This window comes from Corynebacterium phoceense, from assembly GCF_900092335.1.
Classification (GTDB): Bacteria; Actinomycetota; Actinomycetes; order Mycobacteriales; family Mycobacteriaceae; genus Corynebacterium; species Corynebacterium phoceense.
Genome location: NZ_LT596208.1, coordinates 182,487 through 238,657 on the forward strand (window position 1 = coordinate 182,487; position 56,171 = coordinate 238,657).

Here is a 56,171-nt window from a genome sequence, read left to right on the forward strand (position 1 = left end):
GCTTTGGTCGTGCTCGTGGACGGCCTGCCCGTCGCGCACCTCACGCGTGGCGGCAAGACGCTCACGACCTTCCCGGTGCCCGCGGGCATCGATGGCGGCGAGGTCGTGGGCTATATCGTGGCGGCGCTCACTGAGGCCGTCGCATCTGGGCGCCTCTCGCCGCTCACCATCGAAAAGGCCAACGGGGCCTCGGTCTTTGAGACCCCGTTGGCGAATCAGCTGCGCGAGCACGGCGCAGGGATTACTCCGAAGGGCGTGCGGATTTCTGGCAAGCTTTCGACCTCCGTGGCGCCGAGCAGGCGGGGACGGTCGCTTTCCGATGCGCTGGAGTCGGTGCCGGAGGCCGAACCCTCTGATGGTGCTGCCGACGCGGGGTGTGAAGGCTGGCGGTCCGCGCCGGGTGGTTTCCGGCCGCGTGGGTATCGGCGCTAGGGATACGACTGGTGCCGCAGCACATCCTGGCTTTGGTTTTGTTGCGTTTGGGGGCTGGTTTGGCGGCGTGAAGCGCCATAAACCCAAAGCTGGGTGAGCGGCGGAGCGTGGATACCAGTGCTAGACGATTTCCTTGGCAACCTGCTGCTGGTAGTGCGTGCCCCATTCGTCCATGGCGTCAAGGATGGGGCGCATAGACTGGCCGAGCGGAGTGAGCGAGTACTCGACGCGAGGCGGGACTTCGGCGAAGACCTCGCGGTGGACGATGCCGGTGTCTTCCATCTCGCGCAGGTTCGACGTGAGAACCTTCTGGCTAATGCCGGTCACGGAGCGCCGCAGCTCGTTAAAACGCATGGTGCCGTCGAGGAGATCGCGCAGGATCATGGCGCGCCAGCGGTTGGACAGAAGCGTGAGTGTCGTCTCGACGGGGCAGGCGGGCAAAGAAGTAAGCGGCTGTTTCATGGCTGTGACCTTGATAGTTTCTTTTTGGCTCCTACTTCCGTAAAGATACCACATGCGCGTAAGGTTGGCTTCAACGTTAAAGTTAAACCTACTGAAGGAGAACTCCCATGAAGATTGTCGTCATCGCTGCCAACGGCAAGGCCGGCCAGCGCATCGTCAAGGAAGCACAGGCCGCAGGCCACGACGTCACCGCCATCGTGCGTGGCGAGAACCGCTCCGCTGCAACGAACGTCATCACGCGCGACATTATGGACATCACGGCGGAGGACCTCGCTGGCTTCGACGCTGTCGTCAACGCCTTCGGCGCCTTTACCCCGGAGACGCTGCCGCTGCATACCAGGTCCGTGGCACACCTGGGCGACGTGCTCGCCGGTTCCGATGCTCGTCTCTACGTTGTAGGTGGTGCCGGTTCCATGATCGTGGACGATAAGGGCACCAAGCTGCTCGAGACTCCGGACTTCCCGAATATGTTCGTGCCGCTGGCTTCCGCACAGTCGGAGCAGCTCGATTACCTGCGTATGCGTGATGATTTCAACTGGACCTTCGTGTCCCCGGCTGCCGAGTTCGATGCCGAGGGTGAGCGCACCGGGAAGTTTGAGATTGTCGACTCCGACAAGTTCACCGTCGATGCCAACGGCAACAACGAGATTTCCTACGCTGACTACGCCGTGGGCATGGTCGCGCTCATCGAGGCTGGCTCCAACAACCACAAGCGTGTGAACATCCGCCACTAGGTTTCCTCGCATGCGCCCCCAGTGTCACTTCGGTGGCGCTGGGGTTTCGTGCTGTCTGGGGGAGGACCTCAGTTTGGCGCTATTTCTGTAGAAGAGTAGGAATGAAAGCAGGACCGCTTTCTACGGCCGCACTACGAACCACGAAGAGGAGAACCGTCATGCGTCTCAAGCGTCAATTGCCCCAAGTCTCAGAACTGAAGAACCTCATGCGCTTTGAGAGGCCGACCCTCGACCGTCGCGCCGCGCGCCTTGCGGAGGCCGCTGACGTGTGGGATCTCCGGAAGATTGCCAAGCGTCGCATTCCGAAGGCTGCCTTCGACTACGTGGACGGCGCCGCGCGCGACGAGGTTACCTATGACGAATCACGGGAGACCTTCCGCTCCATTCGTCTACTGCCTAACGTGCTCACAGGTGCCACGGAGCTCGACCTGTCCGTCGACATTGCGGGTGGGCGTTCCGCGCTGCCGTTCGGTATTGCGCCGACCGGGTTTACGCGCTTTATGCATGCCGAGGGTGAGGATGCGGGGGCATCGGCAGCAACGGCGGCGGGTATCCCGTTCACGCTGTCGACAATGGGTACTCGCTCCGTGGAGGAGGTCGAGCGGGCCTCCGGACGCGGGCGCCGCTGGTTCCAGCTCTACCTATGGAAGGACCGCACGGCCAGCGCGGAGTTGCTGCGTCGCGCGGCGGCGAGTGGCTACGACACGCTCGTCGTCACTGTCGATACCCCGGTCGCGGGCCAGCGCCTGCGTGACACGCGCAACGGCATGCGCATCCCGCCGCGGCTCACCGCCGGCACCGTTCTTGACGCCGCGTGGCGTCCGGAGTGGTGGTTCAACTTCCTCACGACGGACCCGGTCACCTTCGCGTCGCTGACCTCGACGACGGGTACTCTGGGTGAGCTCGTCAACACGATGTTTGACCCGGGTCTCAACTTCGACGATCTCGCGTGGATTCGCGAGCAGTGGGACGGAAAGATGCTCGTCAAGGGCATCGTCAACCCTGCTGACGCCCGCAAGGTGATCGAGCTCGGCGCCGATGGCGTGGTGGTTTCCTCGCACGGCGGCCGTCAGCTCGACCGCGTGGTCAATACGCTGCGCGCTCTCGAAGCCATCCGCGCCGAGCTCGGCCTCGACGCCGAGATCGTCTACGACTCCGGCATCATGTCCGGCACCGATATTGCGATTGCCCTAGCGCTCGGCGCGAACTTCGTGCTCATCGGCCGCGCCTACCTCTACGGTCTGATGGCGGGCGGGCGCGAGGGCGTGGATCGCACCATCGAGCTGCTCACCTCCGAACTGGAGACTGCCTGCACGCTGCTCGGCGTGTCCTCTGTGCGCGACCTGAAGCGCGAGCATGTCATCACGCCGTGGGAGAGTAGGGCGTCGGTGCCGGGAGTTACTTCCGGCCTCGCCTAAACGCAACGGCTTACGTTCTGTGTCTGTTCGGAGTTAACCGACAGTGCAGTGGTCCGCACAATTGGAGTTGGCTGAATCCGGGAACGAGCGTGATGCGGCGTGATAGTCGGGCCTGGGGAGACACCAGAAGCTGCGAAAAAGAAAGGGCGGGCCGTCGCATCACGTGCGGGGCCCGTTGCCTAATTGCCACTGAGTGGCTTCGCAACAACAATACCAACGTTGTCGTGTGCGGCGCCAAAATTCCCACGACGACGCACGGATTCTGCTCCGTTGCGAATATCCACAACGCTCCAGGGACGCTGGAGCTTTCTGTGATTTCGAGTTAGCTGCAAGCCCGCTGTGGGTGAGCACCGTAATCCAGATGTGCGCCACAGCAAAGCGGCTCTTCCGGTTTTAGAGTGCATTGATTTTGTGTCGGATGTTGGCGGCGTGAATCAGGCACCGCAATATGTAGTGGTCGAGGTTGCGGAATCCCAGGGCGATGCCGCGTAGGAATTCCAACCGACCGTTAATCGCTTCGACAGGTCCGTTGGATACTCCGTGGTCGAAGTAGGCGAGGATGTCCTTGCGGCGTTTGTTCATGGTCCTGCCTAGCTGCGCGATCTCAGCGATCCCGGCGTCTTTGATGTCAACAAGCGTGTCAATGAGCGTGCTCATGGCTTTCTTGGCTGCTTGCTTGTTGGGATTGTTGTAGCAGCTTATGACTTGTTGGTAGTAGGTCCAGGTCTCTTGTAGCGGCGCGTAGTCGTCGTCGAAGTCAAACAGTTCCTCAAGCCTCCCGCGCTGCTTGTCGGTGAGCAAGCCCTCGGTGGTCAACAGAGTTTTCCGGTTGCGGTAGAGCGGGTCTTTGCTGCGGCCACGTCGGCCTGTTGTTTCTAACTGGAGCCTGGCGCGGCACTTGGTGAGCTTGTCACCGGCCAGGCGTACAACGTGGAACGGGTCCATGACTTGGGTGGCGTTGGGAATGACTTCGCCAGCGGCGGTGGCATAGCCTTGGAAGCCGTCCATGCTGATGATCTTGACCTGATCGCGGAACTGCTCGCTGTGATTATTCAGCCATGTTCGTAACGCGTCAGCGCTTCTGCCTGGGACAACGTCAAGAAGCCGAGCGGGGCGGATGACGTTTCCATCCTTGTCGTGGTGGTCGGTCATATCAACGATGACGGTGACGTATCCGTCGCGCCATGTGCGTCGGTTGTGCGACCAGCGATGCTCATCAACACCGATGACCTTGACCCCGTCGAGGTAGTGCTCGTCGTTGTAGATCAAGTCCTGGACAGCGGCTAAGGCCAAGGCGTTGGTGGTATCCCACCCCAGGCCTAATGACTTGGCTGCAGCGGCAACGCTCATCCGATCTAGGCAGAGTCGTTGCAGTATCCAGCGGGTCACCCTGTCCGTGGTCTTTGAATTGTCGGGCGCGCAGGTAAGGCCCGCGCGGAAGATCTTCTGCAAGCAGCGCTTGTTGGTGCACCGGTAGCGTGGAAGGCGCACATGAAGGCGTGTTGGGTGGCCGACGATGGGCAGATCGACCAGGCTGCGGATGACGTGGTCGCGGAATACTCCAGGCTGACCGCACGTGGGGCATTCATTGATGGGCTCGACGGGCTCGGCTTCGATGACGGTGACATCGCCGTGTTCTGCGGCCCCGGTGATAGTAACTCCTAGTTCTGCGGTGCGGCAGATGGTATCGACGATGACATTTCCGTTAGGCTGCACAGTAGGTCCTTGGTTTGTACGGATGGATTAGACACCCTTATTCCTACAAAGCCAAGGACCCCAATATCTTGTGCCACGCCCGAACCCCCGGCGAACTAATCAATGCACTCTAAAACCGGAAGAGCCAGCAAAGCACAGGCTCGCGGCGGTGAGCAGGTGGTGACGCAGCACCGCGCCGCAACTGATGAACATGACGGCGGGGAGCAGCGCGCGTCCGCATCTCAAATCTGCCCACGCCGAGCGGGAGAACCACGAGGATTATGCACGCACAGCGGGCGATATTCTCGGCCACCGTGAGTGCGACGGGGACGTCCACCGGCGGTTGCGCGTCGCCGTTGCCGCCGGCGAGCGCCCCGATGATATTCGGTACGAGCAACACCACGAGTTGGTCGGCGCCGTAGGCGTTGAGTCAGTTGAATGTCATGATGACTCCTTACTGGTTCAGTGTAGGGCTGGCGTAGAATCGCCAGTCGTTAAAAAAGGAGTGATGCCGCGTGCCTGAGGGTGATTCCGTCCTGCAGCTGGCCGAACGCATGCAGTTCATGGTCGGCCGCGAGGTGACGAAGACCTCGGTGCGGGTGCCGCGCTATGCGTTGGCGCGCTTCGATGCGATGGAATGCGTGGCCGTGTGGCCCTACGGCAAACACCTTTTTATGGAATTCGCGGGGGCGGAGGGCGAACCGCTTATCCTCCACACGCACCTGAAGATGGAAGGGCAGTGGCATATCCACTACGCGGGGGATAGGTGGCGCGCGCCGGGGCATACCGCGCGCGTCGTGCTGCGCTTGGCCAACGAGCCGCGCGATATTGAGGTTGTCGGCCACACGCTAGGCTTCGTCGAGGTCTATCCTGAGTCGGATTACCTAGGGCGCATCGAGCATCTGGGCCCAGACATCCTCGACCCGGACTGGGAGACAAATGGCGGGCGCGAGGAGGCGATCCGGCGCATCGAGGCGCGGCCCGACCGTCCCATCGGCGCGGCGCTGCTCGACCAGAAGAACGTCGCGGGCATCGGCAACGAGTACCGCGCCGAGGCCTGCTTTATCGCGGGCATGCATCCCGCGGAGCGTGTCGGCGACGTCGACGTCGAGAAGATCATGGATGTCTCGCGGACAATCATGTGGGCCAACAGGTTCTCGCCCATCCGAGTCACGACCGGTGTGCGGCGCGCCGGGGAGACGACGTATGTCTTCGGTCGCAATAATGCGCGCTGCCGACGCTGCGGCACGCCCATCGAGAAGGGAGTGCTCGGCGGCGTCGACGCCAATGGCGATGAAGGCGAACTAGAGCGGATTATTTGGTGGTGTCCGTACTGCCAGGGGACGGCTTAGTTCTTTGCCGGTACCAGGGGACTGTGTGCTGGGGCATCTGAAACATCTGATTGGCTGAGCTTTCGCTCACGGCGCGCGGAGCGAACCAAGCGGATATAGAGCCAGATGCACGTAGTCCACGTGCCTGCGACGACGCAGAACGACGCGATAATCGGCCAATTCGCGTCGGGGAAGGTGGAGGCCAGCGAGGGGAAGAGATTATTAAGCGTGTGCAGGGCGACGCCAAGCAGCCACCACAGGAAGGGGTTCTTGCGTGATAGTCCGAATGCTGCGAGACCGGTATAGAGCGCATGCCCAAAGGGGTTCCCGAACGTTCGGATAGAGACGCCCGCTGCAGCGCCGACGGTATCGGAATCAAGATCGTAGAGGGTAATGCGCGCAATAAAGGCGAAGTCTTCAACAATGGCAAATCCCATTCCCACCGCGATACCGACAAAAACGTAGTCTCGCGCCCGTTCGGGTTTGATGAAGTAGGTGCAGATGAGTAAGACACCGATGAACTTGAGTGTTTCCTCGTTGAGCGGTGCGAATCCTGCGGCGTCAAGCCATTGCAAATGGAATTTGGCTTGTATTTCGTCGAGTTGAGTGCCAAAGAATACAGCGGGACCGGTACAGGCGATGCCCCAGATGAAGCCAAGTACGGCGCCCTTATGTTTGCGGAGTATGAGCCACGAGATGAACAACAGGACGAGGCCGTTGATGAGACCGGCGAGGAGGCTGGCCTGGAGATACGGAAGCTGGAGCTGAAAGTGGACCGAGGAGGCGAGGCCTACGGTTACGAGTAGGTAGTAGAGGATTCTCATGCGTGCTCCTTGATGCGCTCGGCGTATTTCGCGGCATTCGGGCCGTCGAGATGGAAGAAGTCTTTGCCACCATCGCGGTCTAGACCGACGGTGATGTTTCCGAAGTCCTCGATTTGGTACACGCCTTGTCCGCGATCGTCGACGACGGCCTGTGGGAGCTGCGACGTGTAGTTGAACGCGCGATGTTGCCGCGGGAGGTATTCGTTGGGTTCTTGGGAAGTCTTGCTGCTCTTGGCATAAATCGTGACGCCATCGCATTCCCAGCTAGGAGTATCTTTCAGGTAGCCGAGGCCTTGCTCGCATTCCAATCCGGGGATTTCCAGGTTGTGAAATGCTACGGCGCTGGTGGGGTTGTGCGGATCGGGCAGAAAAGCGTTGGCTACAGGGACGCCGGCGAAGTAGACGGCGGCGAGAGCCATGATGGTAGGTACTTTCTTGTGCATGTCTTCAACGCTAGAAACGACGCTGTCCGAAACAATCCACCCTGGGGTGGATTTAACGCCGAGTAGGCGTTACTACTCTGGGTGGAGATGACACTTAAAAACTGGTTGCACCAACGGGCCTACGCAAAACACCTCCACGAATTACAAGGAGTAACGAGATGGCGGCGCGTAGCGCTCATTGTCTTTTGTGTGCTTGCGGACGTAGGGATGCTGGTGTGGATGTTCGTCGGTTTCGACCGGCGCGACGGTTCCGAATGGAGCGACACGTCGATGAACTACGCAGCCATAGCGGGAATTGTGACGGTTGCTTCGTGGTTCCTTTTGCCGCTGGCTTTGCGCCACGTACCACGCGAATACAGCCCGTACGAAAACTACCCGGGGCCGTTGATCTCTCTGGTGTCCGCGGTGATGATCTGCGCAACGGCAGGCCTCCATCAGCTCGCCGTGAGCGTCTACGTCGTTTATATCTCCCTCGTCTCGCGCGGCAACGTGCGGTGGGGCGTGGCCGGGCTCGTAGCGATGACTGCGAGCCTGGGAGTCAAGGTCTACGATCCCGATGCGTTCGAGACGATCCCCATGAGCGTGTTTGGATATGGCCTGCTGTGGTGTGTATTCGTTCTTTCCGGGTTCCTCATAGGCGTAGCCCGGCATAATCGCAGAGAAAAGCAGAGCATTCTTGTCGCTCAGGCAGAACTCAACGAGGAAAAGTTGCAGGCAGGTACAGAAAAAGCCCGGCAAGAAGAACGCGAGAGAATTGCTCGTGACATGCATGACTCGCTCTCACACAGACTGAGCCTCATCTCCGTCTTTGCCGGCGGACTTGCCTATCGCGACGATTTGAGCCGAGAACAAGTAGCCGAGTCAGCGGCGACAATTCAATCTGAAGCAGAGCACGCAGTGGATGACTTGCGCCGGGTGCTGCATTCGTTGCGCTTTGATGACCGGATTGATCCCCGCACTAGTCTTGAGGACCATGTTGCACGTGCACGCGCTACCGGGACCAAAGTAGCGGTCAATTATGTTGACGATTGCACCGGTGAGCTATCAACGATGGGTGTCCACGCGCTGAGCCGCGCAGTGCAAGAAGGCCTAACCAATGCGCGCAAATACGCGCCGGGGCACAAGGTCCACATCGAGGTAGACCGCGAGGACGACATGGCACGAGTAACGATGCGGAATCGAAAAGCCGAGAAAGTGCTCGCTACAGGAGGCGGAAACGGACTAATGGGTATGCGTGAGCGCGCACGTTTAGCAGGAGGGCGATTAGACGTCCATGACGATGAGGAATTTAGCTGGAGTTTGTACTTGCCGTTGGAGGAACGATGATCTCGGTTGTATTGGTTGATGACGAGGAACTGTTGCGGAGCGGAATTCGACTCATTCTGGAAGGCGCAGGCGATATTGAGGTAGTAGGCGAAGCGAGCAATGGCCGCGACGGAGTCGCCCTGGTTACTGAGCGTCGACCTGACCTAGTTTTGATGGATATCCGGATGCCGGTCATGGATGGGATCGAGGCAGTCAAGAAGCTCAAGTCTGCTGTTCCCGATATACCCGTTGTTATGCTGACGGCCTTTGATGCCGATGCATTCATCGTGGATGCACTGCATGCCGGGGCGATGGGGTTCTTATTGAAGACGACGGGGCCGGAGGCGCTCGTTGCTTCGGTGCGCGCTGTAGCAGAAGGCCAACAGCTTTTAAGCCCAAAGGCTCTGGCCAAGCTATTGGCTACGCCGCATGAGGCTCCCGCAGAATCCCTGGATGTGGAGGGGCTCAGCACACGCGAAAACGATGTCGCGCAGCTGATAGCTGAAGGACTTGATAACACTGAAATCGCCGAGCAGCTCTATGTCTCCGTGGCGACGGTCAAGACGCACGTCAAGCACATCTTGGAAAAAATTGGTGGGACCAACCGAGTCCATATTGCCATCGCGGTACTAGAGCGGCGGTAATTGATAGATACGTGGTGCGACGGATCCGTTCTGCGGTTTAAGCGGTACGAGGGAGTTGATCCTCGACGTAGGTCTGGCGGGATGCGAAGTAGCCGGCGACGAGGGTAACGAGTCCGATGGCGGCCATGACGGCGAGCGGAATAAAGAAGGAGCCGGTGGCCTCGCGTGCGGCGCCGGTGAGCAGTGGGCCGAGCGAGGCGAAAGTATAGCCGACGCCCTGGCCGAAGGAGGTGAGCGCGGTGGCGCCCTCGAGGGTGCGTGCCCTGATATTGACGAGCACAATGGCCATGGGGAAGAGGACGGTACCGACGGCGGCGAGCGTGACCCAGAGCCACGGCGCTGCGAGCGGGGCGAAAGCAAGGCCCAACATTGCGGCAGAAAAGAAGACCGCGGACATGATGACGACGGGGAAGACGTTATCCAGGCGCCCGGCGAGCCATGGGCCGGCGATCGTGACAGGAATGCCGAGAACACTAAAAAGAGCGAGCATATTCGCGCCGTACTGCGCGGTGTGGCCCGCGTCGGTGAAGATCTGCGGGATGAACGTCATCATCGTGTAGGCCACCAGCGAATTGGAGCCGAACATGAAGGCCATGCCGACGCCGATGGTGGTGCGCCACACCGGCAGACGGAAGTTGGGCTCGGGCGCGGTGTCGATGGGGTTCGGGCCGCGGTGGATGAGCAGCGGCATCCAACTTACTGCCGCGATGGCGGCGAGCACACCCCAGGAACCAAGCGAAATCTGCCAGCCGGGCAGGCCCATGTTCTCCGCCCAGTCCATCATGGGTACGGCGACAACGGGTGCTGCGGCGAGCATGATCTGACTCGACATCATGAAGGTGAGCGACATGCTGGGCACGTGACGCGGGAAGTATTCGCGCACGACAAGCGGCATGGTCGCGTTGAGGATGCCGATGGCAAACAGCGCGATGAGTGAGCCGACGAGCAACAGCCACTCGTTGGGATAGACGACGCGCAGGAGCTGGCCCACGGCGGTAAGTCCGAGCGAGAGGAGCATCATCTCGCTGAGCGTGAAGCGTGCCTTGATGCGGGGGAGCACGAACGCCGAGGCCGCGAACATCGCAGTGGGCACCGTGCCGATGATGCCCACCATGGTTCCGCTCATGCCGGTGGAGGCTTGGATCTCCGGAATGAGTGGGGAGATCGCCGTGATGACGGAGCGCAAATTGACCGCGGCCAGGATGATAGCGATGAGTGCAGTGATGCGCGGATAGCGGATGTTCTTATGCGGGGGAGGTGTGCTCATGATGGTGCTTCATCTTAGGTGCTGGTTACGCTGGTGGCGATCCGAGCGTTCCACCCCTGTGCCCTGCAGGTCTGTGCGGCTAGGCTGGGGCTCATGAAGACGATTCTCAACGTGATTTGGTTTATCTCCGGCGGCTTCCTCCTCGCCTTGGGCTACTTCCTGGCAGGCATCCTCGCCTGCATCTTCGTGGTCACCATCCCCATGGGCGTGGCCTCGTTCCGCATGGCACGCTTTGCCCTGTGGCCCTTTGGCAAGACCGTCGTGCAGCCTGCCCGAGGCACCGGCGGCATGTCGGCCGTCTCCAACGTGATGTGGTTTATCGTTGCAGGTCTCTGGCTGGCCATCGGCCACGTCGCCACCGCGCTCGCGCAGACCGTGACCATCGTGGGTATCCCGGTGGCCCTGGCTAACCTCAAGATGATCCCGGTGACCTGCTTCCCGTTCGGCCGCAAGATCGTGGACTCGGATGTCATCCCGCACGGCTGGGAGCCCATGATCAAGCTCTAAGAATTTTCTCCAGAAACCGGCTATCGGCAGCGGAAATGGGATAGGCTGAGGACAACTTAGTTCTCATTTTTTACAAGGAGTTCGTCATGCCTGGTTTTAGCCTCGATAAGCTGCAACAGTTTGCCGGCCCTGCCGCCGCGGTGGTCGCGCTCATCATCACGCTGATCGCTTCCCTCGTGCCGGGACTCGGCTCGAGCGCCCCGACCGAGACGAAGGGCACCGTCATCTTCACCGTCGTAGACCGCGCCGGCCTTCCCATGCGCTGTTCCTACACGAGCACGTGGCCGGAGATCCAGACCGAGGAAGCCAAATTCACCGCGGAGAACGGCACCGTGGGCTTCGATGCCCCAGCCGGCACCACCGTGGAGGTGAACTTCGACTGCCCGGCCGGCAAGGCCACCGCCAGCGCCACCGCACCGGAGACCGGCGTCGCACAGAAGAAGGTCACTGTGGACGGCTTTGCGTTGAGCTCGAAGGATGAGGGATCGAGCGCAGCGTAAACGCAGACCACACTGGAAATGTAGGGACGCCACGGTTGATGTGGGCGTCCCTATTTCTTATAGACACCTCCGCGCGCACCGAGGGGAAAATCTCGATGACGAGTTGTCCGTGGTCAACGGTGTACACCACGCGGTACCTTCCCACGCGGATGCGAAAGTCCCCTCGCCCTTGGAGTTTCTTGTAGCCCGTGGGAATGGATCGGTCGCGAGAGCATCGATGGCATCCTGCATGGCGGAGTATGCAGCGGGAGCACCGCGACGAATTGGGCGTCACTATTGATGAAAGTCGCTTTACTGGGAAGCAGACGATCGTTACCCGCAATGGGAAACGCGTTGCGGCAATCGTTGCCGTTAGCGATCTAGAAAGGCGTGAGGAGCTCGAAATGGAAGCGGATGTTGCTGCCTTTGATGAAGCTCGTCGGGCTGATGATGGCAAGCGCATACCGTGGCGGGATATCCGTGATTCCTCAAGCGCTCGCGACGGAATTTTTGGTTGCCGCGGTCACCGCGTGAGCGCACTGAAAATAGGATTCTCTTCGCTGAGTGCTTAGACATACAGAGAAAGGACAGCGCTATGGGATTCGGTGGAGCCTTCTATAGAAGGGACTCGGACGGGCGCCCGTGGGTGCCGCCGTGGTGGTTCTCCTTCGTCATCCTTCCCTTGTTGGTCATCGCGACGTTCTATGTAAGCCAGGTGACCGGCTGGGGCGGGGTGGCGTCCTCCAATGAGGAAGGCGTGCCGTGGAGCGAGGTGACTTCGGACGGAGTGATTCTCTACGTCGTGGGGTTCATGGCGTTCTACTTCGTCCTCGTGCTGCCCATCTTCGTAGTCCGCAGGCACCTGTGGGATAAGAAGCAGCAGGACGCGTCCCAGTCCTAAAAAGAAACCCTCAGTTCCACCGCGATGGTGAACTGAGAGTTTCTCCTTTGTGCGCCACCGGCGAGGCCGGGGACGCGCGATGTGGTCTTAGCGGTTCTGGCGGTACCAGCGCACGAGCTCGTCAGTGGAGGTGTCGCCGGAGTTGACCTCTTCCTTACCGGAGACGGCCGGGGCCAAGTCATTCGCCTGCTGCTTGCCCAACTCCACGCCCCACTGGTCGAAGGAGTTGATGTGCCAGATCATGCCCTCCGTGAACACGATGTGCTCGTAGAGGGCGATGAGCGCGCCGAGGGCGTGCGGGGTGAGCTCCTCGGCGAGCAGCGTGGTGGTGGGGCGGTTGCCCGGCATGACCTTGTGGGGGACGACCTCGGGGTCGACGCCTTCGTTGGCGATCTCCTCGGCGGTTTTACCAAAAGCCAGGACCTTGGTCTGCGCGAAGAAGTTGCCCATGAGCAGGTCGTGCATGGAACCCGAGCCGTCCGCAGTGGGGAAGTCCTTACGAGGGCGGGCAAAGCCAATAAAGTCAGCCGGGATGAGGTGCGTGCCCTGGTGCATGAGCTGGAAGAAGGCATGCTGGCCGTTGGTGCCCGGCTCGCCGAAGTAAATCTCGCCGGTGTTGTAGTCCACATCCTTGCCGCCGTGGCACACGGACTTGCCGTTGGACTCCATGGTCAGCTGCTGCAGGTACGCAGGGAAGCGGGCGAGGTCCTGGGAGTAGGGGAGCACGGCGTGCGTCTGCGCCCCCAGGAAGTCGGTGTACCAGACGCCGAGCAGACCCATGAGGACAGGAACGTTCTCCTCGAGCGGTGCGGTGCGGAAGTGCTCATCCATGGCATGCATGCCAGCGAGGAACTCGCGGAAGTTCTCCGGGCCGATGGCGGCCATGAGCGACAGGCCAATGGCGGAGTCAACGGAGTAGCGGCCGCCCACCCAGTTCCAGAACCCAAACATGTTCGCGGTATCGATGCCGAACTCGGCGACCTTCTCCGCGTTGGTGGACACGGCGACGAAGTGCTTGGCGATGGCCTCGGTGTTGCCGTCGTAGGCCTCGAGCGTCCAGCGGCGTGCCGCGTGGGCGTTGGTGAGGGTTTCCTGCGTGGTGAAGGTCTTGGAGGCGACGATGAACAGGGTGGTCTCCGGATCGAGGTCCGCGAGGTTGGCCGCCATATCGGATGGGTCGACGTTGGAGACGAAGCGCGCCTCAATATCGCCGGCGAGGTAGGTGCGCAGCGCCTTGTAAGCCATGGCCGGGCCGAGGTCCGAGCCGCCAATACCGATATTGACGACGGTCTTAATCTTCTTACCGGAGTGGCCGGTCCAGGAGCCGTTGTGCAGGGAGGCGACGAAACCTTCCATGCGGTTGAGCACTTCCTGGACATCGGCGTCTACGTCCTGGCCATCGACGGTGAGCTTGGTGCCCGCCGGAGCACGCAGTGCGGTGTGGAGGACGGCGCGGTCCTCGGTGGAGTTGAGGTGCTCGCCCGCAAACATCTTGTCGCGGGAAGACTCGATGCCCGCCGCGTGGGCCATGTCGAGGAGCGCGTCACGCACAGCGTCGTTGATGAGGTTCTTCGACAGATCGACGTGCCAACCAGCGGCGTCGAACGTCCAGTTCTTCGTGCGGTTGGGATCTGTGGCGAAGAGCTCACGCAGATTCGGGCGTGGAGCTGCGGCGAGCTCGGTGAGAGCGTTCCATTGAGGGTTCGACGTAATGGACATAAGGCGGGGCCTTCCTTCGCTTATTCAGGCGGGGTCTTTTACATCTTCCTACCGTAGTCCAAAAGTTTCACGCACGAGCGGGCAAAGATAGCGAAAAATGGTGCCCGATCGGGGATTTTCGCCACAGCGCGCGTGTCTAGCCCAGGCGCCCGCGGCCCATGCGTAGCAACGCTGACGCGATGGCGGGGCCTTCCTCGCCCAACTCATCGCGGAATTGGTTGATGATCTGCACCTCGCGGGTGTGGACCAGGCGCGTGCCGCCGGAGCTCATGCGCGTGCGCCCGATGGCTTGGGAGACCTGTTGGCGGCGCTTGGCGGCGTCGAGGATGATCCGGTCCATGCGGTTGATCTCCTCGCGGTAGCGCTGGATCTCCGCGTCGGAGAGGGGATCGTCCGTGCCGGACGGCATGCGGACGTCAAAGTCAGACTCGACGTTCGGGGTGGTCGTGCCGGTCTCGGGGATGTCGGTGCCCTCGGGGAAATCGGTACCGGAGTTAGTGTCAGCGCTCATGCGCTCATAATGTAGTCGCGGACACACCAAAAGCCAAGCATAGGGGCAAGATAGGGGCGGGTGTTCGGGCGTGGGGAACGACTCGTGTCGGCGGCTGCTAGTACGGTTGTAAGCCATCATGGATAACGCGTCTCCTTTTAACTCGAACCCTGCCTCGAAGTCGGACTCCGGCTCCACGCGCAACGTCGGCCAGAATCCCTTTGGCGGAGATAGTGCCGCGCGTGCGTCGCAGGCACCCGTGCCGGGCTTCCGTCCGCGCACCCAGGGCGGTTTCGGCGCGCCCGCGGGCGCTGCAGAGGCCGCCAGTAACGGCCAGCCAGCGGGGGAGGACCCACTCGTTGCGGGTCTCAACCCCCAGCAGAAGGAAGCCGTGGAGCACATCGGTGCGCCGCTGCTCATTGTGGCAGGCGCGGGCTCAGGCAAGACGGCGGTGCTTACGCGCCGCATCGCGTACCTCATGCATCGCCGCGGCGTGCAGCCGTGGCAGATCCTCGCCATCACGTTTACCAACAAAGCGGCGGCGGAGATGAAAGAGCGCGTGGGGCAGCTGGTAGGTCCCGTTGCGGAGCGTATGTGGGTCTCCACGTTCCACTCCATCTGTGTGCGCATCCTGCGCCAGAACGCGCAGCTTGTGCCGGGGCTGAACACGAACTTCACGATCTACGACAGCGATGACGCGCGCCGGCTGCTCACCATGATTGCCAAGGACATGCAGCTGGACCTGAAGAAGTACACCGGCCGTGTCCTCGCCAACCAGATTTCAAATCACAAGAATGAGCTCGTCGGTCCGGAGGAGGCGCTCGCGGAGGCCTCGAAGACGAAGAACCCGTTCGATACAACAGTCGCGCAGGTCTTCGCCGAGTATCAGCGCCGCCTGCGCGCGGCCAACGCCGTGGACTTCGATGATCTCATTGGTGAGGTCGTGCGCATCTTCACCCAGCACCCACAGGTGGTGGACTTCTATCGTCGGCGTTTCCGCCATGTGCTCATTGACGAGTACCAGGACACCAACCACGCGCAGTACCGTCTTGTCTCCGCGTTGGTCGGCGATGGCGTGGCACCCAATCCGGAACTGTGCGTCGTTGGCGACTCGGACCAGTCTATCTACGCCTTCCGCGGCGCGACCATTCGCAATATCGAGGAATTCGAGCGCGACTACCCGCAGGCGCGCACGATTTTGCTCGAGCAGAACTACCGCTCGACGCAGAATATCCTCAACGCCGCGAACGCCGTCATCGCGCAGAACGAGCACCGCCGCGAGAAGAACCTGTGGACCGCCCACGGGGAGGGGCCCAAGATCATCGGTTACGTCGCGGACAACGAGCACGATGAGGCCCGGTTCATCGCCCAGGAGATCGACCAGCTCGCGGATAGCGGACGCAACTACTCCGATATCGCGGTCATGTACCGCACGAACAACGCGTCGCGCGCGGTGGAGGATATCTTTATGCGCTCGGGCATCCCGTACAAGGTGGTCGGCGGCACGCGCTTCTACGAGCGCCGCGAGATCCGCGATATCGTGGCCTACCTGCGCATCATGGATAACCCGGATGACACGGTGAGCCTGCGCCGCATTATCAACGTGCCCAAGCGTGCGATCGGCGACGCAGCCCAGGGCCACATTGCGGTCCATGCGGACAATATGGGGGTGAGCTTTGGCCGCGCGCTTGTCGATGCCGCCGTGGACAAGGTCCCAGGCCTCGGCGCCCGTGCACGCAACGCGGTGGGGCGCTTCAATGAGATGATGGATGGCCTGCGCGCACAGCTGCCGGGCATGACCAATGAGGTGACAGGGCAGCCGGATCTGGGTGAGCTCATCACGGCGATCCTCGAGGCGACGGGATATAAAGAACAGCTCGAGCAGTCGAATGATCCACAGGATGGTGCGCGCCTCGATAACCTCAACGAGTTGGTTTCCGTCGCGCGCGAGTTCTCCTCGGAGGCCGCGAACCAGATGGCGTTTATGGATGACGACGATAAGGACTTGCTAAAGCAAGCCGAAGAAGACGGAGAAGCCGCGCCGGGCTCCCTGCAAGCCTTCCTGGAGAAGGTCTCGCTGGTCGCTGACGCGGATCAGATTCCGGACTCCGAACAGGGAGTCGTGACACTCATGACGCTGCATACCGCCAAGGGCTTGGAGTTCCCAGTCGTCTTCCTCACCGGCTGGGAGGACGGCCAATTCCCGCACGTGCGCTCCCTCGGAGACCCGAAGGAGCTGAGCGAAGAACGCCGTCTGGCGTATGTCGGCATCACGCGTGCCCGTGAGCAGCTGTATCTCACGCGAGCAATTCTGCGTTCGTCGTGGGGCAATCCCTTGACGAACCCGGCCAGCCGCTTCCTCGGCGAGATCCCGGAAGATCTCATCGACTGGCGCCGCGAAGAGCCCGATTCCAGTTTGTCCAGCTCCGGTCACGGAGCTGGAGCGTGGGGCAGTGGTGGAGACGATTATTCTTATGGCCGCAGCTTCGGCCGTGACTGGTCGGGGTACGGGAGCAGCCGCGGTGGCGGCTCGCGTGGTTCCGGGTCGTCCGCGTCTTCCCCAACGCAGCGGCGCCGTGAACCGTCCTCGTCCATGCCAAAGAACAAGAATCTTCACCTTGAGGTCGGCGACCGCGTCAACCATGCCAAGTACGGACTCGGCAAGGTGGTGGCCGCCAGTGGCACCGGCGCTCGCGCGACGGTGACCATTGATTTTGGCTCGGCGGGCACGGTCCGACTCATGCTCATCGGTGGTGTGCCGATGGAAAAGCTTTAGACCGTGCGCGGTAAGCCGGGCTGCAACTAGAAGTTAATGCCCTGCTCGGCGAACCAAGCCTGCGGATCCACCGGCGTGGTGCCGTCCGGGTGAATCTCGAAGTGCAGGTGCGGGCCGGTGGACTGGCCCTCGCTGCCGATGGACGCAATCTGCTGGCCGGCGCTCACGCGCTCACCCACGCCCACGAGTAGGGAGCTGGCCTGCATGTGGCCGTAGACCGACACGGAGCCGTCGTCGTGCTGGACGCGAATCCAGTTGCCGAAGCCCTGTGCGGGGCCCGAGCTGATGACGGTGCCGTCCATGACGGAGACAATCGGTGTGCCAATCGGGTTGGCGATGTCGATGCCGTTGTGCATCACACCCCAGCGCTGACCGAAGCCGGAGGTGTAGGTACCCGAAGTCGGGAAGACCACCGTGGCGCCGGAGGCCGTGCGGCCGCGCATGCTCGTGTTGAGCGCACCCGTGCTCGTCGACGGAGCGAAAGCCTCAGCCAGGCCCGGCACGATGGACGGGTCCAGCACGATGTTGAGCTCGTTGGTCTCTGCTTTGTAATCGATAGTCGGCACAACGCCCTCGTTGAGGACGCCGTTCGCCGCCTGAGCAAAGCCGATGGCGGCGCCCAGGAGGCCAGCACCGTCCACGGCTCCGTTTGACTCCGATTGGGACGACCCTTGCGAGACGTTGAAGGAGGCAACGGGGGTTTGCGCCGTGGCGGCCGGGGCGACGCCGAGCGCCGCGATGAGTGCGGCGGCGGCGAGGCCCGTGCGGTGGGTGCGCTTCATAAAAAGAGTCCTTTTCGGGTTGGACAAAATTCCAAAAAATTACTGCCAGTGGCCGTCGGCGTGTCGCTCCACGATTTCCGGCCACGTTATGGCAACGAAATAAAAGCTATCCCGTGGGTCCGCCATTGGCAACACGTCAAAATATGCAGGTAAATGCCCCAAATTCGAAAACCATTCGAACATGCCAGCGTGTTACGCATGTTACTAATGTGAAAGGTGTTACAACTGTAAAGTCTCGATTTAGCGAACGGGGGTAAGGGTCGGGGGTGGCTAAATATCGTCTCTGTAACATTCAGTATCCTCCCAGCTCATCAGCATCTCCGAACGCTGCACACAGAAGAAATCCCTGCGCACGCGAGAGTGTGCAGGGAATTTCTGTGAGAATCGGCGTGTCGCTACCGCGCACCATGTAGCCAGGCCTGCGATGGCGCCTGCGTGCTAAACGAGCGAGCGCTCGGCCTCGCGTCCCGGAAGCAGATCGGCTCGGTCGCGTCCCTGCGCGTCGAGCCGTGGGCGGTGGACCCACCACGCGAGTGCCGCCGTGACGAGGGGAACGACCACGCCGACGGCCATCATGAGCCACGACGGTTGGTAGTACGGAAGGCTGCCCCACCGGTATACCTCGCCCGCAATGGTGTGGGCGTCGCGGGTAGTGAAGAAGAAGGCGCCCACATGTCCAGCGAGGATGCCAGTCCACAGGCCGAGGGCAGCGACGAGTCCCGCCTGCAGGGCCGCGACCTTGGCGGCGAAGCCGGGAGCTGCGCCAAGCGAGGCGAAGACTCGGGACTCGCGACGAATGCCGGCGGCGGCGAGCGCGATGACGAGTGCCAACGCGACGAAGGATAGACCTGCGACTGCTGCGGCGAATGGCCAGGTCGGCGGATTGTAGGACTTGTAGACCGCGGAGGAATACCCGTACGCCAGGGGAGCAGGCGGGTCGCCTTCCTCACTGCCATAAATGTCCTCACGAATGGTGTTGTCCTGGTGGCGCGTGATGGGGTCATCGGTGAGCAAGGCAGTACCGGCATAGATGACCTTGACGCCTAGCTCGCGCGCGGCATCCTCGCTCACAAGGGTGAGCGACCTAGCGTGGAGCGGCAGAGCCTCCGCAATGGGAAGCTCCTTGCGTGCTTCTTTCGAAGCTTCCTCCCATGCGTAGCTACCGTCATTGGCAATCTCGACTGCGTCGTAGCGCTTGGACACGACCTCAGTGGTCTTCGCGTCGGCCAAGCCATGTCCCTTGTTGATGACCACGCCGCCGGCGCGCAGCGTTGCCGCCGCGCGGTCGCGATCCTCAGGTGAGTCGAACTTAAAAAGCGAGAACAGATCCTCGATGGTGTCCTGGGACGCGACGATGAGACGGTTGCCCAGGGGCGATTCGGAGGGATTTGAAGAGGTGCCAGCCAGCGTGGACAGGCAGGCACGCGCGGCGTCTGGATCGATGTCGGTCGTGCGTCCATGTGCGTCGGCGTATACCACGGCGCTTGGGTCATCGGTATACGCTGCGGCGCACTCCTCGGCCGCGGGAGCATAGAGCTGCGTCGAGCTGTCGTCTGGGCCGTAAGGTTCACGCCGCGCGTCCGCATCGAGTGCGTAGACGTCGACCTCCTTGGTCGGGCCGAGGTGTGGCGCAATGCGACCGATGCCCTCGCGGGCGGCCTCCCGGGAGTCCGCATTGACAAAGGCGAGATTGCTCGGCGTATACGTCGCGGCTATGGCCTGGCCTTGGGCATCATCGGTGCGCATCGAGACGACACCACCCACCACGAGTGCGGNCGTGTGCGCCCCAGAAGACGAGCCCTGGAATGCTCAACGTCATCGCCACGAGACCGACGAAGACGATGATGGTCCACCAGTCTCCCCCCGAGACATAGTGACGGTTCCCCGGGGTTTCGGCGAACCATAGGACGAGGGCGCCGATGGTCGTGAGCGCAAGTAAGACGGGGCCGCACACCATCCACCAGCGCCAGCGGACCATGCGGTCGGGTGCGCCGCCAGCCAAGGCACCGGCTAAAGAATTGCGGGCGGTGAGATAGGCAGGCACCGCGGCGGCGGTGATCGAGCCGAGTACGGCGACAAGACACGCGACGCCGATGCTCATCCACGCGATGTGCACGCTCCACCCGGGGTTCGCGATAGCCCACCAGGCCCAGCCGATGCCGCCGCCGAGGACCACGCCGAGCGTGGCGCCGATGGCACCGGCGAAGAGCGCGAAGACCAAGACCGCGGCCGCGATGTGCCAGCGCGACGCACCCTGGGCGGAGAGCATCGCGAACAGTCGCGTGTGGCGAGCGAGCGCCAGCGAGAATACGGGCGAAATAAACAGAACGATAAGCAGTGCGATGACCGCATAGAATGCCAGCGCGCTGAGGATTGCCAACGCAACCTGGCCAGGTGTCATGCCGGCCCAGGCCATCGGCGCGGCACTCGCGTGGTCCGGATTGATCTCAGGGGCATCGGCCGGAGGATGCGTGGCCAGGTCGGTGCTCAGCAGCATGCCGCCGCGCACGTTGACGTATTCGACGTCGGCCCACGAGATCTCCCCGCGTGGCCGGTAGAGCCACGTCACCATGGCCTCCACAGTGGTCGGGAGATCGACCTCGCGGTCATAGAGCGCGCCGTCGATGACGAGCGATTGATATGAAGGCGAGATAGCAGCGACGGTGAGCGTGCGCGTCGTTCCATCGGGCAGGGCCGTGGTGATGGAATCGCCGACAGAGATGTCCATCGCCTCCGCATTGAACTTGTCGAGGAAGATCTCATCAGGCCCCAGCGATGTAGGGAGATCCTCAGGCAAGAAGTCCGGGGAAAGCTGCACGATGGGAGAGTAGTACGTACCCGTCGGAGTAGCATCCGCGCCCTTCGCAACGTCTACGGTGAACTCCAGCTGGCGACCAATTTCGATGGAGTCGGGGACGACGGCCTCGGCATCGGAATACGCGGTGGGCATGCGCTGATCGCCGGTGCACGTTCCCGAGTACATGCCCGGTTCCTGCACGCAGGTCCCGCCTTCGATGGCGAGTTGCTCACCACTCGCGGGACTGGCAAGACGCCCGCTGCCGGAGGCGTCGCTGATGGCCAGCGCAACGACGACTGCGATGGGCAGCGCGATGAGCAGGACTGCGGCGATGAGCCGTCCGGGCGCGCGGAACATGTCGCGCCGGGTGGCGCGGGTGGCGGCGGCAAGAGAAGACATTATTTCTCCTCCTGTCCCAGGCGCGCGGCCTGTGGCGCGCCTGGTTCGCTGAGGCGGCCATCGCGGACCATGACGACGCGGTCGGCCCACGCGGCAAAGCGTGGCTCGTGCGTAACGAGGAGTCCGGAGGCGCCGGCGTCAATGCGCGCGCGCAGGGCGTTCATCACGTCCTCGCCCGTGGCGGTATCAAGCGCGCCCGTAGGCTCGTCCGCGAGGAGGACGCGGCGCGGGCCAATGAGCGCACGGGCGATGGCGACGCGCTGGGCCTGACCGCCGGAGATTTCCTCGGGGTAGCGATCGGCAAACCCTGCGCCGTCGAGGCCGACCTCGGAGAGGGCGGCATCGGCAAGCTCGCGGCAGCGGGAGGGGGACTCGCCGTCGAACTCAAGCGGCAGCGTGACATTCTCGCCGACGGTGAGCGTGGAGACAAGATTGAAGTCCTGGAAAACAAAGCCCAAGTGCTTGCGGCGAGCCTGGGCGGCGCGACGCGCGGAGAAGTCCGCGGTGTCGACACCCTCGATGAGCACGCGACCGGAGGTGGGGCGTAGGAGGAGCCCCGCGACATTGAGCAACGTCGACTTACCGGAACCGGAGGGACCCATGACGGCGACGAGCTCGCCGGGGTGTAGCTCGAGCGAAGCGGAGTCGAGCGCGGTGACTTGGCGGGCGCCGGTGCCGAAGACGCACGTGACGTCCTGGAGCTCGAGGGGGAGCGGAGAGGCGGCATTCATCGGTTTTCATTCTCCTGTGCGTTGGTGGAAAGGGGAGCGAGCGCTTCGACGCGGTCGAGCCAGCGCAGCGTGGCTTCGAGCTCGAAGATGCGTTTCTCTGAAGCGAGACGGTGAGCGCTGCGCACCTGGGGCATGTCGCGCTGTGCGGCGGTGAGCTCGCGGACGGCCTGGAGCGTGGCGAAGCGTTGGTTATCGAGGAGCGAGACGAGATCGATCTCAGGACGGCGTGCGGCGAGCGCGACTTTGATGACGAGCTCGTCGCGGTCAGCCGCCGGAGGGAGGACGGGCGCGTTGAACCAGTTGTGCAGTTCTGCGCGGCCTTCCTCCGTGATGGCGTACTGATCGGCCTTGCGCCCAGTGGGACCGGTGGTGGTGCCCGACTGAGCGATGAGCTCGTCGCGCTCCAACCGGGTGAGCGTTTGGGAGACCTGTCCGATGTTGAGTGTGGATCCCGTTTCTTCCGCGTAGCCATGCTGCAGGGCGCTCGCGCTCGCCGGCGCGGCCGCGAGCAGGGCCAATAGTGAATGTTTCACTGACATGATGGTCCTTCACGAAAGCGGTATGTGTACTGGTAAGGGCGTTGGTTACTGGGTAACCCGAGAGTTAGATTACCGGGTAACCATTGGGGCGTCAATGGCACGTGCGTTCGGTGGTGTGATGTGGGGGTTTGTATATATGTGTATGGGCGAGGTTCGTACTGGGCCGTCTGAGTGCTACCTCTTTACCCCCGTTTGGCACTAAAGTCTTGAACCTCCCCGGAGTAAAGTGGTGAAACGGGGTAGTTCAGGGGTGAAAATGCTGACGCGTCCGCAAGCGGCATGTGTATTAAAGTGATTTAACACACAGTAGAGGTAAGAGGGGCTTGTGCGGCCCTTATTGCCCGTGATTACACGTGCCGAGGAGCCTGAATGTTCGGTGGCCATGGCTGGGGCGGTGCTGTGGGGAGGAACGAAAAACGCCGAGTGCCCGCCTCCGTGAAGGAGGCGGGCACTCAGCGACGGTAGAAGTGTGAGGCGCTTATTTAGACGTTGATACCGCGCTCAGCGAGCCATGCGGCCGGGTCGACCGGGGTCGTGCCGTCCGGGTGGATCTCGAAGTGGAGATGGGAACCGGTGGAGAAGCCCAGCGAACCCATGCCAGCGATCTTCTGGCCGGCGGTGACGTGCTCGCCGACGGCGACGTCGAGGGTCTGCATGTGGCCGTAGACGGACACGGAGCCGTCCTCGTGCTTGATGCGGATCCACTGGCCGTAGCCGGAAGCCGGGCCCGAGTCGATGACGGTGCCGTCCATGACGGCGAGGATTGGGGTGCCCGGGGAGTTGGCGATATCGATGCCGTAGTGGAAGGAGCCCCAGCGCGGGCTGAACGGCGAGGTGAAAGCGCCCTCGGCCGGGCGAGCGACAGACGGTGCACGAGCAGCTTCATCGGCAGCTTGGCGGGCCTCAGATGCCTGGATAGCGGTGTTGAGCTGCTCGTCCAGGTTGGGCACCGGCTTGACCTCGGCAAGGTTGAGGACCTGCGGGGCGGTGGTGATGGCGGTCATTGCGCCATCAGCGGACTGCTGCAGCTGCTCCTGAGCGTCGCCCAGCGGGTTGGTCGTAGCGGCGAGCTTGACGTCCTGAGTCTCGGAACCGGACTGCAGCTGTGCGGCCGTGGCGCCACCAACGCCTGCGGATGAGACGGCACCCGCGGCGACGGTGAAGAGCGCGATGCGGCCCTTTGCGGTCTGTGCGGTAGCGATCTTGCGGTGGCGGCCGGAGCCGGCGCGCTGAGTCGTGCTTCGCATCTAACTTCTTCTTTCTTGTCCTTCATTCGTTACCAGAGGCGAAACGTTACGATGCGCCCTGTAGGTTTACGAATTTGTGACCTACTTGTTATCAACGAAAGGTAACAATAGCGTCTCGATGAGGGCTGGGCAAGCCGCTTGAGCAGTTCTTAGTCGATTCTTAGCAATCCGCCGTCGCGATGGTAGCAATCTGATAGAAGCCTGTGTCGTATCTTTAGGGCGCATTCCGAACGGAAATTTCGTGTTTGATTACCCCCCACCGCCGAGTCTCAACCTCTTCTTTACATATATAAGGAATAGAAAACGGGTGTCGCTCGTCGTGCCACCCGCGGCCCGCCGCTGGGTCGTGGCAAAGTGTTTTCCATCATGAGCAAGAACACCAGCCCCACCTCGCGCAGTCCTCGCCGCACGCATGCCACACCGGCCGCCGCCCGTGTCGCCTCCCGTGTGAGCGCCCGGAGCAAGGATAAGCAGGCCGCCGCCCCTCGCACCCTCGGTGCCCGCATCCGCCGGATGTTTTTTGCCGTCGCGCTTCCCGATGCCCTCGTGGTCGGCGTCATCATCGCCGTCGCCCTTGCGCTCGTGTTGCTCACCGGTTCGCCCGCGGCGTGGCTGCCCACCGCCATCGCCGAAGGGTGGATGGTTTCCACGCTCGGCTCGGCCAGCGCCGACGGAATCTCCATCGGCGTCGTTCCCGCGTTGCCAGCCTGCCTGCTCTTTGTCATGCTCGCCACGCGTGTGCATTCCTTGGTGAAGAAGCGGGTGAGCGTCAAGGACCTCCTTATTCTGTTGGGCTGCATTATCGCGGTGCCCACCCTCCTCACGCTCATCGCGTGGTTCATGCTCTGGGATGCGGGCAAGGTCTATGACGTCGCGCCGCCGAGCCTACTCACCACACTGCCGCGCGTGTGGATCCTGCATCTCGCTGCCATGGCGGTGGGCATGGGGCCGCGCCTCTGGCGCGCGCTGGCTCGCCGCTACGGTGTGCCGCGCGTCGTCGTCGACGCAGCATCGACGGCGGGCCGCGTGCTCATCGGGTTCGCCACCGTGGCCGCACTCGTCTTCCTCGTCCTTTTTATCGTGCGCTTCGACGCGCAAGCCGCCATGCTCGCCGGATATCCGAAACTGCCCGGGGTGGGTCTGGCGGGGCTTATCGCGCTGTCCATTTTCTATATCCCCAACGCGATCGTCGCGACAGGCGCCGTGTTGCTCGGCTCCGAGTTCCACCTCGGCACCGCGAGCGTGAGTCTCTTCGATACCGTTCTCCTGCCGCTGCCGCCTCTGCCAATCCTGGCCGCCGTTCCTGCGCAATCCGCGTCCTGGGCTGTGGGCCTGCTCGCGCTGCCTGCCCTCGTTGCTGTAGTACTCTTTCTCCGTGCCCGCCCGAGCTTCGCCCACGCCGCACTCGCCGGCGTCTGGACTGCGCTCGGAGTGGTGCTCGCGTGCTACTTCACGTCCGGCACCCTGGGCTACTACGGGCATGTCGGCCCCATGCTCTGGCTTGCTGCTGGCCTTGCCTTCCTGTGGACGGCAATGCCCGGCCTCCTCGTTGCCGCCGGCTACTACTTCTTCGACCGCCGCGCCGCGGGTGCTGCTGTGGCGGAAACGGACGAGGAAGAGTCTCACGCGGAGTCGGTCATTGACGAGAGCGAAGCAGAGTCTGACGCCGCCGAGCTCGAGGCAGGGTCGGAGGATTCGGCTGACGATGCTGAAGCCGACGAAGCTGAGCCTGCTGAGACGGTCGATGAAGTCGCGGAAGATACCGATGCACGCGATGAAGTCGCGGATTCTGAAGACAACGAGACTTTCGATGACGAGGTGGACACCGACGCTGAACTCCACGCGGACGCGGAAGCTGAGTCTGACTCTGGCGCTGAGCCGGAGTTTGGTGATGACGCCGAAACCCGGTCCGATGGAGAGGTCGAGGCCGAGGCCGAGGATCAGCGTGGCACGTCCGGGTTTGAGACCGCGGAAGTCACCGGTAAGAACGATGATGCGAAGGACAACGAGCCAGAAGCCGAAGCTGTCGAGGATGAAGTCCTTGAAGGCGAGCTCCTCGACGTCGAGTCCTCTGATGAGGTCTTAGAAGGCGAGATCATCGAGGGCGAGATTGTCACTGATGGGGGCACTGCGGAGGATGGAGACGCGGACACACAACGTTAGGCGGTGAAAAATTCCGCCATGAGGGTGTGACCGGCTACTCTAGGTGTGTGACTTCGACACGTATCGCACCGCTTGAGATCGTTGTGCTTGTCTCCGGCACCGGCTCACTGCTTCAGAACATCCTCGACCATCAAGACGACTCGTACCGTGTCGTCAAAGTTGTGGCCGACAAAGAATGTCAGGGCATCGAGCGCGCTGCTGCGGCTGGCATCCCCACGGAAGTGGTGGCGCTGGCCGAGGACCGCGAAGAATGGAACCACCGCCTGGTGACTGCCGTAGGCAGCCCGGACGCGGTGGTTTCTGCCGGTTTTATGCGGATTTTGGGCGCGGCTTTCCTGGAGCGCTTCGAAGGGCGCACCATCAACACGCACCCGGCGCTGCTCCCGGCGTTCCCGGGCGCGCACGCCGTGCGCGACGCGCTGGCCTACGGGGTCAAAGTCACCGGTTCTACCGTCCATTTCGTCGACGCTGGTGTGGACACCGGCCGTATTATCGCCCAACGGCCCGTCATGGTCGAGCGCGGCGATGGTGAAGCCAGCCTGCATGAGCGCATCAAAGTAGTTGAGCGCAAGCTCATCGTCGAAGTCCTGCGCGCAGCGCGCGTGGACGGCGACGCCCTTTCCATCGATCTCTAACACCGATCTTTAGTACAAGGAAGATTTCACACAACCTATGACTGACGCCAAGCAGATCAAGCGTGCGCTTATCAGCGTCTACGACAAGACTGGACTCGAAGACTTGGCCCGTGCGCTCGACGCCGCGGGCGTGGAGATTGTCTCCACTGGCTCGACCGCGAAGAAGATCGCGGATCTGGGTATTGACGTGACCCCGGTGGAGCAGCTCACCGGCTTCCCGGAGTGCCTCGAAGGCCGCGTAAAGACCCTGCACCCGAAGGTCCACGCTGGCATCCTGGCCGATACCCGCAAGCCGGATCACCTCACACAGCTCGAGGAGCTCGGCGTTGAGGCTTTCCAGCTCGTCGTCGTCAATCTCTACCCGTTCCGTGAGACCGTTGCGTCCGGCGCTGACTTCGACGGCTGCGTCGAGCAGATCGACATCGGAGGCCCGTCCATGGTGCGCGCCGCCGCGAAGAACCACCCGTCTGTCGCCGTTGTCGTCGACCCGTCGCGTTACGGTGACGTCGCCGAGGCCGTGAAGAACGGCGGCTTCTCCCTCGAGGAGCGCCGCGCGCTTGCTCGCGACGCCTTCCTGCACACCGCTGACTACGACGCGGCCGTCTCCGCCTGGTTCGTGGACCAGCTCACCGAGGGTGGCGCCACCACGACGCTGCGCTACGGCGAGAACTCCCACCAGTCCGCGACCGTTACCCGCGATGGCTCTGGCAAGGGCCTGGCCAACGCGGAGCAGCTGGGCGGCAAGGAGATGTCCTACAACAACTACCAGGATGCTGACGCCGCGTGGCGCGCCGCCTGGGATCACGAGCGTCCGTGTGTGGCCATCATTAAGCACGCCAACCCGTGCGGCATCGCCGTGTCTGATGAGTCCATCGCTGCGGCACACCGCGCTGCGCATGCGTGCGACCCGCTCTCCGCATTCGGCGGCGTCATCGCCGTCAACCGCGAGGTCTCCGTCGAGATGGCCAAGCAAGTCAAGGACATCTTCACCGAGGTCATCGTCGCTCCGTCCTACGAGGATGGCGCCGTGGAGATCCTCAAGGAGAAGAAGAACCTCCGTATCCTCGTTGCCGAGCACGAGGCTCCGGCAGAGGAAATCAAGCACATCTCCGGCGGCGTCCTGTGCCAGGAGCCGGATACTTACCAGGCCGAGGGCGATAAGCCGGAGAACTGGACGCTGGCCTGCGGCGAGCCGCTCAACGACGCTGACTTCGCTGAGCTTGAGTTCGCATGGCGCTCCGTGCGCTCTGTGAAATCCAACGCCATCCTGCTGTCCAAGAACAACGCCTCCGTGGGCGTGGGTATGGGGCAGGTCAACCGCGTTGACTCCGCCAAGCTGGCCGTCGAGCGCGCCAACACCCTCGGCGAGGGTGAGGAGCGTGCCCGCGGCGCATTCGCGGCATCGGATGCTTTCTTCCCGTTCCCGGACGGCCTGGAGGTCCTCACCAACGCTGGCGTCAAGGCTGTCGTGCAGCCGGGCGGTTCGATTCGTGACGAGCAGGTCATCGAGGCTGCCAAGGCAGCCGGCGTGACCATGTACCTCACCGGTACCCGCCACTTCTTCCACTAATCCGCATTCCGGACTAGAGGAAGGCGAGGAGAGCTACGAACCCCGGTCCCACGCGTCGTTGCTGCGGCGCGTGCGGTCGGGGCTTTGTGCATGGCTATGATCGAACACTAAGACCACAGCCACGCCCGGTGAAAGGAGACCCCGCGATGACCACGGAGCGTGAGAAGGCGAAGCAACGCAAGCGCCAGGAGCTGCTCGCGGCGGCCTCTGAAATCATGGCGGACGTCGGCTTTGCGCGCACCCGCCTCAGTGACGTGGGCGCAGCCGTGGGAATTTCGGGGCCTGGGCTCTATCGCTACTTTGACAGCAAGGAGACTCTGCTTTCGGAGGTCCTCGTCGATATCTCCACGCGCCTGCTCGACGGCGCGTTGGCTATCCTTGCCGAGCACTGCACGGGGGAGGACGCGGTGCTCGATGATCCGAGCGCAGTGCTCCAGGACCTCATCGATTTCCACGTGGAGATTTGTATGACGGAGCCCGACCGCGTACGCGTGCAAGAGCGCGAGCGGTGGAATATCGTGGCCGTCGACTCGGCGAAGATTCGTTCGCTGCAGCGCAGTTACATGAACGTGTGGACCGATGTCCTTGTCCAGGTGCGCCCGGACTTGGAGCGTTCGACCGCGCGTATGCGTGTGCAGCTTACGGCGGGACTCATCGCATCGTCCCGCTACGTCAACCACTGGGCCGTGCCCGACGTGCTGCGCGCCCAGCTGCGCCAGATGGCCGTCGCTGCCATCTTGGTCTAACCGAGAGGACGCGTGCCAGCCGCGGTCCAGCCGGCAGGGGCGAGGGGGAGCGCGCGTACACCCCCGCGCAGGGGTGTAAATCTATGCCACGGATTTGTTAACTTTTGTAAATTCTCACGCAAACACGCTGATGGGGGACGTTTGGGGGATGGTGTGTCCACATTGGCAGGTGACGCATTGTACATTCTGGAAGAAAAGTGTTGAGCGACACACATAGGCGCGGTACTCTCTGGTTCTAGTTAATTGGGATTAACTGAACTTCACCAAGTTCACTCATCGAGACTTCTAGGGAGCTCATTCATGACTGCACCTACCGCCCCCGCAGCGTCGCCAGCGGCCACGAACCGCGAACGGCATGAGGCCCTCGTCGCGGATTTGCGCGAGTTGCTTGCCACCACGGCGCGCGGGGGATCGGACAAGGCTCGCGAGCGTCACCTCTCGCGCGGCAAACTGCTGCCCCGTGACCGCATTAACCAGCTGCTCGACCCGGGCAGCCCGTTCCTGGAGGTGGCCCCGCTCGCCGCGCACGCCATGTATGGCGGCAAGGTGCCTGCCGCAGGCGTTATCGCCGGCATCGGGCTCGTGGAGGGGCGCCGCTGCATGGTGGTCGCGAACGACTCGACGGTCTCCGGCGGCACGTACTACCCGCTCACCGTCACCAAGCACCTGCGCGCCCAGGAGATCGCGGGGGAGAACAACCTGCCGTGCATCTACCTCGTGGATTCCGGCGGCGCCATGCTGCTCAACCAGGAGGACGTGTTCCCCGGCCGCGACCACTTCGGTCGCATCTTCTTCAATCAGGCGAATATGTCCAAGCACGGCATCCCACAGATTTCCGCCGTCATGGGCTCGTGCACGGCGGGCGGCGCGTATGTCCCCGCGATGAGCGATGAGACCGTCATCGTCGAAGAACAGGGCACCATCTTCCTCGCCGGCCCGCCGCTCGTGAAAGCTGCGACGGGTGAGGAAGTCACCCCAGAGGAACTCGGCGGCGGCGCCCTTCACGCGCGAACTTCGGGCGTGGCGGACCACCTCGCCACGGATGACGCAGATGCGCTGCGCCGCGTGCGTGCCATCATTGCGACGACCCGCCCGGACCCGCAGGCCCCCTGGGACGTGCAGCCGGTGCGTGAGCCGCAGCGCCCGCAAACGGATCTTTACGACATCGTGCCGGTCGACGCGAAGGTGCCCTACGACGTCCACGAGGTGATCGAGGTCCTCTCTGACGGTGGCGAATACCAGGAGTTCAAGGCCGAGTACGGCACGACGCTCGTCACCGCCTTCGCCCGCATCTACGGCCATCCGGTGGGCATCATCGCGAACAACGGCGTGCTCTTCGGCGAGTCCGCGATCAAAGGCGCGCACTTCATTGAGCTGTGCGACCAGCGCGGCATCCCGCTGCTCTTCCTGCAGAACACCACCGGCTTTATGGTCGGCCGCGAGTACGAGGCCGGGGGCATCGCTAAGCACGGCGCCAAGATGGTCAACGCCGTGGCCACCACGCGCGTGCCCAAATTCACCGTCGTCATCGGTGGCGCATTCGGTGCTGGCAATTACTCCATGGGTGGGCGCGCCTACAGCCCGCGCTTTCTGTGGATGTGGCCCAACGCGCGCATCGCCGTCATGGGCGGACCGCAAGCCGCGATGGTCATGTCTACCGTTAAGCGCACCCAGATTGAGAAGTCAGGCGGGACGTGGTCCGCGGAAGAACAAGAGGACTTTGAGCGCCCCATCCGCGAGAAGTTCGAGGAAGAGTCCCATCCGTACTATTCCTCGGCGCGGCTCTGGGATGACGGCGTCATCGACCCGGCTGATACCCGCCGCGTCGTGGGCTTGGCCCTCGGCGCCGCGTCCAGCGCCCCACTCGGCGACCCCGGCTACGGCATCTTCCGCATGTAAGAGGAGCACATCATGACTAACCACATCGATACCGTCCTCGTCGCCAACCGTGGCGAAATCGCCTGCCGCGTCATGCGCACCCTGCGCGCGGAAGGAGTGCGTTCCGTCGCCGTGCACTCTGCTGCCGATGCCGCCGCGCGCCACACCCGCGAAGCCGACCTCGCCGTCGCCATCGGTCCGGCGCCCGCGCGTGAGTCCTACCTTGTCGCCGAGAAGCTTCTCGATGCCGCCCGCCGCACCGGCGCCCAGGCCATCCACCCCGGCTATGGCTTCCTCTCCGAGAACGCCGAGTTTGCCAAGGCCTGCGAGGACGCCGGCATCATTTTCATCGGCCCGCCGGCCAGTGCGATCGAGACGATGGGCGACAAGATCACGGCCCGCGCCGCCGTCGAGGCCCGCGGCGTGCCCACCGTGCCGGGGATCTCCCGCCCGGGACTTACGGACGAGGAGATCATCGCCGCCGCGCCGGGCATCGGCTTCCCCGTGCTCATCAAGCCGTCCGCGGGCGGCGGCGGCAAGGGCATGCACCGCGTCGAGAACCCGGAGGATCTGCCGGCCGCTCTCGTTACCGCCCGCCGCGAGGCCGCGAGCTCGTTCGGCGACGATTCGCTCTTCCTCGAGCACTTCGTCGACACCCCGCGCCACATCGAGGTTCAGATCATCGCCGATGCCCACGGCAACGTGGTCCATCTCGGCGAGCGTGAGTGCTCCCTCCAGCGCCGTCACCAGAAGGTCATTGAGGAAGCCCCCTCGCCGCTGCTCGACGAGGCGACCCGCGCCGAGATTGGCCAGGCCGCATGCGACGCCGCACGCTCGGTCGGCTACGTCGGCGCCGGCACCGTGGAGTTCATCGTCCCCGCCGCGCGCCCGGACCACTTCTACTTCATGGAGATGAATACCCGCCTCCAGGTCGAGCACCCCGTCACCGAGGAAGTCAGCGGCATCGACCTCGTCGCCACGCAGCTCGCTGTCGCCCGCGGCGAGGAGTTGCCCTTTACCCAGGACGATATAGTGCTGAGTGGCCACTCTATCGAGGCACGCATCTACGCCGAGGACCCCGCGCACGACTTCCTGCCCACCGGCGGTACGGTCACCCGCGTCGTCGCGCCCACCGGCCCCGGTGTCCGCGTCGACTCCGGCATCGCGGACGGCTCCGAGGTTACTTCGCTCTATGACCCGATGCTTATGAAGGTCATCGCGCACGGCGCGGACCGGCAGGAGGCCCTGGACCGCCTCGACGCCGCACTCGCCGGCACCGTCGTCGCCGGCGTGGGCGTCAACACCGACTTCTGCCGCTTCCTGCTTAACGTGCCCGAGGTTCGCGCGGGCGACCTCGACACGAGCCTGCTCGAGCGCGTCGCGCCCGACTACGCACCCACGCCGGTGCCGGCAGAGGCCCTCGCCGCCGCGGCCCTTATCCTCGCCCAGCCAGGCACCGGTTCCGCTGAGGCCGCGGACGCTTGGGTCGCCGATGGCTGGCGCCTGCGTCACCCCGCCGAGCGCCACGTCCGCTTGGCCGAGGGCACCTCCGGCGTCCCCGGTACCGATGGTGTGGGCACAGTCGTCACCGTCGACCCCGCCGAGTCCACCGTCACGGTTGGTGATACCCCAGCCTTTCAGCGTGCGCTTGACATCAAGGCCGACCGCGAGCCGGAGCAGACCGAGGAAACCACCTTCACAGCGTCTATCGCGAACCTCGGAGCAGGGCAGTGGTCCGTGAACCTCGACGGCACCACGAGCCGCTGGGCGCTTGAGCGCCACGCTGACCAGATTCTGCTCACCGGACCGCGCGGTACGTGGGCGCTCACTGAACAACCCGCGGCGCGCTCGGTCTCGGCAGCGGCCGAGGACGACCACGGCACGCTCGCATCGCCGATGCCCGGCACAGTTGTGGCGCTCGCCGTCGAGGAGGGCGACCACGTCGAGCCTGGCGATGCCGTCGTGGTCGTCGAGGCTATGAAGATGGAGCACGTCCTCCGCGCCGCCGAGCCCGGCACGGTGATCTTCCACTGCGCGGCGGGCGACACCGTGCCCGCGGGCCAGCCGCTGGCCACGGTGGAGCCAGATACATAAGCCACCACCACGGACCAATCACATCCACACAGCACCTACAGATAACACCCACAGATAAGGAGCACGACCATGACCACTACGACCGCCTCGGGCCCCGACGTCAACATCGCTGACCTTCCTGAGGAGTACCAGGAGCTGCAAAACGTCGTCCGCGAATTCGCCAACGAAGTCGTCGATCCGGTCTCGTACAAGCATGACAAGGAGCATTCCTTCCCGTACGAGGTCCAGGCACAGATGGGCGACATGGGCCTCTACGGCCTGCCCTTCCCGGAGGAATACGGCGGCATGGGCGGCGATTACCTTTCGCTTGGCATCGCGCTCGAAGAACTCGCCCGCGTCGACCAGTCCGTCGCCATGACGCTCGAGGCCGGCGTCGGCCTGGGCATGATGCCCATCTTCAACTTTGGCACTGAGGAGCAGAAGCAGAAGTACCTCCCAGGCCTGGCCTCCGGTAAGGAGCTCGCCGGCTTCGGTCTGACCGAGGCGGGCGCGGGTTCTGACGCAGGTGCGACGAAGACCACGGCGGTCGAGGACGGCGGCGACTTCGTCATCAACGGAACGAAGCAGTTCATCACGAACTCTGGCACGGATATCACGTCGCTCGTCACTGTCACGGCCGTGACCGGCCAGCGCGAGAACGGCAAGAAGGAAATCTCCGCCATCATCGTGCCCAACGGCACGCCAGGCTTCGACGTCTTACCGGCCTACGACAAGGTGGGCTGGAACGCCTCGGACACCCACCCGTTGTCCTTCCGCGACGTGCGCGTCCCGCAGGAGAACCTCCTGGGCGAGCGCGGCCGCGGCTACGCCAACTTCCTCTCCATCCTCGCCGAGGGCCGCGTCGCCATCGCCGCCGTGGCCACCGGCGCGGCGCAGGGCTGCGTCGACGAGTCCGTGAAGTACGCCAAGGAGCGCGTGTCCATGGGCAAGGCCATCGCCGAGTACCAGGCCATCTCCTTCAAGATCGCGCGCATGGAGGCCCGCGCCCACACCGCGCGCCTGGCCTGGCGCGCGGCCGCGGCCAAGATGATTAAGGGCCAGGACTTCCGCAAGGAGGCCTACATCGCAAAACTCGTCGCCTCCGAGGCCGCCATGGATAACGCGCGTGACGCCACCCAGATCCACGGCGGCTATGGCTTCATGAACGAGTACCGCGTCGCCCGCCACTACCGCGACTCGAAGATTCTGGAAATCGGCGAAGGCACCACCGAGGTCCAGCTCATGCTCATCGCCCGCGAGCTGGGAATCTAGGAGTACGCGCATGACTGATACGACCGCCAAGACCGTGGAACAGCGCGGCCTGTGGTTCGAGGAATTCGAAGAGGGCGTGCGCTACCTCCACCGCCCGGGCCGCACCGTGACGGAGGCTGACGATGTCGTCTTCACGACGCTCACCATGAACACCCAGCCGCTCCACCTCGATGCTCACTGGTCGAGCCAGCAGTCGGCATTCGATGGCCAGCGCCTGGTCAATTCCATGTGGACCGTCTCCACCGTGGTCGGACTGTCCGTCGGTCAGCTGACGCTGGGGACCATCGTCGCCAACCTCGGCTTCACCGAGGTCTCGTTCCCACATCCCATGGTCCACGGCGACACGCTCTACGCGGAGACGGTGTGCGTCTCCAAGCGCCTGAGCTCCTCGCGCCCCGGCCAGGGAATCGTCAACCTCGAGCACATCGGCCGCAACCAGCACGGCGACATCGTCTGCCGCGCCACGCGCGCCACACTCGTGCAGTGCTGTCCAGAAGGTCGACCAGAAGGAGAAGACTCATGACCTGGATGCCCGCGGGCCCCGCGATCCTCTTCGTGCCCGCTGACCGACCCGACCGTTTCGCCAAGGCGGCTTCCGCCGCGGACATGGTCATCCTCGACCTCGAGGACGGCTGCCGCCCCGAAAACCGCGCGGCCGCCCGCATCGCTATCGCCGAGTGCGACCTCGACCCGGCGACGACCATCGTGCGCGTCAACCCGCCCGGAACCCCGGAGTTTGCCGCGGACATGGAGATGGTACGCACCACCGCATTCCGCCAGCTCATGTGCCCCAAGGCCGAGGGCGCCGCGAGTATGGAGGCCTTCGCCGCCGAACTGCCTGACGCCCAGGTCATTGCGCTCGCCGAGACCGCCTTGGGGGTCATGCGTGCGGAGGAGACGGCGGCATCGGAAAGCTGCGTGGCACTCTTTTGGGGCGCCGAGGACCTCCTGGCCAGCACGGGCGGGGTCTCTTCCCGCTTTGCCGACGGCGTCTACCGCGACGTTCCGCGCTTCGCCCGGGCCCAGGTCCATCTTGCCGCCGCCGCGCACGGCAAGGCCATGCTCGATGCCGTCTTTATGGACATCCAAGACTCCGTCGGGCTGCAGTCCGAGGCTACCGATGCCGCCGCGCTCGGCTTCGCCGGCAGCGTGTGCATCCATCCCCTCCAGGTCCCCGTTATCCGGGCGGCCTACGCACCCGCCGCCGAACAAGTCCAGTGGGCCGAAGGCCTTCTCGCCGCGGCCGCCGATAACCAGGGTGCCTTTCGCTATCAGGGGCGCATGGTGGACGAACCTCTCTTTCGCCAAGCCCAGTCCATCCTCAACCGTGCGCGCGTGAGCGCTTAAAACTCCAGGAGAACCATCATGACCATCGCTTCTACTTTCGCCACCCGTTCCACCCCGTACGGCGCCATCGCTGTTGACGCGGACGGCAATGACCTGTCCTACGTCTTTGGCAAGACCCTCGACGAGGGTGCCCCGCCGCTGCGCGAGGACACCCTCGGTGACACCCTGCGCGCCACCGTCCAGAAGTTCCCGTCGCGCGATGCCATCGTGGATGTCTACTCGGATAAGACACTGAGCTACGAGCAGTTCTACAAGCTCGTGCTGGCGCTCGCCTCCGCACTTGCGCGCAAGGGGCTGCGCCCCGGCGACCGCGTGGGTATCTGGTCCACGAACCGCTGGGAGTGGCTCGTGGTGATGTGGGCCTGCCATCACTTGGGCCTCATCCTCGTCAATATCAACCCGGCCTACCGTCAAAGCGAGCTCAACTACGTCCTCGAGAAGTCCGGCACCCGCATGGTCTTCGCCGCGCGCCGCTACAAAGACTCGGACTACCGTTCCATGCTCAACGACGCGCGCAAGCAGCGCGGCACGCAGGTCGAGGACGTCATCTACTTTGGCGGCGACGAGTGGTTCTCCTTTATCGAGGGTCCCGTCGACGACCTCTCCCAGTACACCGCGGGACTGTCCAATACCGACGTGGTCAACCTGCAGTTCACTTCGGGAACCACGGGTTTTCCCAAGGGCGCCTCGCTCACGCACCGCAATATCTTGAACAACGGTTACTTCGTTGGTGAGCTCCTCGGCTTCACCGAGGCTGACCGCGTGTGTACGCCGGTGCCTTTCTTCCATTGCTTTGGCATGGTCATGGCCACCATCGCTGCCTTTAGCCGTGGCGGCGCCATCATCATTCCCGCGCCCTCGTTCAAGCCGCGTGAGTCGCTCAAGGCGGTCCAGGCCGCGGGGGCCACGGCGCTCTATGGCGTGCCCACCATGTTCATTCAGGAGCTCACCGAGGCCGAGGACCACATCGAATACGGTTCGCCCTACGATCTCTCGACGCTGCGCACCGGTATCATGGCCGGCTCCTCGTGCCCCTCGAAGACCATGCGCGAGGTCATCAGCGAGCTCAATATGCCGGAGGTCGCCATCTGCTACGGCATGACGGAGACCTCGCCGGTGTCCTTCCAGACGCGTGCGGACGACCCGCTGGACAAGCGCGTGGGCACCGTAGGCCAGATCATGCCGCACCTCGAGGCAAAGATCGTCGACGAGGACACCGGGGAAATCGTCCCCGTCGGCACCCAGGGCGAGATCCTTGTCCGCGGCTACTCCGTGATGAAGGAATACTGGGAGCACCCGGAGAAGACGGCCGAGGCCATCGACGCCGATGGCTGGATGCGCACCGGCGACCTGGGCGTCTTCGACGACGAGGGCTACCTTTCCGTCACTGGCCGTCTCAAGGACATGCTTATCCGCGGCGGCGAGAACATCTACCCGCGTGAAATCGAAGAATTCCTGCGCACCCACCCGTCTGTCGTCGACGCCGAGGTCATCGGCGTTCCCGACGACAAATACGGCGAGGAAATCATGGCGTGGCTCATCCTTCATGAAGGCGCCGAGCACCTCACCCAGTCCGATATTGCGGAGTTCGCCCACGGCCAGCTCTCGCGCCAGAAGATCCCGCGCTACGTCCACGTCGTCGACTCTTACCCGATGACGGCCTCCGGCAAGGTCCGTAAGGTCGAGCTGCGCGAAATGGCGCCCAAGGTCCTGGGCTGGGTGTAAGCCATGACCGCGCCGAACCCCATGCCTGCAGGCTGGTCCTGCGCAGACATGGCGGCGCAGGCCGCAGACCGACCCTCTGCCCTCGTGCAGGAGCATCTTGATGCCGCCGGTGCCCCCATGTTGGGCGCCGGCTCAGCGCTGCCTCCGCCCGAAACGTGCCTCATCACTCGTTTCGCGCGCTTTGAGTCCGCCGGCGAATTTCTCATCCTGCGCGCACTCGCGCCGGGCGTCACGCTCATGGATATCCAGCGCACGACGCCGGTGGACTATATCGTCGACCTCGACACCATTACGGCCCTACGCCGCACATAGCCCATCGATTCATTCCTTCCGAGGTGAAACTATGACAACTTCCGCACCCGATTACTTCTTTGAGCGCACCGGCCCTTCGACCTTCGCGCCCACCATCCATGGCGAAGGCGCCTGGTCCAATGAGGACTACCACTTCGCTTGCCTGGCTGGCCTTATCACGCACGTCATTGAGCAGCACCGCCTGGAACACGACGGCGGCAAGCTCGACCTTTCGCGTATCTCCTTCGACATCCTGGGCCGCCTGCCTTTCAAGGAAGCGACCATCGAGGTCACCATCAAGCGCCCCGGCCGCACCATCGAACTCGTGGAGGCCATCTGCTCCATCGGCGAGCGTCCCGTTATTATCGCGCGTGCCTGGTATCTCATCTCGGCCGATACAGCAGACGTCTCCGGCGTCGAGTTCGAACCGCTGCCAGCGCCCGCGTCCTGCCCGCCGCGTGACATGACGTCGGTGTGGAACGGCGGGCTTATCGCCCAAGTCGAGACCCGCCAGCCGCGCGCCTACCGCCCCGGGCGCGCCGCAGCCTGGATTACCTCCCCCAACCACCTCGTCAAGGACGAAGAGCCCATCGCTATCGCCGAGTTCGTCTCCCGCATTGACGTCGCCAACGGCATTGCCGTGCGCGAAGACCCCACGCGCTTCGCTTTCCCCAACGTTGACCTCACCGTGCACTTCTTCCGTCAGCCGGTGGGCGAGTGGACCGGACTCGACACCCGCGTGAGCTGGGGACCCCACGGCCTGGGACTTACTTCGTCGACGCTTCACGACGTTGAAGGCCCCGTCGGCCGCGCCGAGCAGTCGCTCACCGTCCGCGCCATGTAACTCCATGTCACCTGCGCCCTGGCTGTTCATCAGCCGGGGCGCTTTCGTGTGCCCACTTAAAAAATCCCTTCAGCACATATAGTCCCGCTTTTAACCGCTCGCACGGGCCTTATATGTCCTGAATGTAGATTTACTCTTCCGGCTGAGTTAGCCGTGCGCGACGCCTTCGGAAAAGAAGAACGTGGCCTGATCGTAAAAGCCCCGCCACCGCGAGTGCGGAAGCGGGGAAATGGCCGAGGAATCCTAGCGGTTCGTGACCGAGCCAAACCCTCGGGCGATAGGAGCGACGAAGATGGCGCGGGCGAAGTACCAGCCAGCCGCCGTGACGAGCATGGCGATGACGAAGAGGATAAAGCCCAACCAGTTGTGCGCCCAGACCTCCGGGTCCACGTCGCCGCGTGCGGCGAACATGTTGTTCAGGTTGCGGAGCAGACCCGTCGCGACAACGAGGAAGACGTGGATGCACAAGAACACGATGAAGTAGACCATCGTGGGGAAGTGGATCTTGCGAGCCAGCGGCGCCGGGTAGATCTTGTTGAGCGTCGAATTTTTCGCGGGCCACATGCCGGACATGCGCACGCCAGAGATGATGGCTAGCGGTGCCGCGACGAAGACCGTAAGGAAGTACGCAATCTGCTGGAGCGCGTTGTAGTGCACCCAACCGTTTTCCGTGGGCCAATCGAGGCTCAAGTACTGCAGACCAGACGACACGGCGTTGGGGAAGACCTCCCAGCTCGTGGGCACGATCTTCATCCACTGGCCGGTGGCGAACAACAGGATAAAGAAGATGATGCCGTTGATGACCCACAGCAGATCCAGCGCCTGGTGCAGCCACAGCGTCAGACTGATCTTGCGCTTGGGGTTCCACTTCGGGCTCCAGTAAGCGGCGGGGCGACGCTCAGTGCGCACCGTCCAGCCCGTACGCACGATCAGCACCATGAGGAAAACGTTGAAGAAGTGCGACCACGAGAGCCACACCGGCGTGCCGATGGGCGCCGAGTCTGGCATGGGCGCATGTCCCGGGTACTTCGCGAGGAACTCCTCGCCGCCCGCGCTGCCCAAGTAGGCACGCGCTGCCCACACGAGAACCACCGCGACCACGGCAAGCGCCACCACGGCGCCGATCCATTGGCCCACGCTGAGCGGACCAAACTTCTTTGGCTCCTTCTTCGCCGGGGNGCTGCTTCGGCGGGAGCGGAAGGCGCAGGTGGGGTGGGAGTTTCGGCGGAGGGCGCTGCGGGGGCAGAAGCGGCAGGCGGCCAAGGCTCGCCATCGGGCGTGCGCGGCAAACCGCGGCGCAAATTATCGGAACTCATAGGCGGATCCTAACCCCCGTGCCCTTTGAGGGCGGCAATTAGTTGCGGAACAACGTCAAAGACGTCGCCCACAATACCGAGATCAGCGATATCGAAGATGGGGGCATCGGGGTCTTTGTTCACAGCGATGATGTGTTTGGAGGTCTGCATGCCGGCGAGGTGTTGGACTGCGCCCGATATACCGAGCGCGATATAGAGGTCGGGGGTCACGGTCACGCCGGTCTGTCCGACCTGGGCGGTGTGGTCGATGTAGCCTGCGTCGACGGCGGCGCGGGAGGCGCCAACGGCGGCACCGAGGGCATCGGCAAGCTCGGTGACGAGTGAGAAATTCTCCGCGGAGCCAAGCCCCAGACCACCGGAGACGACGGTGGAGGCGCCGACGAGGCCGGGGCGGTCCGTCGACGCGGGCGCCGTCTCGCGCGGGGTGATAGACAGGCGTGCGCCTGACCCGGGGACATCGAGCACGGTGACGTTTTGCTCGGCAGCCGGCGCGCGGTGGTCGATGGAGCCGGGCTGCAGCGTGATGAGCGGTGCGCCGAAGGTGGGCGCGGAGACGGAAGTAAAAGTGCCGCCGAAGGCCGCGTGGTGGGCGAGCACACCCTGCCTGTCGTGTTCAAGGCCGGTGGCGCGGGCGCTCACGGGCAGGCGCAGCTGGACGGANGCAGCGGGCACGCCGTCTGGCGTGAAGTCAGGGATGACGAGAATGATATCGGTCATGGTGGTCTCCTAAGACGGCTGGGCGGCAAGCTTGTGGGCGAATAGGTACTCGGCGATGGCCTGGCCGGCCGAGCCGTCGTCGGTGAGTTTCTGCCCGGCCTCCTTCGGCGGGCGCTGTGCCACGGCGGTCATGATGGTGCGGGCGACGGAAAAGTCCTCGGCGTCGAGGCCGAGCTCGGCGAGGTCGAGCGTGGTGAGCGGCTTCTTCTTCGCGGCCATGATCCCCTTGAAGTTCGGGAAGCGGCCGTCGGGGAAGGCCTCGGTGAGCGAGACGACGGCGGGCAGCTCGGCGCGGACGTCGGCGTCCTCGCAGGCACCGGTGAGCGTCGTGCCATCAAGCGTGAGGGCGGTGAGTTCGCTGAGGTGCGGCATGTCCAGCCAGGCGGCGATCATGGCAGGCACGAGCCCGCCGATGCCGTCTGTCGACGCGTTGCCCGCAACAATCAGGTCATAGGGTTCCCCGGCGTGACGTAGGGCAGCGGCGAGGGCCTCAGCAGTGAGCGTGAGGTCGGCGCCGAGGAGCGCGGGGTCGGTGACGTGGAAGGCGGCGTCGGCGCCCATGGCGAGAGCCTTGCGAATGGTGGCGGTGGCGTTCTCCGGAGCCATGGCGAAAGCGTGGACCTCCGAGGCGGGGTGATCTGCGGCGAGGGTGAGGGCGAGCTCGACGGCGCGTTCGCAGATTTCGTCAAGGACGGGGTCACTCGTGGCGCGCTCGACGAGGCCAGTGGTGAGATTGAGGGCGCGCTCGCCGAAGGTATCGGGAACCTCTTTGAGGAGGACGGCGATGCGCAGTCCGCTAGTAGAAGCTGGTGGGGTCATGGACGGCTCCGTTCGTGGCTCGAGATTTCAGTTAATCACTAGTAACTGAAGTTAGGTGAAAACTGTGACCTGTGCAACGAAAACGTAAAACGCGATCGCACCGTGGGGGTGGGAGCGCGCGGGGACTGGCCTGAATTTACTTCGTAGCCTGCTTCTTTGTGGCCTTCTTGGTCTGCTTCTTCGCCGTGGCCGTGGCGATGGAGTCGTTGCGGTTCTTGAGCAACTCGAGGGTGGCCTCGTAACGGTCTTCGGGTGGGGTGGCGCCGAGGGCGGCCAGGGCGGCATCGGCAAGCATGACCGCGGTGTCTGGAATGGACTGGGCCGGCTCATAGGGCGGCGTGCCGTTGTTGGGGCGCATCTCGATGACAGAAAGTGCGATGTGGAAGGGCAGCTCGACGCGCGGGTCATCCTCGCCGACGATGGCGCGGGCGTGGCTACGGAAGTAGTTCTGTAGCGCGGTGCGGGCCTCGTGGTACTCAGAGAACTCCTCCGAGTTGGCGACCGGCAGCTGGTACAGGCGGCCGACGTTCCAACCGCTGGTGAGTAGCAGGCGGGCCTCGGCGGCGACAAGTGCCCAGAGGATGAGCTCCGGTTCGGCTTCCGAGTGGTCGAGCTCCTCGGCCAGACCGAGAGAGGGCTCGATGGTGGAATTCAGGAGCGTGAGGAAGATTTCCGTCTTGGACGGGAAGTGGTAGTACAGCGAGGCCTGACGAATGCCCACGGCTTCCGCGATCTGGTGCGTAGACGTCGTGGCGAAGCCCTGCGTGGTGAAGAGCTCAGCGGATGCGTCGAGGATCTCCTCGCGCGCCGTGCTGCCGCGGCGCCGAGGGCTATGTTTACGCGGCCTACCTACAGCACCTGCCATGGTGGGACGCCTCCTTCCAGAAAACCGTTACTCTTAACACGACTACACTACCCGATAAACAAATAGAATTTAATTCTGGCTTGCCTGCAAGCCATCAAACACGGCGGCGACCATGCGGCAGGCCGCGCCGTAGGCCGTGCGGTCAAGCGGTGGGAGATCGCCCAATCGCAGCGGGTGGCCGTCCACGTGGTCGCGCCAGTTGCGCAGCTCGAGCGCAAGACCGGTTTCCCAGGCCTGCGTGAGCGCGTCGCGCTGGCTGGAGGTGAGAAGCTCACGCTCGTGGCCGATGGCGATGCGGTCTGGCGTGGGACGTGGCGCGGGGGCCGCCCAGCGCGCGATGGCGGCGATGGGGGAGAGTAGGTGTGCGCGCACGTCGACGAGGACGTCGCGATCCGGCAGGCCATCCACGACGCGCAGCGGCTGCGGACGTTGCGCGAGTGCCTCCTCGAGTAACTGCTCCTCGCCGCCGGTGCCCACGGGCAGGCCGGCATCGACACGATTGGCGGCGCTGTCCTTGCCCGTCGTGGCCTTGAGTCCGACGGATGCAAATAGCTCTTCGAGGTCTGAGTCTTCACCGAGCCAGTAGATGGTGGTCGTGGGGATGGCGTCGCCCGTGGCCGCCGCTCCGGTGAGCCGGACGGGGGAGTCCAGACCTGGGGAACGGAGGACATCGGCAAGCACGCGCGAGAACCACGCGGCGAGTGCCACCTCATCCTCGCGGTGGTCGACGGCATTGCGCACAAGGTCCTGTGCCTCCGCGAGAATACCGCGGGCGGCCGCCGGGGACTCGCAACGGGCAGCGAGTTCGCCCAAGTCCACGAGGGAAGGGTGCAATGCCATGTGTCAACGCTCCTTGATTCACTAGGCTCAGGGGGATCTGTGCTAGCAAGAAATAGTAGCACCCCGCAATGCATGCATTGCGGGGCAGAAAGAGAGGTGGAAAAGCACGACATCCCGCCGCCCACGAGGTGGGAAGCGGGATGGGTACAAACGCTGTTGAAACCCTGCTACTGATTTAGCGGGTGGTGAACGGCAGGAGAGCCATTTCGCGAGCGTTCTTCACAGCGGTAGCGACCTGGCGCTGCTGCTGCGGGGTCAGACCCGTGACGCGACGGGAACGGATCTTGTGACGATCCGAGATGAACAGACGCAGGGTCTTGGTGTCCTTGTAGTCAACCTTCTCGATACCCTCTGCCTTGAGCGGGTTCTTCTTCGGGCGACGGGACTGTTCCATGCGGAACTTCTTGGAGTTATTACGCTTCATAGCCATTGGTCGTTTCTCCCTTTACCAGCTGGACTTACGAACGCCCGGCAGCTCACCACGGTGAGCCATGCCGCGCATACGGACACGGGACAGACCGAACTTGCGGAGGTAGCCGCGCGGACGACCATCGGCCGAGTCGCGGTTACGCACGCGAGACGCGGAAGCGTCGCGCGGCTGACGGTTGAGCTCGAACTGTGCGTCCAAGCGGTCCTCGTCAGAGGTGTTCGGGTTCTTGATGATGGCCTTGAGCTCAGCGCGACGCTCCGCGTAGCGGGCGACGATTTCCTTGCGCTGCTCGTTCTTGGCGATCTTAGACTTCTTAGCCATAGATTAACGCTCCTCGCGGAATTCGACGTGCTTGCGGGCGATCGGATCGTACTTCTTCATGGAGATACGATCCGGATTGTTGCGCTTGTTCTTACGGGTCACGTAGGTGTAACCGGTGCCCGCAGTGGACTTCAGCTTGATGATCGGGCGAATGTCATTACGTGCCATCGGTTAGATCTTCTCCCCACGGGCGCGGATCTTCGCAACGACGGACTCGATGCCGTCGCGGTCAATGATCTTCATGCCCTTAGTAGAAACGGTCAGGGTGATGGTGCGGCCCTCGGAGGGCAGGTAGTAGCGACGACGCTGCACATTGGGGTTCCAACGGCGCGACGTGCGGCGGTGCGAGTGCGAGACCTGCTTGCCGAATTCCGGCTTGCGGCCCGTTACCTGGCAAATAGCCGACATGGGTCTTCTTTCTCCTAGCCGCCCACATCATGGCTTTGTTTGTCCGGCATGTATCTGCGTGAGGGGCAGCGCGCTTTAAAGTGAGGTAAGCGGCGGAACATGCTGGCAAAACGCCAGTAGACGGGGCGTTATACGTACATTGTGACAACAGCAAGGGGAAAGTCTACCGTTCGAGACGTCAATTACCTAATCGCGCCGTAGCGCAGCGTGTGCGGAGGCGATTTCTTTTAAGGTCGTGTGACCTGTATGATTGTTCAAGTTGTCGACGCGCGGGTGCTTGGCTCCTCTTTACTTAAAGGGGTACCACACCGTGTGTTCGATATCTTTAGTACACGACATACATCCCAACTCGGGCACGATCCTTGGATGCGCGTGCTGCCGGCTGGCTCCAGTGGGGCTGCGCGGCGAAGCCTCGCAAGGAACCGACCCGTAGTTCAACCCTGAGGGAAGATATATATGAAGAAGGATATCCACCCGGATTACCACCCGGTGGTCTTCCAGGACGCTGGCACTGGCCACAAGTTCCTGACCAAGTCCACTGCCTCCTCCGACCGCACCGTCGAGTGGGAAGATGGCAACGAGTACCCGCTCATCGTCGTTGACGTGACGAGCGAATCCCACCCGTTCTGGACCGGTGCACAGCGCGTCATGGACACCGCTGGCCGCGTCGAGAAGTTCAACCAGCGCTTCGGTGGCATGGCCCGCCGTAAGAAGAAGTCTGCGAAGTAAGGAGGATAGTAGAAAATGGCAACTCCTAAGTTCAAGATGTCCCGCGCGAACACGCGCGCTCGCCGCTCCCAGTGGAAGGCTGACAACGTCGCCCTTCAGGAAGTGAAGATTGACGGCCAGACCGTGCGCATCCCGCGCCGTCTGGTGAAGGCCGCGAAGCTCGGCCTCATCGACGTCGAGCAGTTCTAGTTTTGCAGGGTCATGTGCCCTGTAGTAAAAACTAGTTGACGCCTCACCTTTTGGGGGTGGGGCGTTTCTGTATTTTCGGTCGAACCTTGCACCTTAATAGTCGTATCTCTAAGGTTGTGTTTGGTCAGATGAGCTTTATGGGACGTCATCGTCGTACCGCGCCGATCGCTATCCTTAATAAAGGCTTTGGACTTCGAAAACCCAGTGTAGATAAGGAATAATGGCGCCTATGAAAATTTTGGTCGTCGATGACGAACAGGCAGTGCGTGAATCGCTGCGCCGCTCATTGAGCTTTAACGGATATGAAGTCCTCCTCGCGTCCGATGGCGCTGAGGCGATAACGATCGTCCAGGACGAGAACCCGGACATCATGGTTCTTGACGTCAACATGCCGAACATGGATGGTCTCGAGGTCTGTCGCACGCTGCGTAGCGAAGGCTGGGGTCGTCCGATTCTCATGCTCACTGCGCGTGACGGTGTCTCTGATCGTGTCGCTGGTCTCGACGCTGGCGCGGACGATTACCTGCCCAAGCCTTTCGCTCTCGAGGAGCTCTTGGCTCGCGTGCGTTCCCTCGTCCGGCGTGCCGCGGCTGATGCGAACGCGAGCTCCCGCCCGGCGGCGAGCACCAAGCTGGCGTTCGAGGACCTCAAGCTCGACGGGGACACACGCGAGGTCTCGCGCGGCGACCGCGCCATTTCGCTCACTCGCACGGAATTCTCTTTGCTGAAGCTGCTTATGGAGAACCCGCGCAAGGTGCTCTCTCGTAACACCATCCTCGAAGAGGTGTGGGGCTACGACTTCCCAACCTCCGGCAACGCACTCGAGGTCTACATCGGCTACCTGCGTAAGAAGACGGAGGCGGGCAACGAGCCACGTCTCATCCACACCGTGCGTGGCGTGGGCTACGTGCTGAGGGAGACGACTCCGTGATTCTGAGGAAGCCCGCGCCTGACGCTGTGGCTTCCGCTGAATCTGGATTTGATCCGCGTACCGAGCCCTGGGGCGAGGCGAGCGGATGGGAGCAGCGGGCGCCACTGAAGTGGCGCCTGTCACTTGTGACGGGCGTGGTCGTCGCCATCGTCGTGACCATCACGACCTTGGCGACGTACGCGGCCGTGTCTGCAATGCTCACCGCGAACGTGGATCGCATGCTTGGGCGTGACGTGACCTCGCTCCTCGAGACCACGATGAAGTTGGAATCGAACGAGCAGATTACCCAAGTCATCGACTCCTACAAGGCCTATCACCCGGACACCCGCGTGGCGTTTTCACCGCCTAACTGGGCTTTCGTGTACGGCGACTCGATACCCGTGGGCGGTGAATTTAGCTTTTCGGGCGCTGGGTCCTCCACGTCCGTGCGCACCGTGGGCGGTGAGCGCATCGTGGCCAAACGGCACGACAATGGCTCGCTCGTTGTCGTGGCCCGTGATTTGACGGATATCAACGCGCTTATCACGACGCTGGGAACGGTCCTCGTTGTCATTACGGCATTGGGCATCCTTGCCGCCATCCTTGCTGGCATGTGGGTCTCGAAGTCCGGTCTGCGGCCGATTACGCGCCTGCAGAAGGCCGCTGACTACGTGACGCAGACGGGCGACCTTCGTCCCATCCTTGTGGTGGGTAGCGATGAGATGGCGCAGCTCACCATCTCCTTCAACGAGATGCTCGTGGCGCTGCAGGAGTCTCGCAAGCGCCAATCCCAGTTCGTGGCCGACGCCGGCCACGAGCTCAAGACGCCCCTGACGTCTATGCGTACCAATATCGAGCTACTCATGATGCTCAACCGCCCGGGCACGACGGCCAATATCTCCGACCAAGACCGCAAGGACTTGGAAGACGACGTGTTGGCGCAGATGACGGAGCTGTCCACGCTCATCGGCGATCTCGTTGACTTGGCGCGCGAGGACGCGGCCGAGAAACAAACCGAGACCGTCGAGCTTCACGAGGTGCTGGAAACCTCCCTCGAGCGTGCACGCCGCCGCCGTCCGGACGTGGACTTCAAGATCCGCATTTCGCCGTGGATCATGGAGGGCGACCAGTTCGCCTTGGGCCGCGCGACGCTCAACCTCATGGACAACGCAGCCAAGTGGTCGCCGCCGCAAGGCACCGTGCGCGTGTCCATGCGCCAAATCAGCGACTACGAAATGCGCCTGCGCGTCGACGACTCGGGCCCCGGCATTCCCGTCGAGGATCGCGAGAAGGTCTTCGAGCGTTTCTATCGTTCCGCCGAGGCACGGTCTATGCCGGGCTCCGGTCTAGGCCTGGCCATCGTGAAGCAGGTTATCGAGCGTCACGAGGGCACGATTACTGTGCGCGAGTCCGCAGATGGCGGCACGCGCATGGAGGTGATCGTCCCAGGCCACCCAGGTGATGGCGAGGTCTACGAGGACGCCGGCGTCGACGCAGGAGAAACTGCCAGCGAGCGCAAGGAAGAATTCGCCAAGCGGTGGTTTAACCAGCGCTAATCTCCCGGCGCGCGGGCAGCCACAAGGCCCACAGTTTATTGCCAGTATTTCTAAGCGGACTCGCAGATTAGTTGCAGAGTTGGCTCAGCCATTCGTTGCACAATAAGTCGCATGACTTTCTGGAACAAGAACCAGAGCGAGCCGCAGGACGGCCACTCGGCGGATAATAGCGATATCACGAACTCTCACGCAGCAGAGGACACAGAGCGCGTAGCGGATAAGGAGCCCTATGGCTCCGAGGCTCATTATGGTTCGACGGCAACCCCGGCAGGGGATGCCGCAGGTTCCCGTGGTGAGCGCTTCGACGAGACCCGCGAGATAGCAGCGCAGGGCCAGCCGAGTCCCACGTATTCGCAGGGCTGGAACCAGCCGCGCACGGAGGCTGCGCAGGCAGCTCAGGCGGCGCAATCGGCGCAGCGCCAGCAGCCCTACGCCGCGTGGTTGGGGCAAGGGGCGGGCGCGGGTTACGGCGCCGCCCCCACAGCCGTGGCCCCGCGTGCTGAGAAGTCGAAGAAGTCGGTGAGTCTGCCCGCCGCCTTGGCGCTCATGCTGGCCGGTTCGGTGGCCGCAGGCTCGATTACCGGTGTTGTTGTCTCGAAGAATAGCGATGACTCCGGCACCGCCACCGTCAACGAGGTACTCAACCAGCCGGTGTCGAATACCGAGCCCTCGGGCGATAGTACTAACTCTGACTCCGGCATTGAGGATGTCGCGTCCAAGGTGCTGCCGTCCGTCGTCGCCATTCAGCTCATGACGCGCACCGCTGTCGAGTCGGGCTCCGGCTCCATTATTTCGCCGGACGGCTACGTGCTCACCAACCATCACGTCATCGCGGACGCGAGCCAGGGCGAGCTCGAGGTCACCCTGAACGACGGCTCCAAGCACACCGCGCGGGTGATTGCTTCGGACGCCAACACGGACGTGGGTATTATCAAGATCGACGACGTGCAGGATCTGCCGTACCTCGAGTTCGGCGACTCCTCCTCGCTTAAGGTCGGACAACAGGTCGTCGCCGTGGGCTCCCCGCTGGGGCTAAACGCGACGGTGACCTCGGGTATCGTCTCCGCGCTCAACCGCCCAGTGCGTGCCTCCCAAGAAGGCGGCGAGTCCTCGCTCATCGACGCCATCCAAACGGACGCGGCGGTCAACCCCGGCAACTCCGGCGGCCCGCTCGTGGACATGAACGGCAAGCTCGTGGGCATGAACTCCATGATCGCGTCGCTGTCGTCCGGCTCCTCCTCGTCTGAGGCGGGGTCCATCGGCCTGGGCTTTGCCATCCCGTCCGTCTTTGCGAAGCGCATGGCGGACCAGCTCATCAACAAGGGAGAGGTCACCCACCCCATGCTCGGCGTGCAGGTTGCCGCGCAGCAGCTTTTCGATGGCGCCTATGTCGCCGGCGTCGAGCCGAACAGCCCGGCGGACAAGGCGGGGCTCAAGAAAGGCGACGTTATCACCCGCGTCAACGAACGGCTCATCGATTCTGCTGACTCGCTTATCGCCGCGACCCGTTCCCAGGAATTCGGCGCCACCGTTACCCTCGAGGTCACCTCCGAAGGGGAGGATTCTCCGCGACAGGTAGAGGTAACCCTCACGAGCGAGTAAATTAAGGAACACCGTACATCCCCTAAGAAGAGGAGGGCGCATGACGTCTCCCGTAGACACCCCGCACGCTGGCGATCCACTGGCCGGCTTGGATCTGGACGCCCAGTCCTCGCAGGCGCTCATGGACATCGCCGAGCCGGATGATGATTTCCTCATCGCCACGGAGCGTGAATCCCGCGCTCAGGCCCCGCGCCGCGCGCTCGCTGTCCTCATCACGGACCACCCGGATGAGATGACGGATGAGACCACCCGTCTCGTCACCGAGCTGCTCGTCGAGGCCGAGTTCCAGGTCGATGGGTGCCTCGTGGTGAAGTCGAAGAAGTCCAAGATTCGCCAGGCCATCGAGACCGCCGTCGTGGGCGGCGTCGATCTCGTGGTGACCGTCGGCGGCACAGGCGTGGGCCCGCGCGATAAGACGCCGGAGGCTACCCGCGACGTCCTCGACCAGATGGTTCCAGGCATCGCCCAGGCCCTGCGCTCCTCGGGCCAGGCCTGTGGCGCCGTCGACGCGTGCGTGTCCCGCGGCATCGCCGGTGTGTCCGGCTCCACCGTCGTGGTGAACTTGGCGTCCTCGCGTGCGGCCCTGCGCGATGGCATGGCCACCCTGCCGGCGCTCGTCCACCACCTCGTGGACCAGCTCCAGCGCTACAGCGTCTAGGAGGCAGCTATGACTCAGCCCCGCAAGCGTCGGCGCGCGACACGGCTTTCCGATGCCCCCAACTACGACCGCACCGCCGACCGTCCACCGTTCCAGTCGGCCTTTGGCCCCGACGGCGAGCGCGCCGTGCCCGTCGACGATGAAGCCGCTGCGGCAGGGGAGGAACTCACCGGCGAGGAGTTCTACCGCGCGCAACAGCCGCCGCACTACGGCGCCTAAACCCCTGCCCGAATCCTGTGCGCCAGATCGTCCTCACTGAAATCTCCGTTCCGACGACGGCACTGTCCCGAAAGCAATAATCCCAGGTCGCGAAGAATTTCTCCCGCGAAGGAGAAGACCGCGACCAGGGCACATGGCTTTCGGGACAGTGCTTTTGTGTGTCGCGCATAGAAAAGACCCGGGTGCTCTTCGTAGCAGAAGAGCGCCCGGGCTTGGTGCGGCAGCGCGAGTGCGCGGCTACTTATGCCTGGTGACGGCCACCGTCGAGATCGGTCTCGCGGTTGTTGGTGGCCTTCTCGTCGTACGAGACGGCGCCAGCCTTGTTAGCCTCGAGCAGGTCGCGGATCTCGGTGAGGAGCTCCTCGGTGGTCGGAGCCGGTTCCTCCGGGTCGATGCCCTTGCGACGCTGAGCGGCCTCGTTGAACTTGTTCATCGGCATGATGATGATGAAGTACACAACGGCGGCGACGATAAGGAAGTTCAGAGCAGCGGTGATGATGGCGCCGAGGTCGACGAGGGTAGCCTCGTTGCCCTCGCGGAGGTGGTAGGCGAAACCATTAACGTTGGCACCGCCGAAGAGGGCGATGATCGGGTTGATGAGGTGATCGGACACGGCGGTGACGATGGCCGTGAACGCAGAACCGATAATGACGGCGGTAGACAGTTCGATGACGTTGCCGCGGAGAATGAAGTCCTTAAAACCCTTGAGCATGGGGTTCCTTTCCATAAAAATATCCGGAATCGTCTCGTTTAGTGGAAATGATTACCGGAGCATAGATTTCTTAACTTGGTAGAAGTGTAGGTTAAGCACGGCAGCAATGCTATTTATTCTCCCTGTATGCCACCTGTACACCGCTGTGCCCGACGTAAATTCCTGCAAAAAATTTCTCAGGATTTGAGATCATCCCGTCGCTCGGGGCCCGGTGATGACGACGGTAAGGGGTCCGCTGAGGCTCGCCGCGGCGACGCGGTCAGCCTCCGTGGCGGGCAGCGCTACGAGAATCGTTCCGGGGCGCGCCTGCCCCTTACCGCCCTCGGGTAGCGCCGTCGCCACGACCCTGCCACCTGCAGCGACGAGCGCCGCTGCACTCGTCTCTGGAGTTGCATCAGCCACAGGAATTCCGTCGTCCGGACCGGCGTCGGCGACCCCGGCACCGGGTGGCGCGGCGGCCGTCACGATGCTGACGGTGTCGCCGTGGTGGAGCAACGCCGCGATGTCGGGCTCGGCCAGTTTGAGAGGCACCATGTGCAATCCTGGGTCCGAAAAACTTTGTGTGGTATCACTCACCCCCAGCAATCGGGCGGGCGTGAGGACCTCACCAACGCTGCCCGCGGCGACGAGCACGGAGCCCGCCGGAGTGTCCTCCGGTCCCAGTGCTGCGGCGGGAATCACTTCCTTGGGCACGCGGCGCAGTTCGACGTCGCCGTCGCCCACCACCGAGCCCGCCGGGACGTCACGGGCAAAAACGTAGACCTGCGGGTGCTCGCGCACACTGGCGGCCGCGCTGAGCCCCGCCGCGAGCACGAGCGCCCCTGCGAACTCGCGGCGCAGGATGAGCGTGCGCCCGCGCCCCGGCGTGGACAACTGTTGGCGCGCATGCGCGAGTCGAATGGAAAGCTTCATGCCTCATTAGACTGCGCGCTCCGCCCAAAGGTTCCCGCCGCGGCGGAGGAGTTCTAGGACAGCGGCAGCGCGCGTACGCCCGACTGCGTAAGTACCGCGTTCATCACGGCATCGTGCGGCTCGGCGGGGACGTCCTCGCGCACCTCGTCGTCGAAGACAAGGACGAGGGTGTCCGTGTCCACGCCCGCGAGCGCGCGATCGTAGTAGCCCGCGCCCTTGCCCATGCGCACCCCGGCGGGGGAGACCGCGAGTGCTGGCACGAAGATAAGGTCCAACTCGGCCAGCAGGCTCGAGTCGCGGCGCGGGCCCGTGGGCTCGCCAATCCCTAGCGCGCCCGGGGCGAGCGACTCGGCGCCTTCGTAGCGTGCCCAGAGGAGCTGGCCGTCGTCGCCGGAGATGGGCAGCCATACCTCGGCCGCGCTGGCGTANTGAGGGGGTCGCGGCGAACGCGCGGCGTGCTGCGGTGAGCTCGGTGCGCAGGCGCTTCTTCGACTCAAATTTTGCGTCAATCACACCGTAAAACAGTAGTCGGTTCACAAGATGAGAGGGCGTAGCAGGTAGGCTGGCCGTTATGGCTACTACATGTGACGAGGCTCCGCTGGGCGTGAAAACGGTCGTCGTCCCTGCCGCTGGCATGGGCACCCGCTTCCTTCCCGCTACCAAAACGGTGCCTAAAGAACTTCTCCCCGTGGTTGATACCCCGGGTATCGAACTCATCGCAGAGGAGGCCGCGTCTTTGGGCGCAGCCCGTTTGGCGATCATCACCGCTCCCAATAAGCAGGAGGTCATGCGTCATTTCGATGAGTTCCCTGAGCTCGTCGCGACGCTGCAGTCCCGCGGCAAGGATGAGCAGGCCGCCAAGGTCGAGCGCGCCGCGAAGATCATCAAGCCGGTCTCCATCCCGCAGGATAAGCCATTGGGCTTGGGCCACGCTGTGGGCCTGGCCGAGTCCGTTCTCGATGACGACGAGGATTGCTTCGCCGTCATGCTCCCAGACGACATCGTCATGCCCGCCACCGTGCTCGAGGACATGGCGCGCGTGCGCCGTGAGCTGGGGGGCTCCGTGCTGTGCGCCGTCGAGGTCTCGCGCGAAGAGACGTTCAACTACGGCGTCTTCGAGGTCGAAGACACGGACAACGACAACGTGAAGAAGGTCGTGGGCATGGTGGAAAAGCCAGAGCCCAAGGACGCCCCGTCCAACCTCGTGGCCACCGGCCGCTACCTGCTTGACCGCAAGATCTTTGATGCCCTGCGCAAGATCACTCCGGGCAAGGGCGGCGAGCTGCAGCTTACCGACGCCATCGATCTGCTCATCGACGCCGGCGAGCCCGTCCACGTGGTCATCCACCACGGCACGCGCCACGATCTCGGTAACCCGGGCGGTTACATTCCGGCATGTGTCGATTTTGGTCTGCGTTCGGACAAATACGGCCCGGCGCTGTATAAATCACTCAAGGCTATCTTGGCTTCTTATGAAGCCGAGCACGCTGCTGAGTAACACCCTTCGATAGGAGATGGATCATCCATGCGTTCAGTTGAGGAACAGCTAGAGCTCATCACACAGGTGGCGGTCACCCCGGAACCCGTGCGTATCGCGATTGCGAATGCTTTAGGCCTCATGAGCGCCGAGGAGGTCCAAGCCAATGAGCCGCTGCCGGGCTTCCCGCAGGCGGCCATCGACGGGTACGCGGTGNGGTGAGGAGGGCGCGGCGGCGCAGGAGGCGGCATCGGCAAGCTCGGTGGAGCGCTCCCTGCCCGTCGTGGGCGAGGTCCCCGCGGGCTCGCGCCAGCCGCTGCGTCTGCAGCCCAAGCAGGCTGTGCGCGTCTATACCGGCGCGCCGTTGCCCACGCTTGCCGATGCCGTCCTTCCGCTGGAATGGACCGACCGCGGGCGCAAGCGCGTCACAGCGTTGCGTCCCGTGCGCTCCGGTGACTTCGTGCGCGGCGTGGGCGACGATATCCAGCCCGGCGATGTCGCGGTGAGTTCCGGCACGGTGCTCACCCCGGCGCACATCGGGCTGCTCGCGGCCGTGGGTCGCAGTAAGGTGCTCGTCTATCCGCGCCCGCGCGTGACGATCATTTCTTATGGCAAGGAACTCGTCGATATCGACAAGGAGACCGGCTTGGGCCAGGTCTACGACGTCAATTCCTATGCGCTCGCGGCGGCGGCGAAGGAGGCCGGAGCGGATGTGCACCGCGTGGGCCTCGTGGAGGGCGAGCCGCGCCGTATTCGCGAAACCATTGAGACGCACGTTGCGCGTTCGGAAATCGTGGTCATCTCCGGTGCCGTGGGCGGCGCTGGCGCCGACGAAATCCGTAAGGTCCTCGACCAGCTCGGCGATATCGATACGACGCGCGTGGCCATGCATCCGGGCTCGGTCCAGGGCTTTGGCGTGCTGGGCGAGTCCCGTGTGCCGACGTTCCTCGTGCCGTCCAATACGGTCTCCGCGCTCGTCATCTTTGAGGTCTTCGTGCGCCCGCTCATTCGCTTGAGCCTGGGCAAGCGCGTCGGTGCGCGCCGCGTCGTGCGTGCCCGTGCGCTCAACCACATCGAGTCGCGTCCCGGCCGCCGCGGCTACATCCGTGCGCGGCTCATGCGCGACGCCCAGACAGCGGACTACCTCGTGGAAGGCCTGGGAGGTGCTGCGGGTGCCCCCGCGCACCTGCTCGCGGGCCTGTCTCACGCCAACGCGATCATCCGCGTGCCGGAAGACGCCACGGATATTCGCCCGGGCGATGTGGTCGACGTCCTGTTCATTACGCAGCGCAACTAGATGTGGAATTTCTTTGGCCGTCGCTTCGATACCCCGGCGACTGGCCCCACTGATACGTATCACCCCGGCTGGCCGGAGGCGACGCCTGCCGTGCGCATTCCCGGCGGCGAGCTCGTGCAGCTGCGCCCCGTGCTCAGCCGCGATGGCGAGGACTGGCGCCAAATGCGCGTGCTCGACGAGTGCTATCTGCGCCCCGTCGAACCCACCGCGCCAACGGGCTGGGAGGCCGCGCACACGCGTGCGGCGTGGCACAATCACCTGTCCTTCCTGCGGTCCTCGGCCCGGGAGGGAAGCATCGTCCCACTTGCTATCACCGTAGGGGGTGACTTTGCGGGCCAAGTGACGCTGGGCAATATCCAACACGGCGCCATCCGCGAATGCTGGATTGGCTACTGGGTCTTCTCCGCGTTCCAGGGTGCCGGCGTGGCCACGGCCGCGTGCGCTCTAGGGGTCGACCATGCCTTTGATCGGGTGGGCCTCCACCGCGTCACGGCGACGTATATGCCGGGCAACCCCGCCTCGGGCGCGGTGCTTCACCACTGCGGCTTCCGCGACGAGGGCTACCTGCGCCGCAACCTCCACATCGACGGCGAGTGGCACGACCATCACCTCGTGGCCATCAACATCGATGACTACGACTCGACGGCCGCGGCACGGCTGCGTGCGGCGGGCCGGATCCTCTAGTGCGCCACGGGTGACTGCGGCGCGACACGGCGCGACGCGGGGACACCCGATCGACACACGAGTCACAAGCTTCACGACCTCGGCGTGTCGGCGCTGCGCTCCCCGCATAAGCGTGTATGTAGCACTAGACTTTTCGCCAACTGTCCGTCTAGGGAAGGTGCTCCATGTCCACCGGTGCCATCATCGTCCTCATCATCGTGGTGTGGCTATTTCTGCTTGCGCCGTGGCTGCTGCGCTCGCAGCGTCCCGTCAAGCACACCGGCGAGGCCTTTGACGACACGCGCGTGCTCTTCAACGGCGACTCCGGCGAGGTCCTCGGCTCGCGTCGCCCGCGCCTGAGCCCCCGCGACGTCCACGTCTCCGCTGATGAGCTCGATGCGGTCAACGAGTACGCGGATGACGCCGTCGCACACGACGACGCACCCGTTGACTTCAGCGAAGGCAACCCGGACGAGGCGCGCTCCCGTGATGACGCGCACGCCAGCGAAGACGGCTCCCGCATGACCATCAAGCGCGCGGCCGCTAATGCGAAGGCCGCTGCGGGTGCTCGGTTCCGTCGCGGCACCGAGCGTGACGCTGACGTCGCTTCCGACGACGCCGAAGATGATGCGCTCGTCGACGAACCGGTCTTTGAAGAGTCCATGGCCGACGCGAAGAACGCGCCCGAGCTCGACGTCGTCGCCGACGAGGTCGAGGCCTTCACGGCCCCGGCACCTGAGGCCGCTGAGGACGCCTACGCCTACGACGACTCCTATACCTCGCCAGTGGACCTGCTGTCCCCGGGCGCCGTTGATCCCGCGCCCGCCGTTGACGCCGAGGTTGAGTCTGAAGCAGATCCTGTCGGGGGTGACAGCGCCGACGCAGAAGCAGAAGTTGCCGAGGAAGCTCAGGCTGACACCGCGGAGACCGAGGGCGAAGCGCACGAGGAGTCGGACACTGACCTGTCGAACGATGAGCTCGAGTTCGCGCAGCGTCGCCTGGGCCGCGGCGGCTGGGACCCGGTCGCGGATTCTGCGGCGCGCGTGACGCGCTATCAGCGCCGCC

General features: G+C 63.5%; 57 protein-coding genes and 2 pseudogenes (1 of these 59 only partly in view). 34 read left to right on the forward strand and 25 right to left on the reverse strand.

The features are described from left to right. Positions 1-432: hypothetical protein (locus BN9444_RS14700; protein WP_199872850.1), on the forward strand; the 432-nt coding region annotated here is incomplete at its 5' end. Between the two features lie 120 nt (positions 433-552). On the opposite strand, the gene BN9444_RS05040 is transcribed toward BN9444_RS14700, so the two are convergent. Beyond that, positions 553-894, reverse strand: coding sequence for a winged helix-turn-helix transcriptional regulator (locus BN9444_RS05040; RefSeq protein WP_066512130.1), 342 nt, complete (start codon positions 892-894; stop codon positions 553-555). 107 nt (positions 895-1,001) lie between these two features. Between BN9444_RS05040 and BN9444_RS05045 the strand changes: the two genes are divergently transcribed. Continuing rightward, positions 1,002-1,628: an NAD(P)-dependent oxidoreductase gene (locus BN9444_RS05045; protein ID WP_068801529.1), complete on the forward strand. Its 627-nt coding sequence runs from the start codon at positions 1,002-1,004 to the stop codon at positions 1,626-1,628. 158 nt (positions 1,629-1,786) lie between these two features. Continuing rightward, entirely contained in the window at positions 1,787-3,046 is a 1,260-nt protein-coding gene (locus BN9444_RS05050; protein ID WP_068801530.1) for an alpha-hydroxy acid oxidase, read from the forward strand. Positions 3,047-3,439: 393 nt separating this feature from the next. On the opposite strand, the gene BN9444_RS05055 is transcribed toward BN9444_RS05050, so the two are convergent. After that, positions 3,440-4,762: an ISL3 family transposase gene (locus tag BN9444_RS05055; protein WP_066509688.1), complete on the reverse strand. Its 1,323-nt coding sequence runs from the start codon at positions 4,760-4,762 to the stop codon at positions 3,440-3,442. Between the two features lie 494 nt (positions 4,763-5,256). Between BN9444_RS05055 and BN9444_RS05065 the strand changes: the two genes are divergently transcribed. Next, positions 5,257-6,093: a DNA-formamidopyrimidine glycosylase family protein gene (locus BN9444_RS05065; protein ID WP_068801532.1), complete on the forward strand. Its 837-nt coding sequence runs from the start codon at positions 5,257-5,259 to the stop codon at positions 6,091-6,093. On the opposite strand, the gene BN9444_RS05070 is transcribed toward BN9444_RS05065, so the two are convergent. Then, positions 6,090-6,896, reverse strand: coding sequence for a PrsW family glutamic-type intramembrane protease (locus BN9444_RS05070; protein ID WP_068801533.1), 807 nt, complete (start codon positions 6,894-6,896; stop codon positions 6,090-6,092). The two genes, BN9444_RS05065 and BN9444_RS05070, sit on opposite strands and share 4 nt — an antisense overlap. After that, on the reverse strand, positions 6,893-7,339 hold the full coding sequence (locus tag BN9444_RS14705) for a hypothetical protein (protein ID WP_199872851.1): 447 nt from the start codon (positions 7,337-7,339) through the stop codon (positions 6,893-6,895). The genes BN9444_RS05070 and BN9444_RS14705 overlap by 4 nt, the downstream gene beginning before the upstream one ends. A gap of 87 nt (positions 7,340-7,426) precedes the next feature. Between BN9444_RS14705 and BN9444_RS05080 the strand changes: the two genes are divergently transcribed. Together BN9444_RS05080 and BN9444_RS05085 are read left to right on the forward strand one after the other, a co-directional pair. Continuing rightward, the gene (locus tag BN9444_RS05080) at positions 7,427-8,665 is read left to right on the forward strand and encodes a sensor histidine kinase (protein WP_233423548.1); all 1,239 of its coding nucleotides are present in this window, start codon (positions 7,427-7,429) and stop codon (positions 8,663-8,665) included. Then, positions 8,662-9,288 carry a response regulator gene (locus tag BN9444_RS05085; protein ID WP_068801535.1) on the forward strand — a complete coding sequence of 209 codons (627 nt, stop codon included), beginning with the start codon at positions 8,662-8,664 and terminating at the stop codon, positions 9,286-9,288. The genes BN9444_RS05080 and BN9444_RS05085 overlap by 4 nt, the downstream gene beginning before the upstream one ends. Before the next feature lie 37 nt (positions 9,289-9,325). Here the strand turns inward: BN9444_RS05085 and BN9444_RS05090 are convergent, their stop codons facing one another. Next, positions 9,326-10,555 carry an MFS transporter gene (locus BN9444_RS05090; RefSeq protein WP_083297841.1) on the reverse strand — a complete coding sequence of 410 codons (1,230 nt, stop codon included), beginning with the start codon at positions 10,553-10,555 and terminating at the stop codon, positions 9,326-9,328. A 93-nt stretch (positions 10,556-10,648) separates the two neighbouring features. On the opposite strand from BN9444_RS05090, the gene BN9444_RS05095 reads away from it, so the two are divergent. The 4 genes from BN9444_RS05095 (at position 10,649) to BN9444_RS05105 (ending at position 12,442) form a co-directional block, all read left to right on the forward strand. Beyond that, on the forward strand, positions 10,649-11,062 hold the full coding sequence (locus BN9444_RS05095; protein WP_068801536.1) for a YccF domain-containing protein: 414 nt from the start codon (positions 10,649-10,651) through the stop codon (positions 11,060-11,062). 86 nt (positions 11,063-11,148) lie between these two features. Next, positions 11,149-11,562 (forward strand): hypothetical protein, encoded by a 414-nt coding sequence (locus tag BN9444_RS05100; RefSeq protein WP_068801537.1) that lies wholly within the window; start codon positions 11,149-11,151, stop codon positions 11,560-11,562. A 239-nt stretch (positions 11,563-11,801) separates the two neighbouring features. Continuing rightward, on the forward strand, positions 11,802-12,113 hold the full coding sequence (locus tag BN9444_RS13515; RefSeq protein ID WP_077210045.1) for a type II toxin-antitoxin system Phd/YefM family antitoxin: 312 nt from the start codon (positions 11,802-11,804) through the stop codon (positions 12,111-12,113). Between the two features lie 23 nt (positions 12,114-12,136). Continuing rightward, positions 12,137-12,442, forward strand: coding sequence for a hypothetical protein (locus tag BN9444_RS05105; protein ID WP_066487730.1), 306 nt, complete (start codon positions 12,137-12,139; stop codon positions 12,440-12,442). Positions 12,443-12,529: 87 nt separating this feature from the next. Here BN9444_RS05105 and pgi read toward each other — a convergent pair whose 3' ends face one another. Next, positions 12,530-14,161 carry a glucose-6-phosphate isomerase gene (gene pgi, locus BN9444_RS05110; RefSeq protein ID WP_068801538.1) on the reverse strand — a complete coding sequence of 544 codons (1,632 nt, stop codon included), beginning with the start codon at positions 14,159-14,161 and terminating at the stop codon, positions 12,530-12,532. A gap of 136 nt (positions 14,162-14,297) precedes the next feature. Continuing rightward, the gene (locus tag BN9444_RS05115) at positions 14,298-14,672 is read right to left on the reverse strand and encodes a chorismate mutase (protein WP_066487746.1); all 375 of its coding nucleotides are present in this window, start codon (positions 14,670-14,672) and stop codon (positions 14,298-14,300) included. Positions 14,673-14,790: 118 nt separating this feature from the next. Between BN9444_RS05115 and pcrA the strand changes: the two genes are divergently transcribed. Further along, positions 14,791-17,427, forward strand: a complete 2,637-nt coding sequence (pcrA, locus tag BN9444_RS05120) for a DNA helicase PcrA (protein ID WP_084759251.1) — start codon at positions 14,791-14,793, stop codon at positions 17,425-17,427. Positions 17,428-17,453: 26 nt separating this feature from the next. On the opposite strand, the gene BN9444_RS05125 is transcribed toward pcrA, so the two are convergent. The 6 genes from BN9444_RS05125 to BN9444_RS05150 all read right to left on the reverse strand — a co-directional run bounded on the left by BN9444_RS05125 (position 17,454) and on the right by BN9444_RS05150 (position 23,922). Next, positions 17,454-18,209, reverse strand: coding sequence for a M23 family metallopeptidase (locus BN9444_RS05125; RefSeq protein WP_068801539.1), 756 nt, complete (start codon positions 18,207-18,209; stop codon positions 17,454-17,456). A gap of 438 nt (positions 18,210-18,647) precedes the next feature. After that, positions 18,648-19,955, reverse strand: a complete 1,308-nt coding sequence (locus BN9444_RS05130) for a hypothetical protein (RefSeq protein WP_068801540.1) — start codon at positions 19,953-19,955, stop codon at positions 18,648-18,650. Next, entirely contained in the window at positions 19,942-21,405 is a 1,464-nt protein-coding gene (locus tag BN9444_RS15435) for an FtsX-like permease family protein (RefSeq protein WP_068801541.1), read from the reverse strand. Before BN9444_RS15435 ends, BN9444_RS05130 begins: the two co-directional genes overlap by 14 nt. Beyond that, positions 21,405-22,136 (reverse strand): ABC transporter ATP-binding protein, encoded by a 732-nt coding sequence (locus tag BN9444_RS05140; protein WP_068801542.1) that lies wholly within the window; start codon positions 22,134-22,136, stop codon positions 21,405-21,407. The genes BN9444_RS15435 and BN9444_RS05140 overlap by 1 nt, the downstream gene beginning before the upstream one ends. Beyond that, positions 22,133-22,675, reverse strand: a complete 543-nt coding sequence (locus BN9444_RS05145) for a PadR family transcriptional regulator (protein ID WP_066487761.1) — start codon at positions 22,673-22,675, stop codon at positions 22,133-22,135. The genes BN9444_RS05140 and BN9444_RS05145 overlap by 4 nt, the downstream gene beginning before the upstream one ends. A 482-nt stretch (positions 22,676-23,157) precedes the next feature. Further along, a complete protein-coding gene (locus tag BN9444_RS05150) occupies positions 23,158-23,922 on the reverse strand; it encodes a M23 family metallopeptidase (protein WP_066487763.1) in 765 nt (254 codons plus the stop codon). A gap of 366 nt (positions 23,923-24,288) precedes the next feature. Between BN9444_RS05150 and BN9444_RS05155 the strand changes: the two genes are divergently transcribed. The 12 genes from BN9444_RS05155 to BN9444_RS05210 all read left to right on the forward strand — a co-directional run bounded on the left by BN9444_RS05155 (position 24,289) and on the right by BN9444_RS05210 (position 38,466). Next, positions 24,289-26,085 carry a cell division protein PerM gene (locus BN9444_RS05155; RefSeq protein WP_068802140.1) on the forward strand — a complete coding sequence of 599 codons (1,797 nt, stop codon included), beginning with the start codon at positions 24,289-24,291 and terminating at the stop codon, positions 26,083-26,085. 47 nt (positions 26,086-26,132) lie between these two features. Next, positions 26,133-26,720, forward strand: coding sequence for a phosphoribosylglycinamide formyltransferase (gene purN / locus BN9444_RS05160; RefSeq protein WP_077210046.1), 588 nt, complete (start codon positions 26,133-26,135; stop codon positions 26,718-26,720). Between the two features lie 37 nt (positions 26,721-26,757). Next, positions 26,758-28,290, forward strand: a complete 1,533-nt coding sequence (purH, locus tag BN9444_RS05165; protein WP_068801543.1) for a bifunctional phosphoribosylaminoimidazolecarboxamide formyltransferase/IMP cyclohydrolase — start codon at positions 26,758-26,760, stop codon at positions 28,288-28,290. A gap of 146 nt (positions 28,291-28,436) precedes the next feature. Beyond that, positions 28,437-29,036, forward strand: a complete 600-nt coding sequence (locus BN9444_RS05170; RefSeq protein ID WP_066487772.1) for a TetR/AcrR family transcriptional regulator — start codon at positions 28,437-28,439, stop codon at positions 29,034-29,036. Between the two features lie 300 nt (positions 29,037-29,336). Beyond that, positions 29,337-30,935: a carboxyl transferase domain-containing protein gene (locus tag BN9444_RS05175; protein ID WP_066487774.1), complete on the forward strand. Its 1,599-nt coding sequence runs from the start codon at positions 29,337-29,339 to the stop codon at positions 30,933-30,935. A gap of 12 nt (positions 30,936-30,947) precedes the next feature. Further along, entirely contained in the window at positions 30,948-33,008 is a 2,061-nt protein-coding gene (locus tag BN9444_RS05180; protein WP_068801544.1) for an ATP-binding protein, read from the forward strand. A 69-nt stretch (positions 33,009-33,077) separates the two neighbouring features. Continuing rightward, positions 33,078-34,259, forward strand: a complete 1,182-nt coding sequence (locus BN9444_RS05185) for an acyl-CoA dehydrogenase family protein (protein WP_066510652.1) — start codon at positions 33,078-33,080, stop codon at positions 34,257-34,259. Positions 34,260-34,269: 10 nt separating this feature from the next. Further along, positions 34,270-34,782, forward strand: coding sequence for a MaoC family dehydratase (locus BN9444_RS05190; RefSeq protein WP_066487787.1), 513 nt, complete (start codon positions 34,270-34,272; stop codon positions 34,780-34,782). Next, a complete protein-coding gene (locus BN9444_RS05195; RefSeq protein ID WP_068801545.1) occupies positions 34,779-35,606 on the forward strand; it encodes an HpcH/HpaI aldolase/citrate lyase family protein in 828 nt (275 codons plus the stop codon). Before BN9444_RS05190 ends, BN9444_RS05195 begins: the two co-directional genes overlap by 4 nt. A gap of 18 nt (positions 35,607-35,624) precedes the next feature. Further along, complete coding sequence (locus BN9444_RS05200) at positions 35,625-37,331, forward strand: AMP-binding protein (RefSeq protein ID WP_068801546.1); 1,707 nt, start codon at positions 35,625-35,627, stop codon at positions 37,329-37,331. A gap of 3 nt (positions 37,332-37,334) precedes the next feature. Continuing rightward, positions 37,335-37,643, forward strand: a complete 309-nt coding sequence (locus BN9444_RS05205; protein WP_066487799.1) for a hypothetical protein — start codon at positions 37,335-37,337, stop codon at positions 37,641-37,643. A gap of 31 nt (positions 37,644-37,674) precedes the next feature. Next, complete coding sequence (locus BN9444_RS05210) at positions 37,675-38,466, forward strand: thioesterase family protein (protein ID WP_068801547.1); 792 nt, start codon at positions 37,675-37,677, stop codon at positions 38,464-38,466. Positions 38,467-38,709: 243 nt separating this feature from the next. Here the strand turns inward: BN9444_RS05210 and BN9444_RS05215 are convergent, their stop codons facing one another. From BN9444_RS05215 to rpmB, 9 genes and pseudogenes are all read right to left on the reverse strand, one after another. Beyond that, positions 38,710-39,603, reverse strand: coding sequence for a cytochrome b/b6 domain-containing protein (locus BN9444_RS05215; RefSeq protein ID WP_066487812.1), 894 nt, complete (start codon positions 39,601-39,603; stop codon positions 38,710-38,712). A 188-nt stretch (positions 39,604-39,791) separates the two neighbouring features. Next, positions 39,792-40,244, reverse strand: a pseudogene (locus BN9444_RS15665) (electron transfer flavoprotein subunit alpha/FixB family protein); the annotation flags it as partial. Positions 40,245-40,508: 264 nt separating this feature from the next. Continuing rightward, the gene (locus BN9444_RS05225) at positions 40,509-41,318 is read right to left on the reverse strand and encodes an electron transfer flavoprotein subunit beta/FixA family protein (protein WP_230384253.1); all 810 of its coding nucleotides are present in this window, start codon (positions 41,316-41,318) and stop codon (positions 40,509-40,511) included. Positions 41,319-41,454: 136 nt separating this feature from the next. Next, positions 41,455-42,183: a TetR/AcrR family transcriptional regulator gene (locus tag BN9444_RS05230; RefSeq protein WP_066487827.1), complete on the reverse strand. Its 729-nt coding sequence runs from the start codon at positions 42,181-42,183 to the stop codon at positions 41,455-41,457. A gap of 69 nt (positions 42,184-42,252) precedes the next feature. Beyond that, on the reverse strand, positions 42,253-43,023 hold the full coding sequence (locus tag BN9444_RS05235) for a hypothetical protein (RefSeq protein WP_066510627.1): 771 nt from the start codon (positions 43,021-43,023) through the stop codon (positions 42,253-42,255). Positions 43,024-43,198: 175 nt separating this feature from the next. Beyond that, entirely contained in the window at positions 43,199-43,447 is a 249-nt protein-coding gene (gene rpsR / locus BN9444_RS05240; protein WP_066487956.1) for a 30S ribosomal protein S18, read from the reverse strand. A gap of 21 nt (positions 43,448-43,468) precedes the next feature. Next, entirely contained in the window at positions 43,469-43,774 is a 306-nt protein-coding gene (gene rpsN / locus BN9444_RS05245; protein WP_066487833.1) for a 30S ribosomal protein S14, read from the reverse strand. Positions 43,775-43,777: 3 nt separating this feature from the next. Continuing rightward, complete coding sequence (gene rpmG / locus BN9444_RS05250; RefSeq protein ID WP_066487835.1) at positions 43,778-43,942, reverse strand: 50S ribosomal protein L33; 165 nt, start codon at positions 43,940-43,942, stop codon at positions 43,778-43,780. A gap of 3 nt (positions 43,943-43,945) precedes the next feature. Continuing rightward, on the reverse strand, positions 43,946-44,182 hold the full coding sequence (rpmB, locus tag BN9444_RS05255) for a 50S ribosomal protein L28 (RefSeq protein ID WP_010187623.1): 237 nt from the start codon (positions 44,180-44,182) through the stop codon (positions 43,946-43,948). 456 nt (positions 44,183-44,638) lie between these two features. Between rpmB and BN9444_RS05260 the strand changes: the two genes are divergently transcribed. From BN9444_RS05260 to BN9444_RS05290, 7 genes are all read left to right on the forward strand, one after another. Then, a complete protein-coding gene (locus BN9444_RS05260) occupies positions 44,639-44,911 on the forward strand; it encodes a type B 50S ribosomal protein L31 (protein WP_066487837.1) in 273 nt (90 codons plus the stop codon). A gap of 15 nt (positions 44,912-44,926) precedes the next feature. Continuing rightward, on the forward strand, positions 44,927-45,100 hold the full coding sequence (gene rpmF / locus BN9444_RS05265; protein WP_066487839.1) for a 50S ribosomal protein L32: 174 nt from the start codon (positions 44,927-44,929) through the stop codon (positions 45,098-45,100). Positions 45,101-45,329: 229 nt separating this feature from the next. Further along, entirely contained in the window at positions 45,330-46,031 is a 702-nt protein-coding gene (locus BN9444_RS05270; protein ID WP_066487841.1) for a response regulator transcription factor, read from the forward strand. Further along, entirely contained in the window at positions 46,028-47,566 is a 1,539-nt protein-coding gene (locus BN9444_RS05275) for a HAMP domain-containing sensor histidine kinase (RefSeq protein ID WP_066487844.1), read from the forward strand. Before BN9444_RS05270 ends, BN9444_RS05275 begins: the two co-directional genes overlap by 4 nt. Positions 47,567-47,677: 111 nt before the next feature. After that, a complete protein-coding gene (locus BN9444_RS05280; protein ID WP_084759253.1) occupies positions 47,678-49,168 on the forward strand; it encodes a S1C family serine protease in 1,491 nt (496 codons plus the stop codon). Between the two features lie 121 nt (positions 49,169-49,289). Further along, complete coding sequence (locus BN9444_RS05285; RefSeq protein WP_066487966.1) at positions 49,290-49,826, forward strand: MogA/MoaB family molybdenum cofactor biosynthesis protein; 537 nt, start codon at positions 49,290-49,292, stop codon at positions 49,824-49,826. Between the two features lie 9 nt (positions 49,827-49,835). Continuing rightward, a complete protein-coding gene (locus tag BN9444_RS05290) occupies positions 49,836-50,045 on the forward strand; it encodes a hypothetical protein (RefSeq protein ID WP_066487847.1) in 210 nt (69 codons plus the stop codon). A gap of 241 nt (positions 50,046-50,286) precedes the next feature. Here the strand turns inward: BN9444_RS05290 and mscL are convergent, their stop codons facing one another. From mscL to BN9444_RS05305, 3 genes are all read right to left on the reverse strand, one after another. After that, positions 50,287-50,757, reverse strand: a complete 471-nt coding sequence (gene mscL, locus BN9444_RS05295; protein ID WP_066487850.1) for a large conductance mechanosensitive channel protein MscL — start codon at positions 50,755-50,757, stop codon at positions 50,287-50,289. 189 nt (positions 50,758-50,946) lie between these two features. After that, positions 50,947-51,669 carry an SAF domain-containing protein gene (locus tag BN9444_RS05300; protein WP_068801549.1) on the reverse strand — a complete coding sequence of 241 codons (723 nt, stop codon included), beginning with the start codon at positions 51,667-51,669 and terminating at the stop codon, positions 50,947-50,949. A 53-nt stretch (positions 51,670-51,722) separates the two neighbouring features. Further along, a complete protein-coding gene (locus BN9444_RS05305; protein WP_084759254.1) occupies positions 51,723-52,178 on the reverse strand; it encodes a 5-formyltetrahydrofolate cyclo-ligase in 456 nt (151 codons plus the stop codon). 62 nt (positions 52,179-52,240) lie between these two features. On the opposite strand from BN9444_RS05305, the gene BN9444_RS05310 reads away from it, so the two are divergent. The 4 genes and pseudogenes from BN9444_RS05310 to sepX form a co-directional block, all read left to right on the forward strand. Next, the gene (locus BN9444_RS05310) at positions 52,241-53,167 is read left to right on the forward strand and encodes a UTP--glucose-1-phosphate uridylyltransferase (protein WP_066487861.1); all 927 of its coding nucleotides are present in this window, start codon (positions 52,241-52,243) and stop codon (positions 53,165-53,167) included. A 27-nt stretch (positions 53,168-53,194) separates the two neighbouring features. Then, positions 53,195-54,443, forward strand: a pseudogene (glp, locus tag BN9444_RS05315) (molybdotransferase-like divisome protein Glp). Next, positions 54,444-55,127 carry a GNAT family N-acetyltransferase gene (locus BN9444_RS05320; protein ID WP_066510617.1) on the forward strand — a complete coding sequence of 228 codons (684 nt, stop codon included), beginning with the start codon at positions 54,444-54,446 and terminating at the stop codon, positions 55,125-55,127. 164 nt (positions 55,128-55,291) lie between these two features. Beyond that, positions 55,292-56,171, forward strand: partial view of a divisome protein SepX/GlpR gene (sepX, locus tag BN9444_RS05325; protein WP_068801551.1) — the 5' portion only. It continues 410 nt past the right edge of the window; the window shows 880 of its 1,290 coding nt (coding positions 1-880); its start codon is at positions 55,292-55,294; the stop codon falls past the right edge of the window.

Coding starts and splice junctions, on each gene's coding strand:
- rpmF (WP_066487839.1), top strand. CDS start 44,927: ATGGCAACTCCTAAGTTCAAGATGTCCCGCGCGAACACGCGCGCTCGC.
- BN9444_RS05045 (WP_068801529.1), top strand. CDS start 1,002: ATGAAGATTGTCGTCATCGCTGCCAACGGCAAGGCCGGCCAGCGCATC.
- pcrA (WP_084759251.1), top strand. CDS start 14,791: ATGGATAACGCGTCTCCTTTTAACTCGAACCCTGCCTCGAAGTCGGAC.
- BN9444_RS05070 (WP_068801533.1), bottom strand. CDS start 6,896: ATGAGAATCCTCTACTACCTACTCGTAACCGTAGGCCTCGCCTCCTCG.
- BN9444_RS05195 (WP_068801545.1), top strand. CDS start 34,779: ATGACCTGGATGCCCGCGGGCCCCGCGATCCTCTTCGTGCCCGCTGAC.
- rpsR (WP_066487956.1), bottom strand. CDS start 43,447: ATGAAGCGTAATAACTCCAAGAAGTTCCGCATGGAACAGTCCCGTCGC.
- BN9444_RS05180 (WP_068801544.1), top strand. CDS start 30,948: ATGACTAACCACATCGATACCGTCCTCGTCGCCAACCGTGGCGAAATC.
- BN9444_RS05190 (WP_066487787.1), top strand. CDS start 34,270: ATGACTGATACGACCGCCAAGACCGTGGAACAGCGCGGCCTGTGGTTC.
- BN9444_RS05205 (WP_066487799.1), top strand. CDS start 37,335: ATGACCGCGCCGAACCCCATGCCTGCAGGCTGGTCCTGCGCAGACATG.
- BN9444_RS05320 (WP_066510617.1), top strand. CDS start 54,444: ATGTGGAATTTCTTTGGCCGTCGCTTCGATACCCCGGCGACTGGCCCC.
- BN9444_RS05095 (WP_068801536.1), top strand. CDS start 10,649: ATGAAGACGATTCTCAACGTGATTTGGTTTATCTCCGGCGGCTTCCTC.
- pgi (WP_068801538.1), bottom strand. CDS start 14,161: ATGTCCATTACGTCGAACCCTCAATGGAACGCTCTCACCGAGCTCGCC.
- BN9444_RS05105 (WP_066487730.1), top strand. CDS start 12,137: ATGGGATTCGGTGGAGCCTTCTATAGAAGGGACTCGGACGGGCGCCCG.
- BN9444_RS05280 (WP_084759253.1), top strand. CDS start 47,678: ATGACTTTCTGGAACAAGAACCAGAGCGAGCCGCAGGACGGCCACTCG.
- BN9444_RS05040 (WP_066512130.1), bottom strand. CDS start 894: ATGAAACAGCCGCTTACTTCTTTGCCCGCCTGCCCCGTCGAGACGACA.
- BN9444_RS05175 (WP_066487774.1), top strand. CDS start 29,337: ATGACTGCACCTACCGCCCCCGCAGCGTCGCCAGCGGCCACGAACCGC.
- BN9444_RS13515 (WP_077210045.1), top strand. CDS start 11,802: ATGCAGCGGGAGCACCGCGACGAATTGGGCGTCACTATTGATGAAAGT.
- BN9444_RS05115 (WP_066487746.1), bottom strand. CDS start 14,672: ATGAGCGCTGACACTAACTCCGGTACCGATTTCCCCGAGGGCACCGAC.
- BN9444_RS05145 (WP_066487761.1), bottom strand. CDS start 22,675: ATGTCAGTGAAACATTCACTATTGGCCCTGCTCGCGGCCGCGCCGGCG.
- BN9444_RS05300 (WP_068801549.1), bottom strand. CDS start 51,669: ATGAAGCTTTCCATTCGACTCGCGCATGCGCGCCAACAGTTGTCCACG.
- BN9444_RS05185 (WP_066510652.1), top strand. CDS start 33,078: ATGACCACTACGACCGCCTCGGGCCCCGACGTCAACATCGCTGACCTT.
- BN9444_RS05155 (WP_068802140.1), top strand. CDS start 24,289: ATGAGCAAGAACACCAGCCCCACCTCGCGCAGTCCTCGCCGCACGCAT.
- BN9444_RS05150 (WP_066487763.1), bottom strand. CDS start 23,922: ATGCGAAGCACGACTCAGCGCGCCGGCTCCGGCCGCCACCGCAAGATC.
- BN9444_RS05290 (WP_066487847.1), top strand. CDS start 49,836: ATGACTCAGCCCCGCAAGCGTCGGCGCGCGACACGGCTTTCCGATGCC.
- BN9444_RS05310 (WP_066487861.1), top strand. CDS start 52,241: ATGGCTACTACATGTGACGAGGCTCCGCTGGGCGTGAAAACGGTCGTC.
- rpmB (WP_010187623.1), bottom strand. CDS start 44,182: ATGTCGGCTATTTGCCAGGTAACGGGCCGCAAGCCGGAATTCGGCAAG.
- BN9444_RS05130 (WP_068801540.1), bottom strand. CDS start 19,955: ATGCGCACCGATGATGCCCAAGGCCAGGCCATAGCCGCGACGTATACG.
- mscL (WP_066487850.1), bottom strand. CDS start 50,757: ATGCTCAAGGGTTTTAAGGACTTCATTCTCCGCGGCAACGTCATCGAA.
- BN9444_RS05050 (WP_068801530.1), top strand. CDS start 1,787: ATGCGTCTCAAGCGTCAATTGCCCCAAGTCTCAGAACTGAAGAACCTC.
- BN9444_RS05235 (WP_066510627.1), bottom strand. CDS start 43,023: ATGGCATTGCACCCTTCCCTCGTGGACTTGGGCGAACTCGCTGCCCGT.
- BN9444_RS05090 (WP_083297841.1), bottom strand. CDS start 10,555: ATGAGCACACCTCCCCCGCATAAGAACATCCGCTATCCGCGCATCACT.
- BN9444_RS05230 (WP_066487827.1), bottom strand. CDS start 42,183: ATGGCAGGTGCTGTAGGTAGGCCGCGTAAACATAGCCCTCGGCGCCGC.
- rpmG (WP_066487835.1), bottom strand. CDS start 43,942: ATGGCACGTAATGACATTCGCCCGATCATCAAGCTGAAGTCCACTGCG.
- BN9444_RS05270 (WP_066487841.1), top strand. CDS start 45,330: ATGAAAATTTTGGTCGTCGATGACGAACAGGCAGTGCGTGAATCGCTG.
- BN9444_RS05080 (WP_233423548.1), top strand. CDS start 7,427: ATGACACTTAAAAACTGGTTGCACCAACGGGCCTACGCAAAACACCTC.
- BN9444_RS05085 (WP_068801535.1), top strand. CDS start 8,662: ATGATCTCGGTTGTATTGGTTGATGACGAGGAACTGTTGCGGAGCGGA.
- BN9444_RS05225 (WP_230384253.1), bottom strand. CDS start 41,318: ATGACCCCACCAGCTTCTACTAGCGGACTGCGCATCGCCGTCCTCCTC.
- rpsN (WP_066487833.1), bottom strand. CDS start 43,774: ATGGCTAAGAAGTCTAAGATCGCCAAGAACGAGCAGCGCAAGGAAATC.
- BN9444_RS05200 (WP_068801546.1), top strand. CDS start 35,625: ATGACCATCGCTTCTACTTTCGCCACCCGTTCCACCCCGTACGGCGCC.
- BN9444_RS05125 (WP_068801539.1), bottom strand. CDS start 18,209: ATGAAGCGCACCCACCGCACGGGCCTCGCCGCCGCCGCACTCATCGCG.
- BN9444_RS05285 (WP_066487966.1), top strand. CDS start 49,290: ATGGACATCGCCGAGCCGGATGATGATTTCCTCATCGCCACGGAGCGT.
- BN9444_RS05170 (WP_066487772.1), top strand. CDS start 28,437: ATGACCACGGAGCGTGAGAAGGCGAAGCAACGCAAGCGCCAGGAGCTG.
- BN9444_RS05210 (WP_068801547.1), top strand. CDS start 37,675: ATGACAACTTCCGCACCCGATTACTTCTTTGAGCGCACCGGCCCTTCG.
- BN9444_RS05140 (WP_068801542.1), bottom strand. CDS start 22,136: ATGAATGCCGCCTCTCCGCTCCCCCTCGAGCTCCAGGACGTCACGTGC.
- BN9444_RS05260 (WP_066487837.1), top strand. CDS start 44,639: ATGAAGAAGGATATCCACCCGGATTACCACCCGGTGGTCTTCCAGGAC.
- BN9444_RS05100 (WP_068801537.1), top strand. CDS start 11,149: ATGCCTGGTTTTAGCCTCGATAAGCTGCAACAGTTTGCCGGCCCTGCC.
- purH (WP_068801543.1), top strand. CDS start 26,758: ATGACTGACGCCAAGCAGATCAAGCGTGCGCTTATCAGCGTCTACGAC.
- BN9444_RS14705 (WP_199872851.1), bottom strand. CDS start 7,339: ATGCACAAGAAAGTACCTACCATCATGGCTCTCGCCGCCGTCTACTTC.